General features: G+C 71.3%; 55 protein-coding genes, 2 tRNA genes, 1 pseudogene and 1 riboswitch (1 of these 59 cut by a window edge). Of the genes and pseudogenes, 33 read left to right on the top strand and 25 right to left on the bottom strand.

Annotated elements, in window-relative coordinates:
* Positions 1-367: 367 nt before the first annotated feature.
* From AB0K05_RS42180 to AB0K05_RS42205, 6 genes are all read right to left on the bottom strand, one after another.
* Positions 368-2,932 carry a valine--tRNA ligase gene (locus AB0K05_RS42180; protein WP_333485735.1) on the bottom strand — a complete coding sequence of 855 codons (2,565 nt, stop codon included), beginning with the start codon at positions 2,930-2,932 and terminating at the stop codon, positions 368-370.
* Positions 2,933-3,011: 79 nt separating this feature from the next.
* Positions 3,012-4,295, bottom strand: coding sequence for an ATP-dependent Clp protease ATP-binding subunit ClpX (clpX, locus tag AB0K05_RS42185; RefSeq protein ID WP_148029965.1), 1,284 nt, complete (start codon positions 4,293-4,295; stop codon positions 3,012-3,014).
* A 176-nt stretch (positions 4,296-4,471) separates the two neighbouring features.
* The gene (locus AB0K05_RS42190) at positions 4,472-5,095 is read right to left on the bottom strand and encodes an ATP-dependent Clp protease proteolytic subunit (RefSeq protein WP_148029964.1); all 624 of its coding nucleotides are present in this window, start codon (positions 5,093-5,095) and stop codon (positions 4,472-4,474) included.
* 9 nt (positions 5,096-5,104) lie between these two features.
* Positions 5,105-5,737 carry an ATP-dependent Clp protease proteolytic subunit gene (locus AB0K05_RS42195; protein ID WP_148029963.1) on the bottom strand — a complete coding sequence of 211 codons (633 nt, stop codon included), beginning with the start codon at positions 5,735-5,737 and terminating at the stop codon, positions 5,105-5,107.
* A 183-nt stretch (positions 5,738-5,920) separates the two neighbouring features.
* Entirely contained in the window at positions 5,921-7,303 is a 1,383-nt protein-coding gene (gene tig, locus AB0K05_RS42200; RefSeq protein WP_148029962.1) for a trigger factor, read from the bottom strand.
* Between the two features lie 149 nt (positions 7,304-7,452).
* Complete coding sequence (locus AB0K05_RS42205; protein WP_148029961.1) at positions 7,453-8,319, bottom strand: helix-turn-helix transcriptional regulator; 867 nt, start codon at positions 8,317-8,319, stop codon at positions 7,453-7,455.
* A gap of 233 nt (positions 8,320-8,552) precedes the next feature.
* On the opposite strand from AB0K05_RS42205, the gene AB0K05_RS42210 reads away from it, so the two are divergent.
* The gene (locus AB0K05_RS42210) at positions 8,553-9,029 is read left to right on the top strand and encodes an ATP-binding protein (protein ID WP_148029960.1); all 477 of its coding nucleotides are present in this window, start codon (positions 8,553-8,555) and stop codon (positions 9,027-9,029) included.
* Positions 9,030-9,039: 10 nt separating this feature from the next.
* On the opposite strand, the gene AB0K05_RS42215 is transcribed toward AB0K05_RS42210, so the two are convergent.
* Together AB0K05_RS42215 and AB0K05_RS42220 are read right to left on the bottom strand one after the other, a co-directional pair.
* On the bottom strand, positions 9,040-9,192 hold the full coding sequence (locus tag AB0K05_RS42215; RefSeq protein WP_187281012.1) for a hypothetical protein: 153 nt from the start codon (positions 9,190-9,192) through the stop codon (positions 9,040-9,042).
* Between the two features lie 182 nt (positions 9,193-9,374).
* Positions 9,375-9,451, bottom strand: a tRNA-Pro gene (locus tag AB0K05_RS42220).
* A gap of 90 nt (positions 9,452-9,541) precedes the next feature.
* Between AB0K05_RS42220 and AB0K05_RS42225 the strand changes: the two genes are divergently transcribed.
* The 8 genes from AB0K05_RS42225 (at position 9,542) to AB0K05_RS42260 (ending at position 16,131) form a co-directional block, all read left to right on the top strand.
* Positions 9,542-9,615, top strand: a tRNA-Gly gene (locus tag AB0K05_RS42225).
* A gap of 103 nt (positions 9,616-9,718) precedes the next feature.
* Entirely contained in the window at positions 9,719-9,874 is a 156-nt protein-coding gene (locus tag AB0K05_RS42230; RefSeq protein ID WP_219547087.1) for a hypothetical protein, read from the top strand.
* 76 nt (positions 9,875-9,950) lie between these two features.
* Positions 9,951-10,583, top strand: a complete 633-nt coding sequence (locus tag AB0K05_RS42235; protein ID WP_364237150.1) for a uridine kinase — start codon at positions 9,951-9,953, stop codon at positions 10,581-10,583.
* 9 nt (positions 10,584-10,592) lie between these two features.
* Complete coding sequence (locus tag AB0K05_RS42240; protein WP_271278629.1) at positions 10,593-11,483, top strand: LLM class flavin-dependent oxidoreductase; 891 nt, start codon at positions 10,593-10,595, stop codon at positions 11,481-11,483.
* Between the two features lie 41 nt (positions 11,484-11,524).
* Complete coding sequence (locus AB0K05_RS42245) at positions 11,525-12,835, top strand: TrpB-like pyridoxal phosphate-dependent enzyme (RefSeq protein WP_364237152.1); 1,311 nt, start codon at positions 11,525-11,527, stop codon at positions 12,833-12,835.
* A 259-nt stretch (positions 12,836-13,094) separates the two neighbouring features.
* On the top strand, positions 13,095-13,874 hold the full coding sequence (locus AB0K05_RS42250; RefSeq protein WP_148029954.1) for a DeoR/GlpR family DNA-binding transcription regulator: 780 nt from the start codon (positions 13,095-13,097) through the stop codon (positions 13,872-13,874).
* Positions 13,871-14,953 carry a galactose-1-phosphate uridylyltransferase gene (galT, locus tag AB0K05_RS42255; RefSeq protein ID WP_364237154.1) on the top strand — a complete coding sequence of 361 codons (1,083 nt, stop codon included), beginning with the start codon at positions 13,871-13,873 and terminating at the stop codon, positions 14,951-14,953. The genes AB0K05_RS42250 and galT overlap by 4 nt, the downstream gene beginning before the upstream one ends.
* A 70-nt stretch (positions 14,954-15,023) precedes the next feature.
* A riboswitch (cyclic di-AMP (ydaO/yuaA leader) is annotated at positions 15,024-15,163 on the top strand.
* Positions 15,164-15,168: 5 nt separating this feature from the next.
* Entirely contained in the window at positions 15,169-16,131 is a 963-nt protein-coding gene (locus tag AB0K05_RS42260; protein ID WP_364237156.1) for a hypothetical protein, read from the top strand.
* 17 nt (positions 16,132-16,148) lie between these two features.
* Here AB0K05_RS42260 and AB0K05_RS42265 read toward each other — a convergent pair whose 3' ends face one another.
* The 5 genes from AB0K05_RS42265 to AB0K05_RS42285 form a co-directional block, all read right to left on the bottom strand.
* The gene (locus AB0K05_RS42265; protein WP_148029951.1) at positions 16,149-16,793 is read right to left on the bottom strand and encodes a response regulator transcription factor; all 645 of its coding nucleotides are present in this window, start codon (positions 16,791-16,793) and stop codon (positions 16,149-16,151) included.
* On the bottom strand, positions 16,790-18,046 hold the full coding sequence (locus AB0K05_RS42270) for a sensor histidine kinase (protein ID WP_364237158.1): 1,257 nt from the start codon (positions 18,044-18,046) through the stop codon (positions 16,790-16,792). Before AB0K05_RS42270 ends, AB0K05_RS42265 begins: the two co-directional genes overlap by 4 nt.
* 36 nt (positions 18,047-18,082) lie before the next feature.
* On the bottom strand, positions 18,083-18,856 hold the full coding sequence (locus AB0K05_RS42275; protein WP_364237160.1) for an ABC transporter permease: 774 nt from the start codon (positions 18,854-18,856) through the stop codon (positions 18,083-18,085).
* Between the two features lie 20 nt (positions 18,857-18,876).
* Entirely contained in the window at positions 18,877-19,791 is a 915-nt protein-coding gene (locus tag AB0K05_RS42280) for an ABC transporter ATP-binding protein (RefSeq protein WP_364237163.1), read from the bottom strand.
* Between the two features lie 154 nt (positions 19,792-19,945).
* Entirely contained in the window at positions 19,946-20,269 is a 324-nt protein-coding gene (locus AB0K05_RS42285; RefSeq protein ID WP_364237165.1) for a hypothetical protein, read from the bottom strand.
* A gap of 115 nt (positions 20,270-20,384) precedes the next feature.
* Here AB0K05_RS42285 and AB0K05_RS42290 point away from each other — a divergent pair, with 115 nt between their 5' ends.
* Both AB0K05_RS42290 and AB0K05_RS42295 read left to right on the top strand, forming a co-directional pair.
* Positions 20,385-21,038, top strand: a complete 654-nt coding sequence (locus AB0K05_RS42290; protein WP_148029947.1) for a response regulator transcription factor — start codon at positions 20,385-20,387, stop codon at positions 21,036-21,038.
* The gene (locus AB0K05_RS42295) at positions 21,035-22,132 is read left to right on the top strand and encodes an ATP-binding protein (RefSeq protein WP_364237167.1); all 1,098 of its coding nucleotides are present in this window, start codon (positions 21,035-21,037) and stop codon (positions 22,130-22,132) included. The genes AB0K05_RS42290 and AB0K05_RS42295 overlap by 4 nt, the downstream gene beginning before the upstream one ends.
* A gap of 9 nt (positions 22,133-22,141) precedes the next feature.
* On the opposite strand, the gene AB0K05_RS42300 is transcribed toward AB0K05_RS42295, so the two are convergent.
* From AB0K05_RS42300 to AB0K05_RS42310, 3 genes are all read right to left on the bottom strand, one after another.
* Positions 22,142-22,495: an MmcQ/YjbR family DNA-binding protein gene (locus AB0K05_RS42300; RefSeq protein ID WP_364237170.1), complete on the bottom strand. Its 354-nt coding sequence runs from the start codon at positions 22,493-22,495 to the stop codon at positions 22,142-22,144.
* Between the two features lie 5 nt (positions 22,496-22,500).
* Positions 22,501-23,805 (bottom strand): site-2 protease family protein, encoded by a 1,305-nt coding sequence (locus AB0K05_RS42305; RefSeq protein WP_364237173.1) that lies wholly within the window; start codon positions 23,803-23,805, stop codon positions 22,501-22,503.
* A gap of 97 nt (positions 23,806-23,902) precedes the next feature.
* A complete protein-coding gene (locus AB0K05_RS42310; RefSeq protein ID WP_148029943.1) occupies positions 23,903-25,015 on the bottom strand; it encodes a PP2C family protein-serine/threonine phosphatase in 1,113 nt (370 codons plus the stop codon).
* Positions 25,016-25,132: 117 nt separating this feature from the next.
* Between AB0K05_RS42310 and AB0K05_RS42315 the strand changes: the two genes are divergently transcribed.
* Both AB0K05_RS42315 and AB0K05_RS42320 read left to right on the top strand, forming a co-directional pair.
* Positions 25,133-26,362 carry a GNAT family N-acetyltransferase gene (locus tag AB0K05_RS42315; RefSeq protein ID WP_364237176.1) on the top strand — a complete coding sequence of 410 codons (1,230 nt, stop codon included), beginning with the start codon at positions 25,133-25,135 and terminating at the stop codon, positions 26,360-26,362.
* 14 nt (positions 26,363-26,376) lie between these two features.
* Positions 26,377-26,523 carry a hypothetical protein gene (locus AB0K05_RS42320; RefSeq protein WP_187281010.1) on the top strand — a complete coding sequence of 49 codons (147 nt, stop codon included), beginning with the start codon at positions 26,377-26,379 and terminating at the stop codon, positions 26,521-26,523.
* Here the strand turns inward: AB0K05_RS42320 and AB0K05_RS42325 are convergent.
* A complete protein-coding gene (locus AB0K05_RS42325) occupies positions 26,520-26,990 on the bottom strand; it encodes a ribose-5-phosphate isomerase (RefSeq protein WP_148029941.1) in 471 nt (156 codons plus the stop codon). The two genes, AB0K05_RS42320 and AB0K05_RS42325, sit on opposite strands and share 4 nt — an antisense overlap.
* 105 nt (positions 26,991-27,095) lie before the next feature.
* Here AB0K05_RS42325 and def point away from each other — a divergent pair, with 105 nt between their 5' ends.
* Positions 27,096-27,581, top strand: a complete 486-nt coding sequence (def, locus tag AB0K05_RS42330) for a peptide deformylase (protein WP_364237180.1) — start codon at positions 27,096-27,098, stop codon at positions 27,579-27,581.
* A gap of 9 nt (positions 27,582-27,590) precedes the next feature.
* On the top strand, positions 27,591-28,319 hold the full coding sequence (locus AB0K05_RS42335) for an SDR family oxidoreductase (protein WP_364237182.1): 729 nt from the start codon (positions 27,591-27,593) through the stop codon (positions 28,317-28,319).
* Between the two features lie 3 nt (positions 28,320-28,322).
* On the opposite strand, the gene AB0K05_RS42340 is transcribed toward AB0K05_RS42335, so the two are convergent.
* Together AB0K05_RS42340 and AB0K05_RS42345 are read right to left on the bottom strand one after the other, a co-directional pair.
* Positions 28,323-29,726: an aldehyde dehydrogenase family protein gene (locus AB0K05_RS42340; protein WP_364237185.1), complete on the bottom strand. Its 1,404-nt coding sequence runs from the start codon at positions 29,724-29,726 to the stop codon at positions 28,323-28,325.
* Between the two features lie 106 nt (positions 29,727-29,832).
* Positions 29,833-30,453 (bottom strand): DsbA family protein, encoded by a 621-nt coding sequence (locus tag AB0K05_RS42345; protein ID WP_148029937.1) that lies wholly within the window; start codon positions 30,451-30,453, stop codon positions 29,833-29,835.
* A gap of 81 nt (positions 30,454-30,534) precedes the next feature.
* On the opposite strand from AB0K05_RS42345, the gene pepN reads away from it, so the two are divergent.
* The 9 genes from pepN (at position 30,535) to AB0K05_RS42390 (ending at position 43,309) form a co-directional block, all read left to right on the top strand.
* Entirely contained in the window at positions 30,535-33,063 is a 2,529-nt protein-coding gene (gene pepN, locus AB0K05_RS42350; protein WP_364237188.1) for an aminopeptidase N, read from the top strand.
* A gap of 340 nt (positions 33,064-33,403) precedes the next feature.
* A complete protein-coding gene (locus AB0K05_RS42355) occupies positions 33,404-34,627 on the top strand; it encodes an ROK family transcriptional regulator (protein WP_364237190.1) in 1,224 nt (407 codons plus the stop codon).
* On the top strand, positions 34,624-35,571 hold the full coding sequence (locus AB0K05_RS42360; RefSeq protein ID WP_364237193.1) for a sugar ABC transporter permease: 948 nt from the start codon (positions 34,624-34,626) through the stop codon (positions 35,569-35,571). Before AB0K05_RS42355 ends, AB0K05_RS42360 begins: the two co-directional genes overlap by 4 nt.
* On the top strand, positions 35,564-36,370 hold the full coding sequence (locus AB0K05_RS42365) for a carbohydrate ABC transporter permease (RefSeq protein WP_148029934.1): 807 nt from the start codon (positions 35,564-35,566) through the stop codon (positions 36,368-36,370). Before AB0K05_RS42360 ends, AB0K05_RS42365 begins: the two co-directional genes overlap by 8 nt.
* 12 nt (positions 36,371-36,382) lie before the next feature.
* A complete protein-coding gene (locus AB0K05_RS42370) occupies positions 36,383-37,642 on the top strand; it encodes a sugar ABC transporter substrate-binding protein (protein ID WP_364237196.1) in 1,260 nt (419 codons plus the stop codon).
* Positions 37,643-37,670: 28 nt separating this feature from the next.
* Complete coding sequence (locus AB0K05_RS42375; protein WP_364237198.1) at positions 37,671-38,768, top strand: glycoside hydrolase family 15 protein; 1,098 nt, start codon at positions 37,671-37,673, stop codon at positions 38,766-38,768.
* Positions 38,765-40,975, top strand: a complete 2,211-nt coding sequence (locus tag AB0K05_RS42380) for a TIM-barrel domain-containing protein (RefSeq protein ID WP_364237201.1) — start codon at positions 38,765-38,767, stop codon at positions 40,973-40,975. The genes AB0K05_RS42375 and AB0K05_RS42380 overlap by 4 nt, the downstream gene beginning before the upstream one ends.
* Before the next feature lie 104 nt (positions 40,976-41,079).
* The gene (locus tag AB0K05_RS42385) at positions 41,080-42,372 is read left to right on the top strand and encodes a protein kinase (RefSeq protein WP_364237203.1); all 1,293 of its coding nucleotides are present in this window, start codon (positions 41,080-41,082) and stop codon (positions 42,370-42,372) included.
* A gap of 73 nt (positions 42,373-42,445) precedes the next feature.
* Positions 42,446-43,309 carry a hypothetical protein gene (locus tag AB0K05_RS42390; RefSeq protein WP_364237206.1) on the top strand — a complete coding sequence of 288 codons (864 nt, stop codon included), beginning with the start codon at positions 42,446-42,448 and terminating at the stop codon, positions 43,307-43,309.
* On the opposite strand, the gene rarD is transcribed toward AB0K05_RS42390, so the two are convergent.
* Positions 43,203-44,165, bottom strand: a complete 963-nt coding sequence (gene rarD, locus AB0K05_RS42395; protein WP_148029928.1) for an EamA family transporter RarD — start codon at positions 44,163-44,165, stop codon at positions 43,203-43,205. The two genes, AB0K05_RS42390 and rarD, sit on opposite strands and share 107 nt — an antisense overlap.
* Positions 44,166-44,234: 69 nt before the next feature.
* Here rarD and AB0K05_RS42400 point away from each other — a divergent pair, with 69 nt between their 5' ends.
* Positions 44,235-45,182, top strand: a complete 948-nt coding sequence (locus AB0K05_RS42400; protein WP_148029927.1) for a hypothetical protein — start codon at positions 44,235-44,237, stop codon at positions 45,180-45,182.
* On the opposite strand, the gene AB0K05_RS42405 is transcribed toward AB0K05_RS42400, so the two are convergent.
* Positions 45,179-45,541, bottom strand: a complete 363-nt coding sequence (locus AB0K05_RS42405; RefSeq protein WP_187281009.1) for a DUF5130 family protein — start codon at positions 45,539-45,541, stop codon at positions 45,179-45,181. The genes AB0K05_RS42400 and AB0K05_RS42405 overlap by 4 nt on opposite strands.
* A gap of 5 nt (positions 45,542-45,546) precedes the next feature.
* Positions 45,547-45,837: a hypothetical protein gene (locus tag AB0K05_RS42410; RefSeq protein WP_219547040.1), complete on the bottom strand. Its 291-nt coding sequence runs from the start codon at positions 45,835-45,837 to the stop codon at positions 45,547-45,549.
* A gap of 257 nt (positions 45,838-46,094) precedes the next feature.
* On the opposite strand from AB0K05_RS42410, the gene AB0K05_RS42415 reads away from it, so the two are divergent.
* The 4 genes and pseudogenes from AB0K05_RS42415 (at position 46,095) to AB0K05_RS42430 (ending at position 49,511) form a co-directional block, all read left to right on the top strand.
* Complete coding sequence (locus AB0K05_RS42415) at positions 46,095-46,916, top strand: nuclease-related domain-containing protein (RefSeq protein ID WP_148029924.1); 822 nt, start codon at positions 46,095-46,097, stop codon at positions 46,914-46,916.
* A 187-nt stretch (positions 46,917-47,103) separates the two neighbouring features.
* Entirely contained in the window at positions 47,104-48,072 is a 969-nt protein-coding gene (locus AB0K05_RS42420; protein WP_364237210.1) for a TIGR03885 family FMN-dependent LLM class oxidoreductase, read from the top strand.
* A 120-nt stretch (positions 48,073-48,192) separates the two neighbouring features.
* Complete coding sequence (locus AB0K05_RS42425) at positions 48,193-48,540, top strand: trehalase-like domain-containing protein (protein ID WP_364237213.1); 348 nt, start codon at positions 48,193-48,195, stop codon at positions 48,538-48,540.
* 249 nt (positions 48,541-48,789) lie between these two features.
* Positions 48,790-49,511: pseudogene (locus tag AB0K05_RS42430) on the top strand (glycoside hydrolase family 15 protein).
* A gap of 14 nt (positions 49,512-49,525) precedes the next feature.
* On the opposite strand, the gene AB0K05_RS42435 reads toward AB0K05_RS42430, so the two are convergent.
* Positions 49,526-50,224 (bottom strand): TetR/AcrR family transcriptional regulator, encoded by a 699-nt coding sequence (locus AB0K05_RS42435; protein WP_364237216.1) that lies wholly within the window; start codon positions 50,222-50,224, stop codon positions 49,526-49,528.
* A gap of 61 nt (positions 50,225-50,285) precedes the next feature.
* Here AB0K05_RS42435 and AB0K05_RS42440 point away from each other — a divergent pair, with 61 nt between their 5' ends.
* The 3 genes from AB0K05_RS42440 (at position 50,286) to AB0K05_RS42450 (ending at position 53,593) form a co-directional block, all read left to right on the top strand.
* Positions 50,286-51,095 carry a thioesterase family protein gene (locus tag AB0K05_RS42440; RefSeq protein ID WP_364237218.1) on the top strand — a complete coding sequence of 270 codons (810 nt, stop codon included), beginning with the start codon at positions 50,286-50,288 and terminating at the stop codon, positions 51,093-51,095.
* Between the two features lie 85 nt (positions 51,096-51,180).
* A complete protein-coding gene (ilvD, locus tag AB0K05_RS42445) occupies positions 51,181-53,019 on the top strand; it encodes a dihydroxy-acid dehydratase (protein WP_364237221.1) in 1,839 nt (612 codons plus the stop codon).
* Positions 53,020-53,098: 79 nt separating this feature from the next.
* Positions 53,099-53,593, top strand: coding sequence for a WYL domain-containing protein (locus tag AB0K05_RS42450; protein ID WP_148029918.1), 495 nt, complete (start codon positions 53,099-53,101; stop codon positions 53,591-53,593).
* Positions 53,594-54,175: 582 nt separating this feature from the next.
* On the opposite strand, the gene AB0K05_RS42455 is transcribed toward AB0K05_RS42450, so the two are convergent.
* Together AB0K05_RS42455 and AB0K05_RS42460 are read right to left on the bottom strand one after the other, a co-directional pair.
* The gene (locus tag AB0K05_RS42455) at positions 54,176-54,382 is read right to left on the bottom strand and encodes a zinc ribbon domain-containing protein (RefSeq protein WP_148029916.1); all 207 of its coding nucleotides are present in this window, start codon (positions 54,380-54,382) and stop codon (positions 54,176-54,178) included.
* Positions 54,383-54,524: 142 nt separating this feature from the next.
* The gene (locus tag AB0K05_RS42460; protein ID WP_148034362.1) at positions 54,525-55,031 is read right to left on the bottom strand and encodes an HNH endonuclease; all 507 of its coding nucleotides are present in this window, start codon (positions 55,029-55,031) and stop codon (positions 54,525-54,527) included.
* A gap of 294 nt (positions 55,032-55,325) precedes the next feature.
* Here AB0K05_RS42460 and AB0K05_RS42465 point away from each other — a divergent pair, with 294 nt between their 5' ends.
* A protein-coding gene (locus AB0K05_RS42465; RefSeq protein ID WP_364237226.1) for a prolyl oligopeptidase family serine peptidase crosses the window boundary here: on the top strand, positions 55,326-56,443 show its 5' portion. 946 nt of this gene lie beyond the right edge of the window; the window shows 1,118 of its 2,064 coding nt (coding positions 1-1,118); its start codon is at positions 55,326-55,328; its stop codon lies off the right edge, out of view.

The following is a 56,443-nucleotide window of genomic DNA, read 5'->3' on the forward strand; positions in this document are numbered from 1 at the left end:
GCACTGGCTTTTAACACACTGTTGAGTTCTCAAGAAACGGACGCGTACACCCCGGCAAGACCCGACCAGCGGCCCCCGCCGAAGAGGCGTTCATTCGTTTCGTCTTCCGAAGTTTACCAGATCCGGACGATTTTCGCAAACCGCCTGATTCCGGGATCTTCCGGACGCCTCTTCCGAGGCAACCCTTCTAACTTACCTGAACTTTCAGCCTCTGTCCAATGACGCGCATCGAACCAGACCGGAAGCCCCGGGCCATCAGTTGGGTTGTCGGGGCGAGCTCCGCCCCACACAGAAAACTCTAGCAGCCCCTGCGGGGTCGGAAGACCTGTTCTCGGTAACGAATAGGCCTTCCCCTCGTCCGTATGGCTCAAACCCCCAGAGCGGCGAGCTGCCCTTCGAGGCGCGCGATGTCGGCCTCGGCCTGGTCGGCACGCGCCCGGACCTTTGCCACGACCTCGTCGGGCGCCTTGGCCATGAACTGCTCGTTGCCCAGCTTGGCGGCCGCCTGAGCAGCCTCCTTGCGCGCGACCGCGAGGTCCTTCTCCAGGCGCTTGCGCTCGGCGGCCACGTCGATGGCGCCGGCGGTGTCGATCTCCACGGTCACGCCGCCCACGGTCAGCCGGGCCGTCGCCGAGAACGTCTCAGCCGGCTCGGTGAGGCGGAGCAGCGAGCGGATCGCCGCCTCCTGCCGCTCCACGGCGCTGCCGGCCAGCCCCAACCTGGCGGCCACCTTCTGGCCGGGCTTGAGACCCTGATCGGAGCGGAACCTGCGGACCTCCGTGACGACCTCCTGGAGGGCGGCGACCTCCGCCTCCGCCCGCGGATCGGCGTAGCGGGGGTCGGCCTGGGGCCAGGGGGCGACGACGATGGACTCGGCGCCGGTCAAGGCCCGCCACAGCTCCTCGGAGACGAACGGCACCAGCGGATGGAGCAGCCGCAGCAGCGCGTCGAGCACCTGGCCGAGCACCAGCCGGGTGTGGTCGAGGCCCTCACCGAGCTGGATCTTGGCCAGCTCCAGGTACCAGTCGCAGACCTCGTCCCAGGCGAAGTGGTAGAGCAGCTCGGAGGCCTTGGCGAACTCGTAGTCCTCAAGGGCGGCGTCGGCCGCCGTGATGACGCTCTGCAGCCGGGAGAGGATCCACCGGTCCGCCGCGGTGAGCTGGGCGTCGTCGAGCGGGCCCACGGCGGCGCCGTTCATCAGCGCGAAGCGGGTCGCGTTCCAGATCTTGTTGCAGAAGTTGCGCGAGCCGGCCGCCCATTCCTCGCTGATCGCCACGTCGGCGCCGGGGTTGGCGCCGCGCAGGAGCGTGAAGCGGGTGGCGTCGGCGCCGAAGCGCTCGATCCAGTCGAGCGGGTCGACGACGTTGCCGAACGACTTCGACATCTTCTTGCCGTACTGGTCGCGAACCATGCCGTGCAGGGCGACGACGCGGAACGGCGGCTCGCCGTCCATCGCGTACAGGCCGAACATCATCATCCGGGCGACCCAGAAGAACAGGATGTCGTAGCCCGTCACCAGGACGGAGGTCGGGTAGAAGCGCTCCAGCTCGGGGGTGCGCTCGGGCCAGCCCAGGGTGGAGAACGGCCACAGCCCGGAGGAGAACCAGGTGTCGAGGACGTCAGGGTCCTGGATGTAGCCCTCGGGCGGGGTCTCGTCGGGACCGACGCAGACGACCTCGCCGTTGGGGCCGTACCAGACCGGGATGCGGTGGCCCCACCAGAGCTGGCGGGAGATGCACCAGTCGTGCATGTCGTCGACCCAGTCGAAGTAGCGCTTGGCCATCTCCGGCGGGTGGATGCTGGTGCGGCCGTCACGCACCGCGTCGCCGGCCTCCTTGGCCAGCGGGCCCACGTTGACGAACCACTGCAGCGACAGCCTCGGCTCGACCACGGTCTTGCAGCGCGAGCAGTGGCCGACCGAGTGGACGTACGGGCGCTTCTCCTCGACGATGCGGCCCTCGGCGCGCAGCGCGGCGACCACGGCCGGGCGCGCCTCGAACCGGTCGAGGCCCTGGAACGGGCCGTGGGCGGTGATGACGCCGCGCTCGTCCATGACGGTCATGGACGGCAGCGAGTGGCGGCGGCCGATCTCGAAGTCGTTGGGGTCGTGGGCGGGGGTGACCTTGACCGCGCCGGTGCCGAACTCGGGGTCGACGTGCTCGTCGGCCACGACGGGGATGCGGCGGCCGGTCAGCGGCAGCTCGACGGTCGTGCCGACGAGGTGCGCGTAGCGCTCGTCGGACGGGTGGACGGCCACGGCGGTGTCGCCGAGCATCGTCTCGGCCCGGGTGGTGGCCACCACGATCTCGTCGGAGTAGCGGATCGAGACCAGCTCGCCGTCGTCCTCGCTGTGCTCCACCTCGATGTCGGACAGCGCCGTCAGGCAGCGCGGGCACCAGTTGATGATGCGCTCGGCGCGGTAGACCAGCCCGTCGTCGTACAGCTTCTTGAACATGGTGAGGACGGCCCGCGAGAGGCCCTCGTCCATGGTGAAGCGCTCGCGCGACCAGTCGACGCCGTCGCCGAGCTTGCGCATCTGGCCGAGGATCTTGCCGCCGGACTCTTCCTTCCACTCCCAGACCCGCTCGACGAACGCCTCGCGGCCCAGGTCGTGGCGGGACATGCCCTGCTTGGCGAGCTCACGCTCGACGACGTTCTGGGTGGCGATGCCGGCGTGGTCCATGCCGGGCAGCCAGAGCGTCTCGTGGCCGCGCATCCGGGCGCGGCGGGTCAGCGCGTCCTGGACCGAGTGGTCGAGCGCGTGGCCGATGTGGAGCGAGCCGGTGACGTTGGGCGGCGGCAGGACGATGCTGTAAGGCGTGCGCGAGCTGCCCGGGTCGGCGTGGAAGTAGCCTTCGGTTACCCATCGCTCGTAGCTGCGGGTCTCGACGTCGGCCGGGGTGTACTGGGTGGGCAGCTCTGGCGTTGTCACGGTGACCAATTCTAGGGAGACGGGAAAGGGAAACGCCCCATGGAGGGTGTCCACGGGGCGCTGGCCTTGCCTGGGAGGCTCAGGCCGACTTCTCTCGTGGAGTGCGTTGCTGCTTGGCGGCGAGCTGGTCGCGGGGTACGAGGGTCGGGATCGCGTGTTCGAGCACGGACTCGCGGGTGATGACGACCCGGGCGACGTCCTGCCTGGAAGGCACCTCGTACATGACGGACTGGAGCACCTCCTCCAGGATCGCGCGCAACCCGCGGGCGCCGGTGCCGCGCAGGATGGCCTGGTCGGCGATGGCCTCCAGGGCGCCGTCGGTGAACTCCAGCTCCACCCCGTCGAGTTCGAGCAGCTTGCGGTACTGCTTGACCAGCGCGTTGCGCGGCTCGGTGAGGATCTGGATGAGGGCCTCGCGGTCGAGGTTGTGGACCGAGGTGATGACCGGCAGGCGCCCGACGAACTCGGGGATCATGCCGAACTTCAGCAGGTCCTCGGGCATCACGTCGGCGAAGATGTCGGCCGTGTCGGCCTCTTCCTTCGACCGGATGATGGCGTTGAAGCCGATGCCCTTCTGACCGACCCGCGACTCGATGATCTTTTCGAGGCCGGCGAACGCGCCACCGCAGATGAACAGCACGTTGGTGGTGTCGATCTGGATGAACTCCTGGTGCGGGTGCTTGCGGCCGCCCTGCGGCGGCACCGAGGCCGTCGTGCCTTCGAGGATCTTCAGCAGCGCCTGCTGCACGCCCTCGCCGGAGACGTCACGCGTTATCGACGGGTTTTCGCTCTTGCGGGCGATCTTGTCGACCTCGTCGATGTAGATGATGCCGGTCTCGGCCTTCTTGACGTCGTAGTCGGCGGCCTGGATGAGCTTCAGAAGGATGTTCTCGACATCCTCGCCGACGTAGCCGGCCTCGGTGAGGGCCGTCGCGTCGGCGATGGCGAAGGGCACGTTGAGCATCTTCGCCAGGGTCTGCGCGAGCAGCGTCTTGCCCGAGCCTGTCGGTCCGAGCAGCAAGATGTTGCTCTTGGCCAGCTCAAGGCCGTCGTCTCTGCCCCGGTCGCCGGACTGCACCCGCTTGTAGTGGTTGTAGACCGCCACCGAGAGCGCCTTCTTCGCCTTGTCCTGACCGATGACGTAGGCGTCGAGGAACTCGTAGATCTCCCTCGGCTTGGGCAGGTTGTCCCACTTGAGCTCGGAGGACTCGGAGAGCTCCTCCTCGATGATCTCGTTGCAGAGATCGATGCACTCATCGCAGATGTAGACGCCTGGACCGGCGATGAGCTTCTTGACTTGCTTCTGGCTCTTTCCACAGAACGAGCACTTCAGCAGGTCTCCCCCGTCGCCGATGCGTGCCACCCCAGATACTCCTTTGCGTGGGACCGCCCTGCTCTCCGCGATCCGTATCCTCCGGACCCGGTCCGAACCGCTCAGGTTTCGACGTTACCGTCTTCTGGGCCCTCAGTGAGCCCCCTAGCGGCGAGTCGCACCGGAACGTGCCCTCTTGGGCAGCGCTCCGGTGCCTCACGTCTCGTCTAGGAAGCTACGGGCTGAGCTCGCTTCTTCCTTGACGGGATTATGTCATCGATCAGACCATACGCCTTCGCCTCATCGGCGTTGAGAATTTTGTCGCGTTCGATGTCCTTTCGGACCTCGGCGGCGGACCGTCCGGCATGCCGCGCCACGATCTCCTCGAGGAGCGAGCGCATGCGGAGGATCTCCCTGGCCTGGATCTCGATGTCGCTGCCCTGGCCGCCGCCCTCGGTGGACGGCTGGTGGATCAGCATCCGGGCGTTGGGCAGCGCGAACCGCTTGCCCGGCGTGCCGCCGGCCAGCAGCACAGCCGCGGCGGAGGCGGCCTGGCCGAGGCAGACGGTCTGGATTTCCGGCCGGACGAACTGCATCGTGTCGTAGATCGCCGTCATGGCGGTGAAGGACCCGCCGGGCGAGTTGATGTAGATGCTGATGTCACGGTCGGGATCGAGCGACTCCAGCGTCAGCAGCTGGGCCATGACGTCGTTGGCCGACGCGTCGTCGATCTGCACTCCGAGGAAGATGATGCGGTCCTCGAAAAGCTTGTTGTACGGGTTCATCTCCTTCACGCCGTAGGACGTGCGTTCGACGAAGGAGGGGAGAACGTAACGGCTCTGGATGTTCACTTGCTCCCCCTAGGAGACGGGGCCCTGCGAGGGCACCTGCCGAGCGCTGCGCACGACGTGGTCGATGAAGCCGTAGTCCTTGGCCTCGTCGGCCGTGAACCAGCGGTCGCGATCGGAGTCGCGCTCGATGACCTCGAGCGGCTGCCCGGTGTGGGCGGCGATCCGCTCGGCCAGCATCTTCTTCACGTAGAGCATCTGCTCGGCCTGGATGGCGATGTCGGCAGCCGTGCCGCCGATGCCGCCGGACGGCTGGTGCATCATGACCCGCGCGTGCGGCAGCGAGTAGCGCTTGCCCCTGGCGCCCGCCGACAGCAGGAACTGCCCCATCGAGGCGGCCATGCCCATGACGACCGTGGAGACGTCGTTGGGCACGTATTCCATCATGTCGTAGATCGCCATGCCGGCGCTGACCGAGCCGCCCGGCGAGTTGATGTAGAGAGTGATGTCGCGCTCCGGATCGTCAGCGGCCAGGAGCAGCAGCTCGGCGCAGATCCGGTTGGCGATCTCGTCGTTGACCTCCTGACCGAGCACGATGATGCGCTCGCGCAGCAGGCGCTGGTAAAGCTGATCCTCAAGCCGGAAGGCCGAGCCGTTTTCACGGCCTCGCGACTCAGGCTGGAAGAAGGTCGGCGGGCTGCTCACAGCTTCACCTTCCGATGCGTCGTAATCGATGGGCTTTGCTTGTGACCCTAACGCGCGCTGCCCACAGGTCATGCCCGGTCCACGGGGTGTTCGCTGACGGCGCATGCCGCCGGGAACGCACGAAGCCTCCGGCCCGCCCGCGACATCGGGCCGGCCGGAGGCTCCGGACGGGCGTGTGCGTGGCTACGCCTCGGCCTTCTGCTCCTCGGACTCCTCAGCCGGCTCCTCGGAGGCCTCTTCGCCGTTGATCTCGGTGTAGATGGCCTTGAGGTCGACCTCGCCGCCCTCGCTGTCGACGACTTTGGCGGCATCGCCGAGCACGGCCTTGGCCTTGTCGCGGACGATCTCGACCATGGCCAGCGTCAGCTGGTCGTTGTCGGCGAGGTGCTGGGCCAGCTGGTTGGGCTGGACGCCCATCTCCATGGCGCGGCGGACCACGAAGTTGGTCAGCTCCTGCTCGGAGACGCCGAGCTCCTCAGCCTTGACGATCTTGTCGAGCACGAAGCCGACCTTGATGGCGCGGGCCGAGGCGGTCTCGAACTCGGCGAAGCGCTCCTCCTCGGTCGTCTGGTAGAGCCGGAAGTAGGCGTCGCGGCTCAGGCCGCTCTCGGCGATCTGGTGCTCGAGGTTGTGCTTGCGGGCGTCGATCTCGGCCTTGAGCGCGCTCTCGGGGATCGGGACGTCGATCTTCTCCAGGAGCGTGTCGAGCGCCTTGTCGCGGGCCTGCACCACCTGGTCGATGAGCTTGGTGCGGCGGACCTGCTCGCGGATGCTGCCCTTGAGCTCGTCGAGCGTGTCGAACTCGCTGGCGAGCTGCGCGAACTCGTCGTCGAGCTCCGGAAGCACCTTCTCCTTGACCGACTTGACGTTGATGATGACGTCGGCCTCCTGGCCGGCGTTCTCACCGCCGACGAGCTCGGTGCGGAAGCTCTTCTCCTCGTCGGCGGACATGCCCACGAGGGCGTCGTCGAGGCCCTGGAGCACGGAACCGGCGCCCACCTCGTAGGAGACCTCGCTGGCCTGCTGCTCCTCGATGTTCTCGCCGTCGATCTCGGCCCGCAGGTCCATGACGACGTAGTCGCCGACGGCGGCCGGGCGCTCGACGCCGGTCAGCGTGGCGAAACGCTGGCGGAGCGCGTCGAGCTGCTCGTCGACGTCGGAGTCGGCGACCTCGGCGGAGTCGACGGTGATCTCGACGCCCTGGTAGTCGGGGACGTCGAAGTTGGGACGGATGTCGACCTCGGCGGTGAACTCGATCTGCTCACCGTCCTCGATCTTCGTGACCTCGATGTCCGGCTGGCTGACCGGGAACACGTCGACCTCGTCGACGGCCTGGCCGTAGAGCTTGGGCACCGCTTCGTTGAGGGTCTCCTCCAGGACGACCGCCCGGCCGAAGCGCTGCTCGATGATGCGCGCCGGGACCTTGCCAGGGCGGAACCCGGGGACCCGCACCTGCTGCGCGACCTTCTTGTACGCCGCATCCATGCTCGGGCGCAGCTCGTCGAACGGCACCTCGACAGTGAGCTTCACCCGGGTCGGGCTGAGCTCCTCGACAGCGGTCTTCACGGGGTGGTCTCCTTGATCAAGCTTCGAGTGTTCGCAGGCGCGTCCATTCGGTACGGCTCGCGCGCCGCGCCCACGTAATCGGTGCTGGGCATGCTCCGCAACGGCGGCATCCAAGCGCCATGGTCAGTCTAGGGCAGACCCAGCAGCTCTCAGAACTCATCCGCGATGGCGCGCAGCAGCTCCACAGTCTCGTCAGGCGTGGTGCTGACGGCGCACAACCGTTCCATGACCTCGGTGTAACGATCGACGTCCTCACGCTTGTCCAGGTAGAGGGCGCCGGCGAGCTGCTCGACGTAGATGACGTCGGGCAGGTCGTTGTCCGGGAAGCGCAAGATGGCGAACGCGCCGCCCTCCGCGCTGTGACCGCCGAAGCTGAACGGCATGACCTGAATCGTGATGCTCGGCTGGCGCATCAGATCGATCAGATGCTCGATCTGGGCGCGCATGACCTCGGCGCCGCCGATGGGCCGGCGCAGCGCGGCCTCGTCGATGACCGCCCAGAACACCGGGCCGTCGGGCTTGTCGAACAGCCGCTGACGTTCCAATCGCAGGTCGACGCGCCGGGAGATCTCGTCGGGGCTGAGCCCGGCGGAACCGGCGGTGACGACCGCGCGCGCGTACTCCTTGGTCTGGAGCAGGCCGGGGACGAACTGGACCTCGTACGTCCTGATCCGGGCGGCCGCCTCTTCGAGGCCGACGTACGCCTGGAACCAGGTGGGGAGGATGTCGTTGAAGCGGTGCCACCAGCCCGGCTCGTTGGCCGTGGCCACCAGGTCGAGCACGGCGCCGCGCGCCTGGTCGTCGGTCACCCCGTACAGCGTCAGCAGGTCGGCGACGTCACGCTCCTTGAAGCCGACCCGGCCGAGCTCCATGCGGCTGATCTTGGATTCGGAGCCTCTGATGAGGTGCCCCGCCTCCTCGCGGGTGACGCCCTTGCTCTCCCTGAGCTTGCGGAGTTGGGAGCCCAGAAGGATGCGCAGCGCCGTAGGGCCGGAACCCGGCTGGTTCTGCGTCACTTTGCCTCCTATCAAGGTCCGCACCACACAGTGACACCACATCGCCGGGTATGACAAGGTCTCAGCTCGGTGTCCGATTCGGATATGTTCCGGTACATCGACCATGCTGCTGCACCTTGCGAATGCACGTGCATTCGGGTCTTGCAGCGACGCCCGGTCGTGACCCATGATGGCTTAGTGCATTTTGGGCCAAACATGCACTAAGCCGATGGCAACTGGGAGGTAACGGCGGGATGGTGGAGGATCCTCTGGCCACTGCCGACTGCCTCCAGATCACCCGTGAGGTGGGGTTCGACCAGTTGCTCACGTCGGCCAAGCCGTACACCACCGCGTGCCCCCTCCCGTTCCAGGCCGACTCGGTCAAGACGGCCAGAGACGTCACCCGCTCCACCCTCGCCCGCTGGGGCCTGTCCGAGCTGGGCGACGACGCCGCCCTCGTGGTCTCCGAGCTTGTCACGAACGCCGTCAGGTACGGCATGTACGCGCACGGCAGCAACGAGATCACCCTGCTGCTGATGAGGGTGGCGCCGCACGTGCTGCTGGCGGTCGCCGACCCCAGCGACGACGTGCCGCGGCGCAAGGAGCCCGACTTCATCTCGGAGAACGGCCGCGGGCTCTACATCGTGGAGACGTACAGCCAGTGCTGGGGCTGGGACCCGCTGAGGCGCGGCGGCAAGGCCGTCTGGGCGCTCTTCCACGCCGGCCCCTGACAGACCGGCCCTAGGAGCCGCGGCGGTCCAGGAAGAACCACGCGCCCAGGCAGAGCAGCGCCATCACGCAGAGGAACGCCACCAGCCCTCGCCCTTCCACGACGAAGGCGGTCACCACGAACACCGCGGCCGCGCCGGCGGCCAAGGAGGAAGTGCGTATCACAGGGGCATTGTGCCGCACCGGGCGAACCACGCGACTCCGGACCGGCCTCTCAGGCCGCGGCGGACGAGCACACCACCCGACCTCCTACGACCCGGGCCAGGCGTCCCGGCACAGGGTCGTCCGAGAACCTGTGACGGCCGGCTCCGCCGGTCGCCCCCGGTCTCAGGAAGCGGCTTTCAGGCTGGTCGGGGCGACAGGATTTGAACCTGCGACTTCTTGCTCCCAAAGCAAGCGCGCTGCCAAGCTGCGCCACGCCCCGTGGCGCCGGGGTACGCACGCGCTCCGGGACTCCGGTACGCTTACGCCCTGACGACCGGATGCAGTCTAGACCAGACTTCGACCGGTTCGCGCGGACGTAGCTCAATGGTAGAGCCCTAGTCTTCCAAACTAGCTACGCGGGTTCGATTCCCGTCGTCCGCTCCACATGCGAAGGCCCAGGCCAGGGAGACGATCCCACCGCCTGGGCCTTGCTGTTGTCTGATGGAACCCCGGGTCGCCTATGATCAGCACGACGGCAGGAGGCCCCGTGATCTTCCATCCGTACGCGCTCTGCGCCCTCGTCATCATGCTCGGCGGAGTCGCCCTGTTCGTCGTGATGAGCATCCATCTCTGGAAGCTGTTCTGCGGAAGCGCCCCCGGCGGGGACACTCGACTCTCGGACGATCGCGAAGACTCCAGGTAGTCAGTGGCCGGGGTGAAGCCAGTGCGATCTCGGTGAGGCCCGCCGTCCTGGAGCGGGCGGCTCGTAGGCTCGGGTGATGGGTGTACGACCGATCTCGGCCGGGGCGCTGGCCGAGGAGCTCGCCGACAGGGTCGCGGGGTGGCCGCGCGAGGCGTGGGTGCGGGTGGTGGTCGACGGGGCGCCGGCGGCCGGGCCGGGTGAGCTGGCCGATCGGCTCGCGGGGCCGTTGCGGGTGCGCGGGCGGGAGGTGCTGCGGGTGTCCGCGGACGACTTCCTGCGGCCCGCGTCGCTGCGGCTGGAGTTCGGGCGCACGGACCCGGACGTGTTCTACGACGAGTGGCTCGACACCGGGGCGCTGCTGCGCGAGGTGCTGGAGCCGCTGGGGCCGGGGCGGTCGGGGAGGGTGCTGCCCGCGCTGTGGGACAGCGGGGCCGACCGCGCCTACCGCGTGCCGTACCGGACGCTGCCGCCCGGCGGGGTGCTGCTGCTCGACGGCACGCTGCTGCTGGGCCGGGGGCTGCCGGTCGAGCTGGCCGTGCACGTGTGGCTGTCCCGGGGCGCGCTGGAGCGCCGCACGCCCGCGGAGGAGCGGTGGCGGTTGCCGGCGTACGAGCGGTACGAGCGCGAGGTGCGGCCGCAGGAGGTCGCGGATGTGGTGGTACGGGCGGACCATCCGGATCGGCTGGCGATCCGGGCCGTGAACGGGTAGGTGACGGTTATGGCTGATTATGGACGTCCGCTGGAGTTCGGCTACTTCCTGGTGCCCTATGCCGATGATCCGCTGGTCGAGTACGCGCGGCTGGCCGACGAACTGGGGCTGGACCTGATCGGTGTGCAGGATCACCCGTACCAGCGGCGCTACGTGGAGACCTGGACGCTGCTGAGCGTGATCGCCACGGCCACCGAGCGGGTGCGGGTGTTCCCTGACGTGGCCAGCCTGCCGATGCGGCAGCCGGCCGTGCTCGCCAAGGCGGCGGCCACCCTCGATTTGCTCAGCGGCGGCCGGGTGGAGCTGGGGCTGGGCGCCGGGGCGTTCTGGGACGCGATCGAGGCGTACGGAGGAGCGCGGCGCACGCCCGGGCAGGCGATCGGCGCGCTGGAGGAGGCCGTCGCGGTCGTCAGGGCGATCTGGAGCGGCGAGCGCAACCGGCGGTTCGACGGCGAGCACTACCGGCTCAGCGGCGCGCAGGCGGGGCCTGAGCCCGCGCACCCGATGGAGATCTGGCTCGGCGTCGGCGGGCCGCGGGCGCTCGCGCTCACCGGCAGGGCCGCCGACGGGTGGCTGCCGTCCTCGTCGTGGGCGCCGCCGGAGCGGCTGCCCGAGCTGCAGGCGCGCATCGACGAGGCCGCGGAGAAGGCGGATCGCCGGCCGCGGGACGTGCGCAGGCTCTACAACGTCAACGGCACCATCACCGGAGGCCCGAGCGAGGGCTTCCTCAAGGGCCCGGCCGGGCAGTGGGTGGACGAGCTGACCGACCTGGCGGTGGCCTACGGGATGGACACGTTCATCCTGTGGCCGGAGGGCGACCAGCGGGAGCAGCTGACCAGGTTCGCCGAGGAGGTCGTGCCGGAGGTGCGCCGCCAGGTCGACGCGGAGCGACGCGCCTGACGGGACTGGATCGTGACCGGCGGCGGGAGCAGACTGGGACGATGATCCCCAGCAACTGGTACAACATCGTTCCCGATCTGCCCGCCCCGCCTCCCCCGCCGCTGCACCCGGCGACCAGGCAGCCGATCGGTCCCGATGACCTGGCGCCGCTGTTCCCGATGGAGCTCATCCGTCAGGAGGTCGGCCAGGAGCGGTACGTGCCCATTCCCCAGGAAGTGCTCGACGTCTACCGGCTGTGGCGGCCGACCCCGCTTATGCGGGCCCGCAACCTGGAGAAGTCGCTGGGCACGCCGGCGCGCATCTACTACAAGTACGAGGGCGTCTCCCCGGCTGGCTCGCACAAGCCGAACACGGCCGTCCCGCAGGCGTACTACAACGCCCAGGAGGGCGTGCGCAGGCTCACCACCGAGACGGGCGCCGGGCAGTGGGGCAGCTCGCTGGCCTTCGCCTGCGCCCAGTTCGGCCTCGACTGCGAGATCTGGATGGTGCGGGCCTCCTACGACCAGAAGCCGTACCGTTCGGCGCTGATGCGCGTGTACGGGGCGAGCGTGCACGCCAGCCCGTCGCCCGTGACGCAGGCCGGCAGCAAGGTGCTGGCCGAGTACCCCGGCTCCCCCGGCAGCCTGGGCATCGCGATCAGCGAGGCGGTCGAGGTCGCCGCGTCGGCCGACGACACCCGGTACGCGCTCGGGTCGGTGCTCAACCACGTGCTCATGCACCAGACGGTGATCGGCGAGGAGGCGCTGGGGCAGCTGGAGGAGATGCCGGACGTCATCGTCGGCTGCACCGGCGGCGGGTCGAACTTCGGCGGCCTGGTCTTCCCGTTCCTGCGCGAGAAGCTGGCCGGGAAGATCGACCCGGTCATCCGGGCCGTCGAGCCGGAGGCGTGCCCGTCGTTCACGCGCGGCCGCTACGCTTACGACTTCGGCGACACGGCGGGCCTGACCCCGCTGATGAAGATGCACACGCTGGGCCACGACTTCGTGCCCGACCCCATCCACGCGGGCGGGCTGCGCTACCACGGCATGTCGCCGCTGCTGTCGCACATGTACGAGCTGGGGATGTTCGAGGCGGTCACCCGCTCGCAGAGGGAGTGTTTCGAGGCGGGGGTGCGCTTCGCCAGGACGGAGGGCATCCTGCCCGCACCAGAGCCGACGCACGCGCTGGCCGAGACCATCGCGGAGGCGCTGCGCTGCAAGGAGAGCGGGGAGGAGAAGGTGATCCTGACCGCGCTGTGCGGGCACGGCCACTTCGACCTGGCGGCGTACGAGCGCTACCTGTCGGGCGAGATGGAGGACTTCGCGCTGCCGCAGGAGCGCATCGACGAGGCGCTGAGCGGGCTGCCGGCGTGAACGAGGACCCGCCGCCCGCCGGGCGGGCGGCGGTGTCCGTCAGCGCGCGGTGGGGCGCTTGCCGTGGTTGGCCTTCTTCTTCTTGCGTGCCTTGCCTTTGCGTGCGCGCCTGGCCATACGGTCACCTCCCGGTGGTCGGGGTACGGGATCCAACCCAACGTCCCTCTTCACCGGCTTCCCGGCAAGGCCTGGGGTTACCTAACATTCCCCAACATATTCGTGTCATAATTTGGTGGAATCTGTTGGAAGGAGCGGGGGCGTGCTCGCACAGCAGCGCCAGCAGGCGATCCTCGAACGCGTGCGCAGCAAGGGCGGTGTCCGGGTGGCCGACCTCGTGCGCGAGCTCGGCGTCTCCGACATGACCATCCGCCGGGACCTGGAGGTGCTCGCCGACCGGGGGCTGCTGGAGAAGGTCCACGGCGGCGCCACCGCGGTCGGTCCCGGCTCCACCGAGGAGCCCGGCTTCACCGCCAAGTCGGCCAGGCAGCAGCAGGAGAAGGAGGCCATCGCGCGCCGCGCGGCCCAGCTCGTGCGCCCCGGCACCGCGGTCGCCCTGTCCGCCGGCACCACCACCTGGGCGCTGGCCCACCATCTGATCGGCGTGCCCGAGCTCACCGTGATCACCAACTCGATCCCGGTGGCCGACGTCTTCCACCGCAACGCCCGCGCCGACCGCACGGTCGTGCTCACCGGCGGCGTGCGCACCCCCTCCGACGCGCTTGTCGGCCCGGTCGCGGTGGCCGCGATCCGCCGCCTGCACGTCGACACGCTCTTCCTCGGGGTGCACGGGATGAGCCTGCGCGCCGGGTTCACCACTCCCAACCTGCTGGAGTCCGAGACCGACCGTGAGCTGGTCAGCGCCGCGCACCGGCTCGTGGTGCCGGCCGACCACACCAAGTGGAACACGGTCGGCATCAGCACCATCGCCGAGCTGACGGAGGCCGACGTGGTCATCAGCGACGCGGGGCTGCCCGAGGAGGCACGCAGGGAGCTGGCCGACAGGGCCGGAGAGTTGATCATCGCAGAGGGGGCGGCGTGAAGCGCACCATCACCGAGCTGGCCGACGGCCGGGAGCTCATCTACTTCGACCGGAGCGACGGCGCCGACCGCAGCGCGATCGACCGGCGGCCGCTGGACCCGCGGCCGGTGGCGTCGGAGCTGCGCTACGACCCGCTGACCGAGGAGTGGATCGCGATGGCGGGCCACCGGCAGACCCGGACGTTCCTGCCGCCGCCCGACGAGTGCCCGCTGTGCCCGTCGTCCGACACGCGGGCGTCGGAGATCCCGGCGTACGACTACGACGTGGTCGTGTTCGAGAACCGCTTCCCCTCCTTCTCCGGCAATCTCGGGACTTATCAGGATGTCGGGGGGCTGAGCGAGGTCCGGCCGGGCATGGGGCGGTGCGAGGTGGTGTGCTTCACCTCGACGCACGACTCGTCCTTCTCCCAGCTCTCCGACGACCGGGTGGAGCTGGTCATGGAGGCCTGGGCCGACCGTACGGCCGAGCTGTCCGCACTGGAGGGCGTCGAGCAGGTCTTCTGCTTCGAGAACCGGGGCGAGGAGATCGGCATCACGCTCTTCCACCCGCACGGGCAGATCTACGCGTACCCGTACGTGACGCCGCGCACCAAACTGCAGCTCGGGGCGGCCCGGCGGTACGCGGAGCGGCGACAGGGCCGCAACCTGTACGCGGACGTGCTGGCCGCCGAGCGGGAGGCCGGGGTCCGGGTGGTGGCGGCCAACGAGCTGTGGACGGCGTTCGTGCCGGCGGCCGCGCGCTGGCCGTTCGAGGTGCACCTCTACCCGCACCGGCAGGTGCCCGACCTGGCGGCGCTGTCGGAGGCCGAGCGGTCCGCGTTCGCCCCGCTCTACACCTCGGTGCTGCGCGCGCTGGACGGGCTGTTCGGGGTGCCGATGCCGTACATCTCGGCCTGGCACCAGGCGCCGGTCCGGCAGGACCGCGAGCTGGGCTACCTGCACCTGGAGCTGTTCTCCATCAGGCGGGCCCCGGGCAAGCTGAAGTATCTGGCAGGATCCGAGTCGGCCATGGGCGCGTTCGTCAACGACGTGCTCCCCGAAGAAGCCGCACGCATGCTTCGATCACAGGTAGATCACTAAGAGATTTCCGTTTGACTCGCATTACTTGTGATCTACCACTACTATCCCTTCCAGCACGACCGTAAAGCGCCGTGTGAACATGCCTAATCCTGGGCGAGTTGCCCAGGAGCCGGGGACCCAATCGCACTTGGGGTGAATCCACTTCGGTGGTAGGGAGCGCTCCCGTACCCGAACCCGTCAGCTAACCCGGCCGGCAGAGGGAGAGGACCCATCACGTGGCGGCAGCGTCCCCCGCGCATCTTGCCATCGGTTTCGTCACCGCCGCGGCGGTGCTTTTCACCCCGGCCCTTACCACGTCCGCGGCGGCGGACCCCAAGCCCGGCGAGCAGCAGCTCCGCAGGGAGCTGAAGCAGCTCAACGCCAAGGTCGACAAGCTGATCGAGCGCTACAACCTCAAGCGCGTCGAGCTGGCCGAGGCCCGCAAGGCGGCGGAGGAGGCCGACAAACGGCTGGCCACCGCCGAGCAGACCCTGAGCTCCGCCGAGGACCGGGTCGCCGAGCTGGCCCTGCTGCAGTACCAGAGCGGTGGCATGCAGCTGCCGAGCCTGATCCAGTTGCCCGACGGCCGCAACGCCGCCCTGCTGGCGCAGCTCACGGCCGAGCAGCAGGCGCTGGTCGACAAGGTGGCCGAGGCCCGCGACGAGACGAAGAAGGCGGCCGACGAGGCCACGGCGCTGACCAAGGAGATCGAGTCCGACGCCGCCGAGGTGGCCGGCCAGCGCGAAGAGGCCGAGGGCGTCATCAAGGACATCGAGAAGAAGCTGGAAGATCTGGTGCCGATCGCCACCGGCCGCCGTTCCGACGGCACCTGGGCGCCGCAGCTCCCGTCGGGCGCCGACAACATCACGCCCCGCACCCGGCTGATGAAGACCGAGATCGCGAAGAACTTCGCCCTGCCGTTCAGCGTGGGCTGCTTCCGCTCCGGGTCGAGCGGCGAGCATCCGCTGGGCCGGGCCTGCGACTTCATGATGAGCACCGGCGGCTCGATGCCGTCAGGGACCAACACGGCCCTCGGCGACCGCATCGCCGAATGGGCCGTGCAGAACCGCGGCAAGCTGGGCGTGAAGTACGTGATCTGGAAGCAGCGGATCAACCACGGCTCGGGCTGGAGCGGCATGTCCGACCGGGGCAGCATCACCGAGAACCACTTCGACCACGTGCACATCTCGATGCACTGAGAAGGGGATCTCCAGCGTCATCGCGGGACGAGCAGCCCTCGGTGGAACGCCTCGGTGACGGCGGCGGCGCGGTCCCCCACGCCCAGCTTGGCGTAGATGTTCAGAAGGTGACTCTTGACCGTGGCCTCGGTGATGAACAGCCGGGCGGCCGCCTCACGGTTGGTGTTCCCGGCCGCCACGAGTTCGAGGACCTCGAGCTCACGACGGCTGAGGAGTTGCGGCGCGGGGGTCCTGACCCGGTTCATCAGCCGTGCCGCCACCGAGGGGGACAGCACGCTCTCTCCCTTGGCGGCGGCCCGCGCGCCTCGCAGCAACTCCTCCCGGGGAGAGTCCTTGAGCAGGTAGCCGGTCGCCCCCGCCTCGATCGCCGGGAGGACATGGGTGTCGGTGTCGTAGGTCGTCAGGACCAGCACGCGCGCGGTGACGCCCAGCCTGGTCAGCTCGTTGATCGCGGTCAACCCGTCCATGCCCGGCATGCGCAGGTCCATCAGGATCACGTCGGGCCGGAGCTCCTGGGCGAGCCGTACGGCCGCGGCGCCGTCCGCCGCTTCGCCCAGCACCTCGAATCCCGGCGCGGAGGCGAACATGCTGCTCAGCCCGTCCCTGACGACGGGATGGTCGTCCGCGATCAACAACCGGACCGTGGCCGCGTGATCGGTCATGCGTGGCTCCCGGCCGGCAGGGTGGGGACGCAGGCCGAGATCCCGGTGCCGGCTCCGGGCTCGGACTCGATCCGCAGCGTGCCGGACAGTCCTTCGACGCGCTGACGCATGATGGTCAGGCCGAATCCGCCGCCGCGGGGCGGCGGTGACCCGCCGTCCGTGTCGAGACCCGCGGGGTCGAAGCCCCTGCCGTCGTCACGTACGTCCAGCGCGACCTCGTGGTCCAGGTAGGACAGGGTCACGCCGACCCTGGTGGCGTGCGCGTGCTTGGCCACGTTGGCCAGTGCCTCCTGGGCCGTGCGCAGCAGCGCGAACTCGGCCTCCGGTGTCATCGGCAGCGCCGTGCCGGTCGTCGTGACCTGAACGGCGAGCCCGTGCAGCCTCGACCACCGGCCGGCGACGTCGGCGAGGGCGTCGCTCAGGCGCGCGGTCCGCAGCGGCTCGGGCCGGAGCGCGTCGACCGAGCGCCGCGCCTCGGCCAGGCTCTCCCTCGCCAGGTTCTTGACGGCGTCGAAGGGCCGGCGCCACGGCGCCGGGACCTCGTGCATCTGCTCGGCCGCCTGGAGCTGCGCGATGATGCCGGTGAGCCCCTGCGCCAGGGTGTCATGGATCTCGCGGGCCATCCGCCGGCGCTCGTCGAGCACGCCCGCCTCCCTCGCCTGGGCGAGCAGCTGGGCGTGCAGGCCGGCGTTCTCGGCGAGCGACGCCTCCAGCAGCCGGTTCGTCCGGCTCAGCTCTCCGAGGGTCTGCTCGCGCCGCTCCTCCTCCTTCTCGGCGAGCCACAGGCCCCAGGCGCAGGCGCACATCATGGCGATGTTGAAGGCGATGACGATCACGGCCAGCGTCAGGCCGAGGACGTCGGTCCTGGGGATGTTGGACGCCTGCGCGGTACCGGCCAGGACCGCCGTGGCGGCCACCCCCAGCAGCCGCCACGGCCAGCGCAGGACCGTGAAGGAGTAGATGTAGGCGGCGGGGGTGAGGAGCCCGAAGAGGGGATGACGGATCACCAGGACCGCGGTGATCACGAGCAGCCCCGCGACGAACACCCCCATGGTCCGTAGCCGGCCCCACCAGCCGGGACGCAGGGTGAACATGCCGAGCATCCACGCGGCGGCCAGGGCGCACAGACCGAGGTCGACGAGCAAGGAGCCCGTCCAGTCCTCCACGACCAGCAGGATCGCGACGAGGAGCGCCAGCAGCGCGTAGGGCACCACGTTGACCAGAAGGAACGGCGGCTGTGGCGAAGTCTTCAAGGCTCCCTCTCCCTTGCCGGATTCTATTCCGGGCGGCTATTCCCAGCGGAACCAGCGGATCGCGACGGACGCGCACACCACCGCGTAGGCCGCCAGGGTCAGCAGCGGCACGGTGGACGGGAAGTGACCCTGGTACGCGTCCTGGAACGCCCCCATGCCCGCGCCGAGCGGGGTGTAGTGGGCGATGTCCCGCAGCAGCGGCGGCATCTGCGAGATCGGCACCCACAGTCCGGCGAAGAACATCATCGGGAAGAACAGCACCGTGCCGATCGCCGTGGCCGGGCCGCGCCCGGGCGCGAGCGCGGTGATCAGCAGGCCGATCGCGAGCAGCGCGGCCGCCGCGAGCAGCCAGGCGAGGGCGAAACCGGGAAGGTGCTCCGGCAGGCCGACGCCGAAGCCGAACCCGGCCACCGCGAGGAACAGGACCATCGCGACGACCGCGATGGCGAAGTTGGCCACGAGCTGGGCGGCGAGCACGCGGGCGGGGCCGACCGGGGTGGTCCGCATGCGCCGCAGCACGCCGTTCTCCCGGTATCCCGCGAGCGTGGTCGGCAGGGAGGCCGTGGCCAGGATGGCCAGGTTGAACAGAACCAGAACAGGGACGTAGAGGTCGAAGTACGTCAGGCCGCCGCCGCCCTCCACGGGCGTCCGCAGATCGGAGACGCTGCCGAGGATGACCAGCAGGATCAGCGGGAAGCCGATGCCCCACAGGGGGCCGACCTTGTCCCGGACGCACAACGTGCTCTCGGCCTTGATGAGCCGCCAGGTCGCGGAACCCCGCTCGGCGGTCTTCGATGCTGACATGGGCATGGGGGCCTCTCTCTGATGTGTCACCGGGGGCCGGGACGCTTGCCGGTCAGCCGGACGAACGCGTCCTCCAGGCTCGCCTGCTCGACGCGCAGTTGATGGGCCACGATCCGGTTGCGGGCCAGCACGGTGGTGACGGCGTTGAGCGCGTTGTCGTTGCCGTTGACGATGACCAGCTCTCCCCTGCGGGTGACGCCGGAGACGTCGGGCAGGCTCGTCAGCAGGCGGTCGTCCATCGGCCTGGACGGGCGGAACTGGATCCGCTGCCCGGCGCACGCCCGCTCGGTCAGACCGGCCGGGGTGTCCACCATGACGACGCGGCCGGCGTCGATCAGCGCGAGCCGGTCGCACAGCCGCTCGGCCTCCTCCATGAAGTGGGTGACCAGCACGATCGTCACCCCGCGAGAGCGCACGCCCTCGATCAGGTCCCAGGTGTCGCGCCGGGCCTGCGGGTCGAGGCCGGTGGTGAGCTCGTCGAGGATCGCCACCCTGGGGCTGCCGACGAGCGCCAGCGCGATCGAGAGCCGTTGTTTCTGGCCGCCGGACAGCTTGGCGTACCTGGTCCTCGCCTTGTCCGCCAGGCCGAGGCCGTCCAGCAGTCCGCGCCAGTCGGCGGGCTCGGGATAGAAGGAGCTGTAGAGCTCCAGGGCCTCGGCGACCTGGAGCCGCTCGGGGAGGTGGCCGGCCTGCAACTGGACGCCGAGCCGGCGGGTCAGCTCGGCGCGGTCACGGAGAGGGTCCAGCCCGAGCACCTTGATCTCACCGCGGTCCGGGGTGCGGAGGCCCTCGACGCACTCCACGGTCGTCGTCTTGCCGGCGCCGTTCGGGCCGAGGATCCCGAAGATCTCACCCTCCTGGACGGTGAGCGAGACGTCGTCGACCGCGATCTTGTCGTCATAGCGTTTGTGGAGGTCGCGTACCTCGATCACTGGTGGCATGCGCGCGTCCCTTCGGTGGTTGGCGCATTCAGCCTGCTACGACCGGCACTTCCGCCGACACCGACCAGGAGACGGGACCTGGCCGCCGGACGGCGGAGGCGGCGATCCACCGATCGGTGGATCGCCGCCCGGACGTAGCCCAGTGCCCTGCGGGTCAGGACGGGAACGGCGGCGCTGTCGGCGCTGTCGGCGCGCCCGGCAACCGGGAACCCGCGGGCAGCAGTGAATCGCACGCTTCGACCGCCGCCCCGTACTTCCCCGACAGGACGTCGACGCGCTCACCCTTGATGTCGAGGTTGACCAGCCCGTCCGAGGAGAGCACGACCTCGGGGAAGCCGGGCAGCCCGTGAGCGCGCATGCAGGCGGTGAACTGCTCGCCGTCCCTGACGGGCTCCTCTTCCGAGCCGGCCATCCAGCCCACGCCGGCGGCCAGGACGACGGCGGCCAGGACGAACCTGCGGATCTTCGAGCCGAACATGATGTCTCCGTTTCGGTCGGCCGTGTGTGCCTCCAGGAAAGCCGGGGGCCGGTTACAGGGTCGGAACGGTGACGGTTACCCCGCTGTAACCGGCGATGGGGGCATTCTGGGGATCATGAGGGTGTTGGTGGTCGAAGACCATGAGGAGCTGGCCCTGACGGTCGCGGCGGGGCTGCGCCGCGAGGGCATGGCCGTCGACGTGGTCCTGGACGGCCGGAGCGCGCTCGACCGCACCTCGGTGACCCGTTACGACGTGATCGTGCTCGACCGGGACCTGCCCGGCCTGCACGGTGACGAGGTGTGCGGGTCGCTGGCCGGCGCCGGCTATCCGGCGCGGGTGCTGATGCTCACCGCCGCCGGGACGATCGACGACAGGGTGACGGGGCTCGGCGCGGGCGCCGACGACTACCTGCCCAAGCCGTTCGCCTTCGCCGAGCTGGTCGCCCGGATCAGGGCGCTGGCCAGGCGGTCGCACCGCGCTCTCCCGCCGGTGCTCGTCCACGGCGACCTGCGGCTCGATCCGTCCACCCGGATCGCCGTCCGCGACGGGCGCCGGCTGCCGCTGAGTCCCAAGGAGTTCGCCGTCCTGGAACTGCTGCTGACCGCCGGAGGCGCGGTGGTCTCCGCCGAGGAGTTGCTGGAGCGCGGCTGGGACGAGTTCGCCGACCCGTTCACCCACACCGTGAAGGTCACGATCAGCCGGCTGCGCCGCAAGCTCGGCGATCCGCCGCTGATCGAGACCGTCCCGCAGGCGGGATACCGCATATGAGGCGGACCGTACGGCTTCGCCTGACCCTGCTCTACGGTGGCCTGTTCGCGCTGGCCGGGGTCGTGCTGGTCGCGCTCATCTACCTGCTGGTCCAGTACTCGCCCTTCCCTGCACCGCCCGCCGCGCCCGCGCCGCCCGGCGGGTTCGACGTGTCCGTCCGGACGCCCACGGTGGAGCGGGCGGCAGACCCGCTCCGGCTGCTGGTCAACTCCCTGATCGCGCTGGCCTTCATGACCTGCGCGGCGATGGTGCTCGGCTGGCTCATGGCCGGGCGGGTGCTGCGGCCGCTGGGCGAGATGACGGACACCGTCAGGCGCATCACGGCCGACCGGCTCGACCGGCGGCTGGCCGCCTCCGGGCCCGACGACGAGCTGAAAAGGCTGGCCGACACCTTCGACGCGCTGCTGGACCGGCTGGAGGCGGCCTTCACCGCGCAGCGGCGCTTCGTCGCCAACGCCTCCCACGAGCTGCGCACGCCGCTGACGCTGCAACGGGCCATGGCCGAGGTCGCGCTCGCCGACCCCGAGGCCGACGCCCGGGCTCTGCGGGCCGTGCTGGAACGCGTCGTCGCCGCGGGGAAGCATCAGGAACGGCTCATCGAGGCCCTGCTCGTGCTGGCCCGCAGCCAGCAAGGGCTGGACCACCGCCGCCCCCTCGACCTGGCCGCGATCACCGGACAGGCACTCGGGCGATACGAGGACGCGGAGATCCGCGTCGACTCCTCCCTCCGCCCGGCGCCCGCCTCCGGTGACCCCGCCCTGATCGAGCGGCTGGTCACGAATCTGCTGGACAACGCCGTACGCTACAACGTGCCCGATGGGTGGATCGCGGTGGAGACGGCGGGGCGTTCCGGCCGCTCCGTCCTCCGGATCTCCAACAGCGGCCCGCTGATCCCGCCCGAACGGGCGCACCTGCTCACGCGGCCCTTCCAGCGCCTGGAGACCGGCAGGAAGGCCGGCGGCGACGGGTCGGGGCTCGGGCTGTCGATCGTGGCCGCCGTCGTCGAGGCCCACCGCGGCACGCTGGAGGTCCGGCCGCTGCCGGACGGCGGGCTCGACGTGACCGTCACCTTGGTGCCACCCGGCCCAGCATGAGGGCCGCCGTCAGGGCAGGCGGGCGAGGAGCGACTTGGGCGCCGTCTGCCGGTAGGCGTCGGTGACGAGTTCGGCGATCTCGTCCCAGTCGACGCCCTCGACGTCCAGGTAGACGCCCAGCCAGCCGCGGTGTCCCACGTACGGCGGGCGGAAGAAGCGGGCCGGGTCGTGCGCCACCAGCTCCTCCTGGGCGCCGGGCGGGGCCGCGCACCAGAAGGCCAGCCGGTCGTCGTGGTGGTGGTCGGCGTACATGACGAACGTCTTCTTGCCGCGCACGAACCAGGTGGGCTCGCCGTGGCTGAGCCGCTCGGTGACCTCGGGCAGGGCCAGGCAGACCTCGCGCAGCCGCTCCAGGGGGTCCATGCGGGTCAGCCGGTGAGGCGCAGCGGGTTGATCAGGTCGGCGTAGACGAGCAGCCCGGCCATGACGATCATGACGATGGCCAGCGCGTACGTCAGCGGCAGCACCTTGGCGATGTCGACGTAGGACGGCTCGGGGCGGCGCAGGATGCGCGCCCAGGCGCGCTTGAGGCCCTCCCACAGCCCGCCGGCGATGTGGCCGCCGTCGAGCGGCAGCAGCGGGATCAGGTTGAACATGCCGATCGCCAGGTTGAAGCCGGCCAGCAGGTTGACGAAGACGAACAGCTTCTGCACGCCGGTCAGGTCGGAGGCGAGGATCTCGCCGCCCATGCGGCCCGCGCCGACGACGCCCACCGGGCCCTCGGGATCGCGTTCGGCCCCGGAGAACGCGGCGTCCCAGACGCCGACCATCTTCTCCGGCAGGTTGACCAGCGAGACCGCGACGCGGCCGGTCAGTTCGGCCATGTAGGGGAAGACCGCGCCGAAGCTCTGCTGCTGCATGACCTCGGTCGGCAGCACGCCGAGGAAGCCGACGTTCTTCTCGATCACGTCGGGCTCGCCGGGCTTGGGCCGGTCCTGGGCGATGAGCGTGGTCTGCAGCGTCATGGGACGGCCGTCGCGGATGATGGCCAGCTCGGCGGGGCCGGCGCCGTGGGAGCGGATGACCCGGGTGGCGTCCTCCCACGTCTCGATCTTGTGGCCGTCGAGGGCGACGAGCTTGTCACCGGCCTTGAGCCCGGCCTGCGAGGCGGGCGTCGGCTGGTCACCGGGGCGGCACTCGGTGCGGTGCTCGCTGATCGGGATGACGCAGGTGTTGGTTTCGGGCGAGACCACCGGCGCGTAGGTGGGCACGCCGATGCCGACCAGCAGGAGGGCGTAGAGGATGAAGGCCAGCACGAAGTTCATCGCGGGGCCGCCGGACATGACGATGACCTTCTGCCACCACTTCTTGCGGTAGAAGACGCGGTTCTCGTCGCCGGGCCTGACCTCCTCCAGGGCCACTTCCCTGGCCTGCTCGATCAGGGCCTGGAACGGCCCGGTGGAGCCGCCGCGCAGCTTGCCGGGATCCTCGCCCGGCTTGGGCGGCAGCATGCCGATCATCCGGATGTAGCCGCCGAGCGGGATCCACTTGACGCCGTACTCGGTCTCGCCCTTGCGGCGGGACCACATCGTGGGCCCGAAGCCGACCATGTACTGGGTCACCTTGATGCCGAAGAGCTTGGCGGGCACCAGGTGGCCGATCTCGTGCAACCCGATGGACGCCATCAGCCCGATGAAGAAGATGGCGATCCCCAGGAGGAAGAGCCAGTCCATATACGCGCGCTCCAGACCGGACGATTCGACGTCCCAAGCGTAGTCGAACTCGACGGGCCCGGACGCTTACGTGACATACGGGGTATGCGAAGGACGGCTACGGGCGCCAGATCAGCACCAGCGCGCAGTCGTCGCTGTGGCCCGAGGCCATGGCGTTGACCAGGGCGCGCGCCCCGTCGCGGAACCCGGAGGGCAGCAGCCGCTCGGCCTCGCCGAGCAGCCGGTCGAGCCCGGCGTCGATGTCGCGCCCCGGCTGCTCGATCAGGCCGTCGGTGTAGAGCAGCAGCGCGTCGCCCTTGTGGAGGGTGCCGGTCTCGGGCTCGCAGTGGAGGTCGGGCACCACGCCGAGGACCACGCCCTTGGCGGAGGCGACCTCCCAGTTGCCGGTGCCGGCGTCGAACTTCACGACCGGCGGGTGGCCGGCGGAGGTGATGGTGTAGTCGCCGGTGGCCAGGTCGAGCCGGACGTGCACGGCGGTGACGAACCCCTCGTCGCCGCGCTGGCGGTGGAGGTAGGCGTTGCAGGCGGGCAGGAAGTCGTCGACGGAGCCGAGCAGCCCGCCGAACGTGCCCGACAGCAGCAGGGCTCTGGTGCCGGCGTCGACGCCCTTGCCCGAGACGTCGACCAGCGCGATGTCGACCCGGTCGCCGTCGCGCATGGACACCAGGAAGTCGCCGCCGAAGGAGGAGCCGCCGGCCTGCTTGAGCACGACCTTGCCGCCCCAGTCCTTGGGCAGCGGGGGCAGCTCGCCCTGGCTCTTGAGCCGGTCGCGCAGCTCCAGCAGCATGGCGTCGCCGCGCAGCCCCTGGACGCCGAGCTTGCCGCGGGTGCGGGCCATGAGCAGCGCCAGCACGGCGGTGAACCCGATCGTCACGGCGAGGCCGACGCCGACCCGGCCCGCGCCGAGCGTGACGGCGATGTAGCCCAGCGAGACGGCCACCGCGACCAGCAGCGTGACCAGGCTGCGCACCCGCAGCTGCAGGCCGCCGACCAGGGTGACGAGGATGAGCAGCGAGGGCGAGAACCACTCGGTGGACACCTGGGCCGCGAGCAGCCCGACGACGAGCGTGACCACGGTCAGCGCGACCAGCAGGTTGCGGTCCCTGGCCGCCCCGCGCCTGAGGAACCGGACGAGCTGCACCAGGAACGGCACCCGCACCAGGATCGCGCGGAGCCGTGGCGGGATCAGCGGCGCCGGTCGGGTACTCATGATGCGCTCGACTGTATCGGTCCGGCTCGCGTTTGGGCAGCCGACTTGACCAGAGCCTTGATCGTTTACCAGGGATATTCGGTGGCCCCGGCGAGGGCTCGCTCGTACCGTGGACGGATGACGTATCCGATCCGTCCGATCGCCGAGAGCGAATGGCCGGCGTTCGCCGGCGTGCTCTCCGAGGGCTTCAACTGGACGCCGCATCCGCGGCAGACCGAGCGGTGGAAGGCGCAGACGGAGTTCGACCGCACGCTCGCCGTCTTCGACGGTGACACGATGGTGGCCTCCACGTCGGTGCACAGCTTCACCATGACGGTGCCGGGCGGGCGGCTTCCCGTCGCGGGCGTGACGGCCGTCGCCGTGCTCTCCTCGCATCGCCGCCGCGGCATCCTGTCGTCGCTGATGCGCAGGCAGCTCGCCGACGTGCGCGAGCGCGGGGAGCCTGTGGCGGCGCTGTACGCGTCCGAGGCGCCGATCTACGGGCGGTTCGGTTACGGGCGCGCGGCGGGGCAGATGTCGTTCACGATCGCCAGGCACGGCGCGGCGTTCGTCCCCGGCGCCCCGGTGGACCCGTCGCTGCGGCTGCGGGTGGTCAAGCCGGCCGAGGTCCGCGGCGAGTACGAGCGGCTGTTCGGCTCCGTCGCCGGCTCGCGGCCCGGCCTGTACGACCGGAACGCGGCGTTCTGGGACGCCATCCTGGCCGACGAGGAGTTCGACCAGAACGGCGCGGGCCCGCTGCGGTCGCTGCTGGCCGAGGACGACGACGGGGTGCGCGGTTACGCGCTGTTCCGGATCAAGAGCGGCTGGGACGGCGACGGCATGCCCGACGGCGAGGTGCGGCTGCAGGAGCTGTTCGCCGCCGATCCGGCCGCGTACGCGCTGCTGTGGCGCGGGGTGCTCGACCGTGACCTGGTGACGCGGATCGTGGCCCACGCCAGGCCGGTGGACGACCCGCTGTTCGCGCTGATGGCCAACCACCGCCAGCTCCGCCCCAGCTGGTCGGACGAGCTGTGGGTACGCCTCGTGGAGGTCGACAGGGCACTGGAGTCGCGCGCCTACGCGGCGCCGGTGGACCTGGTGCTGGAGGTCGCCGACGAGGTGTGCCCGTGGAACGCGGGCCGCCGGCGCCTGCGCGCCGACACCGCGGGGGCGGAGTGCAAGCGGGTGGACGAGGAGCCGGACGTCACGCTGGACGTGGCGGCGCTGGGCTCGGCCTACCTCGGCGACGGCGATCTGGGCGCGCTGCACGCGGCCGGGATGCTGGGCGAGCGGACGCCCGGCGCGGTGCGGGCGCTGGCCACGGCCATGGCCTGGCAGCCGAAGCCGTTCGCCGGTCTCGTCTTCTGACGTACAGTCGCCGTATGGCCCTGCAGAGCTTGCAGATCACCGCGATCACGGCGATGCGCGCGCGTGACGTGTCGCGCCCGTCGAAGGAACAGCAGGAGACCGCCGACCGGCGGCCCCTGCGTGACGAGACGCCCAGGCGCGAGGGCAAACGGCGGGGTTAGCCCGGGAGCGAGGGCAGCTGCCCTATGGTCTCGTAGGCCTCTACCTGGGCGATGCGGCGGCTGTGGCGCTCGCTGCCGGAGAACGCGGTGGTGAGGAAGACCTCGACGAACCTCGTCGCGTCCTCGGTGGAGTGCATGCGCGCGCCGATGGAGACGACGTTGGCGTTGTTGTGCTCGCGGGCCAGGGAGGCGGTCTCCTCGCTCCAGGCCAGCGCGGCCCGGATGCCGCGCACCTTGTTGGCGGCCATCTGCTCGCCGTTGCCGGAGCCGCCGATGACCACGCCGAGGCTGCCGGGGTCGCCCGCGACGCCCTCGGCGGCGCGCAGGCAGAAGACGGGATAGTCGTCCTCGGCGTCGTAGACGAAGGGACCGCAGTCGGTCACCTCGTGACCGTGGTCCTTCAGCCACGACGCCAGGTGGTTCTTCAGCTCATAGCCGGCATGGTCGGCACCGATGTAGACACGCACCTCACCAGTCTTCCACAGCGGGGCAGAGGCGGCTCCGACCGCGGCCCTGATCGCTAGAGTAAGGAACTCCTTTGGCCACTGGTCCTTACTGAGAGGGGAGCCCTCATGCGCGAGATCCGCGTGCTCGGCGATCCGGTCCTGCGCACGCCCGCCGAGCCCGTCGGGAGCTTCGACCGCGAGCTGCGCCGGCTGATCGACGAGATGTTCGAGGCGATGTACGCGGTCGGCGGGGTGGGCCTGGCGGGCCCGCAGATCGGGGTCGCGCGGCGGCTGTTCGTCTACGACATCAGCGGGCGCAAGGGCCACGTGGTCAACCCGGTGCTGACCGTCGACGACCCCGCGGAGGTCGTCGACGAGGAGGGCTGCCTGTCGGTGCCCGACCGGCGGACGAAGCTGCCGGCCTACGCGCCGGTGGCCCGCGCCGCGGGGGTGACGGTCACGGGCGTCGACCGGCTGGAGCGGCCCGTACGGATCAGCGCGCGCGGCTCGCTGGCCCGCTGCTTCCAGCACGAGACCGACCACCTCGACGGCCGGCTGTTCGTCGACCGGCTGCCGAAGAACGACGCGCGCGAGATCATGCTCCGAACCTAGGGTGGGCGCATGACTGTGCTTTCCGGAAAGGGCGCTCTGGTGACCGGGGGCTCGCGCGGCATCGGCAGAGCCGTGGTGGAGCGGCTGACGGCCGACGGGGCCGAGGTGGTCTTCAGCTACCGGCAGGACGCGGCGGCCGCCGAGCGGGTCGCCAAGGAGACAGGCGCCCTCGCCGTGCGCTGCGACCAGGGCAGCGAGGACGACCTCGCCCGGCTGCTCGCCACGGCCGAGGACCGGCTGCCGGGCGTCGACATCCTGGTCAACAACGCCGCCGAGACCGGGCCGGCGCTGATCGCCGACGTGACGCCGCAGCTGTACGAGCGGATGTTCGCGGTCAACACCCGGGCCGTCTTCCTGGCCGTCCAGTGGGCGGGCAGGGTGATGCGCGACGGCGGCCGGATCATCAACGTCTCGACGCTCAACACCGAGGTCCCCGCGCCCGCCATCGCGCTGTACGCCGCCACCAAGGCCGCCGTGGAGCAGTTCGCCAAGGTGGCGGCGCGGGAGCTGGGCGGGCGCGGCATCACGGCCAACAACGTGCTGCCGGGCGCGACCGACACCGACATGCTGCGCGCCGCCAACCCGCCGGAGGCCCTGGAGCAGGCACCGCGGTTCACCGCGCTGCGACGGCTGGGCACGCCCGGCGACGTGGCGGCCGTGGTGGCGTTCCTGGCCGGCCCCGACGGGCGATGGATCACCGGGCAGAGCATCCGGGCCACCGGCGGGATGGTGCTGTAGCGGCTAGAGCTGCAGCGCCTTGATCTCGAAGAACTCCTCCAGCCCGTACTCCCCCAGCTCGCGGCCGATGCCGGAGCGCTTGTAGCCGCCGAAGGGGGCCATCGGGTTGAAGTTGCCGCCGTTGACGGCGACCTGCCCGGTGCGCAGCCTGCGCGCCACCGCGACGGCGCGCTCCTCGGTGGCCGCCCACACCGCGCCCGCGAGCCCGTACGGGGTGCCGTTGGCGATCTCGACGGCCTGGTCCTCGGTGGTGTAGGGGATGATCGACAGCACCGGGCCGAAGATCTCCTCCTGCTCGATCACCATGCCGGGCTCGACCCCGGCGAAGACGGTCGGCTCGACGTAGTAGCCGCGCGGCAGCGGCCTGTCGGTGCCGCCGGCCACGAGCCTGGCGCCCTCCTCCTGGCCGCGGTTGATGTAGCGGACCACCCGGTCGCGCTGCGCCGCCGACACCAGCGGGCCGACCCTGGTCGTCTCGTCGAACGGGTCGCCGACGGTGTACTTGGCGGTCGCCTCGACGGCCAGGCGGACGGCCTCGTCGTAGCGGTCGCGGTGCACGATCATGCGGGTAAGCGCCGAGCAGGTCTGGCCGGCGTTGATGAAGCAGTTGGCGACGCCCACCTTGACGGCCGCGCCGAGGTCGGCGTCGGGCAGGATGACGTTCGCGGACTTGCCGCCGAGCTCCAGCGCGACCCGCTTGACGCCGTCGGAGGCCAGGGCGGCGACCCGCCGCCCTGCGACGGTGGAACCGGTGAAGGAGACCAGGTCGACGTCGGGGTGGCCGGCCATGGCCTCGCCGACGACCGGGCCGCGCCCGCTGACCAGGTTGAACACCCCGGCGGGCAGGCCCACCTCGTGGAAGATCTCGGCCAGCGCGTACGCGGCCAGCGGCGCCACCTCGCTGGGCTTGAGCACGACCGTGCAGCCGGCGGCCAGCGCGGGGGCCACCTTGGCGACGATCTGGTGCAGCGGGTAGTTCCACGGCGTGATCGCGGCCACCACGCCCACCGGCTCCTTGACCACCAGCGAGTTGCCCACGCGGGTCTCGAGCGGATGGCTGTCGGCAAGCTGGGCGTAGGAGGCCAGCACCCCGGCGGGCATGAGCGTCTGCACCTTCAGCGCGAACCCGAGCGGCGAGCCCATGTCGGTGGCGATCGTCCTGGCCACCTCGTCGGCCCGCTGCTTCAGCAGCTCGGCGGCGGCGGCCAGCAGCTTGCCCCGCTCGGCGGGCGGCATGGCCGACCAGCCGGGGAAGGCGCGCCGCGCGGCCGCCACCGCGGCCTGGACGTCGGCCGGCGCACCCGCCGGCACCCGGTCGATGATCTCCTCGGTGGCCGGATTGACGACATCGATGGCCTCTCCCGAGGCGGAGGCGGCCCACGAACCGCCGATGTATAGCTGACGCATAGCTTCATCCTGGCGTGCCGCGGGTCACATGGCGAGACCGCGGCTCACCACGGAGTGAGCTGTATCAACCGGCTTGTCACGTTCTCCTACCGAGTGGAGTCGAAAATCAGTCGAAGCGGGGCTCGCTCGTACGGGAGCGCTTGAGCTCGAAGAACTCGTCGAAGCCGGTGACGAGCAGGACGCCGTCCCACATGCGTCCGGCGTCCTCGCCGCGCGGGATGGAGGTGATGACGGGGCCGAAGAACGCGTTGTCGCCGACGCGGATGACGGGCGTGCCGACCTCCTGGCCGACGAGGCCGATGCCCTCGTCGTGGGAGCGGCGCACGGCCTCGTCGTGTTCGGTGGAGTCCATGGCGTCGGCGAGGGCGGTGTCGAGGCCGGCTGCGGCGAGAGCGTCCTGGACCGTGTCGCGCAGGTCGCCGAGGCGCCTGATCGCGCGCTGGTTGTGGAAGCGGGTGCCGAGCTCGGTGTAGAGGGGGCCGACGACGTGGTCGCCGTACTTGGCGGCGGCCGCGGCCACCACCCGGACCGGGCCGATGGCGCGGACGATCTGCTCGCGGTAGGCCTCGGGGACGTCCTTGCCCTCGTTGAGCACGTTGAGGCTCATGATGTGCCAGCGCGGCTCGATGGGGCGAACCTTCTCCACTTCGAGAAGCCATCGTGACGTCACCCAGGCGAACGGGCAGAAAGGATCGAACCACAAATCCACAGGAGTCTTCTCGCTCATGTGGGCCATAACCTGGGGAGGCTCGAATCCTATTCCAGGGATCCGGCTGACCCCGACGAAGTGGTTGAAAAGGAGCGCAACTTGGCAGGCAACCTGACCCGGGACGAGGCACGCGAGCGGGCCCGCCTGTTGAAGGTCGAATCTTACGCGGTGGCGCTCGACCTGACAGCGGGCGAGGAGCGCTTCGACAGCGTGACCACGGTGCGTTTCGCCTGTACCAGGCCGGGCGCCGACACGTTCATCGACCTGCACGGCGCGCGCGTGCGCAAGGTGACGCTCAACGGCGCGGACCTCGACGTGTCCGCCTACGACGCCGACCAGGGCCGCTTCCCGCTGCCCTCGCTGGCCGAGTCCAACGAGCTGGTCGTCGACGCCGACTGCGTCTACATGCGCACCGGCGAGGGCCTGCACCGTTTCGTCGACCCGGTCGACCAGAAGGTCTACCTGCACAGCCAGTTCGAGACGGCCGACGCCCACCGCATGTACGCCTGCTTCGACCAGCCGGACCTCAAGGCGTCGTTCCAGCTGACGGTGCTCGCGCCGGGCGACTGGGAGGTGGTCTCCAACGCGGCGGCCTCCGCCGTGGACGAGCAGGGCGCCACCAAGCGGTGGACGTTCCCGCCCACAGCGGTGATGTCCACCTACATCACCGCCCTGGTGGCCGGGCCGTACCACAAGGTGACGTCCGAGCACGACGGCATCCCGCTGGGCGTCTACTGCCGGGCCTCGCTGGCCGAGCACCTCGACGCGGACAACATCCTGGAGGTCACCCGCCAGGGGTTCGACTTCTTCCACAAGGTGTTCGGGGTCCGCTACCCGTTCGGCAAGTACGACCAGCTGTTCGTGCCGGAGTTCAACGCGGGCGCGATGGAGAACGCGGGCTGCGTGACGTTCCTGGAGGACTACGTCTTCCGCTCCCGGGTCACCGACGCGGTGGTGGAGCGGCGCGCCGAGACGATCCTGCACGAGATGGCCCACATGTGGTTCGGCGACCTGGTCACCATGCGCTGGTGGGACGACCTGTGGCTGAACGAGTCGTTCGCCACCTACATGTCCGTGCTCGCCCAGGCCGAGGCCACCCGGTGGGGCAAGGGCGCGTGGACCACGTTCGCGAACGTCGAGAAGGCCTGGGCCTACCGGCAGGACCAGCTCCCGTCCACCCACCCGATCGCCGCCGACATCCCCGACATGCAGGCGGTCGAGGTCAACTTCGACGGCATCACGTACGCCAAGGGCGCCTCGGTGCTCAAGCAGCTCGTCGCCTACGTCGGGCTGGACAACTTCCTGGCGGGCGTGCGCGACTACTTCAACGAGCACGCCTGGGGCAACACCGAGCTGAAGGACCTGCTCACCGCCCTGGAGCGGACCTCGGGGCGTGACCTGTCCGCGTGGTCGAAGGAGTGGCTGGAGACCGCCTGGGTCAACACGCTGCGGCCGTCGTTCGAGGTGGCCGACGGCAGGTTCACCCGGTTCGAGGTGCTCCAGGAGGCGCCGGCCGACTACCCGACGCTGCGCTCCCACCGGGTCGCGATCGGCCTCTACTCGCTGGCCGGCGGCGAGCTGACCCGGACCAAGCGGGTCGAGCTGGACGTGGTGGGCGCCCGCACCGTCGTGGCCGAGCTGGCCGGCAAGGAGCAGCCCGACCTCGTGCTGATCAACGACGACGATCTCACGTACGCGAAGATCCGGCTGGACGAGCGGTCGCTGCGCACGCTCGTCGACGGCGGCATCGCGAAATTCACCGAGTCGCTGCCGCGGGCGCTGTGCTGGTCGGCGGCGTGGGACATGACGCGCGACGGCGAGATGTCCACCCGCGACTACGTCAAGCTGGTGGCCTCCGGCGTGGGCACGGTCAAGGACCTGACCGTGCTCCAGACCGTGCTGCGGCAGGCGCGGCAGGCCGTCCAGCAGTACGCCGACCCGGCGTGGCGGCCCGAGGGGATGGCGCTGCTGGCCCGCGAGCTGCGCGCGCTGCTGGCGGCGGCCGAGCCCGGCTCCGACCACCAGCTCGCCTACCTGCAGGCGTTCGCGCCCGTCGCGACCTCGGCCGAGGACCTGGCCGTGCTGCGGGCCATCCTCGACGGCACCGACGTGCCCGACGGGCTGAGCGTCGACGCCGACCTGCGCTGGACCCTCACCTCCGCGCTGGTCAGCGGCGGCGAGCTGGGCCCGGACGACATCGAGGCCGAGCTGCGGCGCGACCCGACGGCCACCGGCGAGCGGTCGGCGGCGCTGTGCCGGGCCGTCGTCCCCACGGCCGAGGCCAAGGCCGCGGCGTGGGAGCGGATCATCGGCGGCGAACTGCCCAACCACATCGCCCGCACCACGATCACCGGGTTCCAGGACCCGCACCACCCCGAGCTCCTGGCGCCCTACCGGGAGAAGTACTTCGCCGAGGTGGGGCGGATCTACCGGGAGTGGACGTTCGACCAGGCCTCCACGTTCGCGGTCGGGTGCTTCCCGGCGCTGCTGATCGAGGAGGAGACGGTCCGGGCGGCGCAGGCGTACCTGGACGCGGAGCGGCCGCCGCAGGCGCTGCGCCGGCTCATCCTGGAGGGCGCCGACGGCGTGAGCCGCGCGCTGCGCAACCGCGCGCGCGACGCGGCCTAGCGACCCTCCGTAACGGCCCTCTCCCCCACCGGGAGGGGGCCGTTACACGTGCGCCCAGCCCCTCCCGGGGAGGGGCTGGGGCTCACATGCCCCGCCCCTTTCCTCCTGGAAGAAGGGCTGGGCGACCGCCCCTCACACATCCCGCCCCTTCCCCTGCCGGGAGAGGAGCTGGACGACCGCCCTCCCTTTCCCTGCCGGGAGAGGGCTGGGCGATCGCCACTCACATGTCCCGCCCCTCTCCCTGATGGGAGAGGGGCTTTCGTGTTTCCGGGGGTTGACAGGGGTGTTGCGCGGGGCTCATATTTTCAGCACTAACTTTATTGCTGAAGAAAGTGAGCTCATGGCCGGTAGCGACCGCGGAGATCTCACCCGTACGGCGATCCTCGCCCTGCTCGGCACGGTGGGGCCGCTCAGCCGCAGCGAGATCGCCCGCGAGCTGGACGTCAGCCCGGCGACCGTCACGCAGCTGACCCGCGAGCTGATGGGGCACGGCATGCTCGAGGAGCTCGACCTCAAGCCGTCGCGCGGCGGACGGCCCGCCCAGCGGCTGGGGCTCGTCGGCGGCGCCGGGCACGCGCTGGGCGTGAAGGTGACCGCCGACCACCTCGTGCTGGTGGACGTGCGGCTGGACGGCGAGGTGCTCGGGTCGTGGGTGCGGCCGTTCGACCCCGGCGCGGCCGACGCGCCCGGCGACCTGGCGGACGCCATCGAGTCGGTGCTGTCGGCGATCACCGACGGGCCGCCGCTGCTCGGAGTGGGCGTCGGGGTGCCCGGCGGGGTGGACGACCAGGGCGTGGGCACGGTCAACGCGCCCACGCTGGGATGGCAGGCCATGCCCGTCGGGGAGCGGCTGCGGCGGCGGCTCAACCTGCCGGTGCTGGTGGAGAACGACGTGAACGCGCTGGCGGCGGCCCAGCGGCTGTACGGCAGGGGGCGTACGCACCGGGACTTCCTCGTCCTGACCATCGGGCGCGGGGTCGGCGCGGCGATCGTGGCCGACGGCCGGGTGTACCGGGGGGCGCGCGGCGGCGCGGGCGAGTTCGGCCACCTGTGCGTGGACCCGCGGGGGCCGGCGTGCGGGTGCGGGGCCCGCGGGTGCCTGGAGGCGTTCGTGGGCTCCGCGGGGCTGCTGGCGGCGGCCCGCGCCCGGTCGGGCGACGCGCCGGCCCCGGACGGCGTGGCGGATCCGCTGGGGGCCGTGGCCGCGCTGGGCCGGGCGGCCGTGGGCGGTGACCCGGTGGCGTGCGAGGTGTTCGCCGAGGCCGGGGAGATCCTGGGACGGGCCACGGCCGGGCTGGTCAACGTGGTGGATCCGGAGGTCGTGGTGGTGCTCGGCGAGGGCACCGCCGACTGGCCGTTCTGGCAGGTGGGGTTCGACCGGGCGCTGCGGGCCCAGCTCTACCCGGGGCGGCGCGACATCTCGGTCGAGGTCGAGAGCTGGGACGAGACGAGCTGGGCGCAGGGGGCGGCGGCGCTGGTGCTGGCGACCCCGTTCGACGCGGCGGGGGCGGCCGGCGAGCAGGGCCGCCTGGTCCGCGCCCGCCTGATCGGGACGACACCGTGACCGCAAGGCCCCCCGCCACGGGCGTGACGCTGACGGCGAGCCCGCCGGAGGCGGGGACCCGGCGGGAGCCGCGGCGGCGGTGGCGGTACGCCGCGACCGTGGCCGTGTTCCTGCTGCCCAGCCTGGTCCCGCTGACCCTCTACACGCTGGTGCCGATGGTCGCGTCGCTGTGGACGAGCCTGCACGAGTGGGACCTGATCACCGAGATGCGCTGGGTCGGCCTGGACAACTACGCCGAGCTGCTGGGCGACCCGGGGACGAGGGCGGCGTTCGGCCACACGCTGTACTTCATCGCGGGCTACCTGCCGCTCGTCTACGCGGGCGGTCTCGGCCTGGCGCTGCTGCTCAACAGGGCCATGCCCGCCAGGAGCCTGCTGCGCGGCGTCTACTTCCTGCCGGTGATCACGAGCTGGGTCGTGGTCGCGCTGATGTGGAAGTGGCTGCTCAACCCGGCCTCCGGCATCGTCAACTGGGTGCTCGGGCTGATCGGGGTCAGCGGGCCCGGCTGGTGGACCGACCCGGACTGGGCGATGCCGTCGATCATCCTCGCCTCGGCCTGGAAGGACCTGGGCTTCGTGATGATCATCCTGCTGGAGGGCCTGCAGGCGATCCCCCGCGAGTACCAGGAGGCCGCCATGGTCGACGGGGCGGGGGCGGTGCGCCGGTTCCGGCACATCACGCTGCCGCTGCTGTCGCCCTCGACGTTCTTCGTCGTGGTGATCTCGCTGATCAACGGCTTCCAGGTGTTCGACCAGGTGCAGATCATGACCGGCGGCGGGCCCGGCGGGGCGACGCAGGTGGTGGTGTCGCAGATCTACGACCTGACGTTCCGGTACGGGCGCGCGGGGGCGGCCTCGGCGCTGTCGTGGCTGCTGTTCGCGCTCGTCCTGCTGGTGACGATCGTGCAGATCCGCGGCCAGAGGCGGTGGGTGACCTATGGGTAAGGCGCTGCGTCACCTGGTGGTCGGGCTGGGCGCGGTGGTGATGCTGTTCCCGTTCGCGTGGGCGGTGATCACCTCGCTCACGCCCGGCGACGCCGTGCTGGCCGTGCCGCCCGACCTCACCCCCGAAGGGGCGAGCCTGGACGCGTACGGGAAGCTGCTGGAGACGCTGCCGTTCTGGCGGATCGTGGCCAACAGCGCGTGGATCGGCGCCGCGTCCACGACGATGCAGCTGGTCACCAGCGCGATGGCCGCCTACGCGTTCGCGCGGCTGCCGTTCCCCGGCCGGGGCGCGCTGTTCGCCGTCTATCTCGCGACGCTGATGATGCCGCTGCCCGTGCTGGTGGTGCCGCTCTTCATCGAGATGCGGATGTTCAACCTGGTCGACACCTACTTCGCGCTGCTGGCGCCGACGATCGCCTCGGCTTTCGGAGTGTTCCTGCTGCGGCAGGCGATCAACCAGGTGCCGAAGGAGTTCGACGAGGCCGCCGTCCTCGACGGCGCCGGACATTTCCGGATTTTTCTGTACGTGGTGCTCCCGCTGATCAGGCCGGCCCTCGCGACCTTCGCCATCTTCGGCTTCATGGCCAGCTGGAACAGCTACCTGTGGCCGCTGATCATCATCCGCTCCCCCGAGTTCATGACGCTCCCGCTGGGCCTGGCCACGCTGCACGGCCAGTTCACCACCGAGTGGGACGTCGTCATGGCGGGCTCGGTGATCAGCGTCGTCCCGATCCTCATCCTCTACGTCTTCGCACAGAAACACGTGATCGCCAGCGTCGCGCAAAGCGGGCTCAAGTAAAGGAATCCCCCCATGCTCAGTAGAACCAAGGTCGCCGCCCTCCTCGCGACCGCGCTGCTCGCCTCCGCCTGCTCCCAGGGCTCGGCCACCCGCGCCCCCGCCGCCGGTGACGACAGGACGACGCTGCGGTACTTCACGTTCTCGGCGGCGCCGGACCACGTGGCGGACCTGGACGCCATCGTGGCCGCGTTCGAGAAGGAGAACCCGAAGATCGACGTGGTGGTGGAGACCGCGCCGTTCGACGAGTACTTCACCAAGCTGCAGACCAGCATCGCGGGCGGCACCGCGCCCGACACCTTCGAGCTGAACTACGAGAACTTCGTCACGTACGCGAGCGCCGGGTCGCTGCTCGATCTCGGCACGGTCGCGGGCGACGGCGACACCTCGGTGTACGCCGGGGAGTCGCTCGCCGCCTTCCAGCGCGACGGCAAGCAGTACGCGCTGCCGGCCTCGTTCTCGACCGTGGTGCTCTTCTACAACAAGGACCTGTTCGAGGCGGCCGGGGTCGAGCCGCCCACGAGCGACTGGACGTGGGCCGACGAGAAGGCCGCCGCGGCCAAGCTGACGGACCGGAAGAAGGGCGTGTTCGGCGACTTCCAGCCGGTGCAGTTCTTCGAGTTCTACAAGACGCTCAAGCAGGCGGGCGGCGAGTTCCTGTCGGCGGACGGCAAGAAGGCCGCGTTCGACAGCCCCGAGGGCGCACGGGCGGCCGAGTGGCTGGTGTCCAAGGTGGGCGAGGTCATGCCGACCGAGGCCGAGATCGGCGGCACCGCCGACTACGACACGAACCTGTTCAAGTCCGGCAAGCTCGCCATGTGGCACAACGGCATCTGGCAGTTCGCGGGCATGAAGGACGCGCCGTTCCAGTGGGACGTGGTCGTCGAACCCGGTGACAAGGCCAAGGCCAGCGCCGTCTTCCACAACGCGGTCGCGGTCTCGGCCGGCGCCAAGGCGGGCAAGGAGGCGTACGCCTGGGCAAGGTTCCTGTCGTCGTCCGACGTCGCGGCGCGGACACGTATCAAGAGCTCGTGGGAGCTCCCGCCGGTGTCCGACCAGCAGCTCCTGTCCGGCTACCTGCAGGACCCGGTGCCGGCCAACCGGCAGGCGGTGTTCGACTCGCTGGAGTCGATCGCGCTGCCGCCGGTCATCGAGCGCCAGCAGGAGATGCAGGACGCGGTGACCAAGGAGCTGACCGAGGCCTCGTCCGGCCGCAAGCCCGTGGCGGACGCGCTCAAGGCGGCCGCCGCCGAGGTCGACGCCCTGCTCGGCTGAACCACTCAACATCCAGGAGACAGATCCCGTGACGCTCGTGTCGCACAGCCTCGACCTCATCCGCCGGCTGCAGGCTCCCACCGGGGCCTACCCGGCCTCGCCCACCTTCTCCGCCTACCGGGGCTACTCCTGGCTGCGCGACGGCGCGTTCATCGCCGAAGGGGTGAGCAGGCACGGGGACGCGTCCGGCGCGGACGCCTTCCACGCGTGGTGCGCCCGCGTGGTGGGCGACCGGGCCGGGCAGGTGGACGCCCTGGTCTCCCGCGCCGCCCGGGGTGAGACCGTCTCGCCGGCGGAGATGCTGCCGACCCGGTTCACGCTGGAGGGGGCTGACGGGACCGAGGAGTGGTGGGACTTCCAGCTCGACGGGTACGGGACGTGGCTGTGGGCGCTGCTGGAGCACGCGCGCAGGCACGGGCGGACGGTGGCGGGGACCGACAAGGGGGTGCGGGCGGCGGCCCGCTACCTGACGGCGTTCTGGCACCTGCCCTGTTACGACTGGTGGGAGGAGCACCTCGACCGGCGGCATGTCGCCACCCTGGGCTCGGTGCACGCGGGCCTGCGCGCGGCGATCGGCCTGGGCGTGCTGAGCCGGCCGGAGACGGAGGCGGCCGAGGGCGCGGTGGCGGGCATCGCCGCCCTGGTCGCCGCCGAAGGCGTCACCCGGCCGGTGGAGGGTCGCCCGCATCTCACCAAGTGGCTCGGCACGGACGCCGTGGACGCCAGTCTGCTGGCGTGCGTGACGCCGTTCGGGCTGTACGGTGCCGACGACCCGGTGGGCGCGGGCACCGTGGCCGAGGTGGAGCGGCGGCTCGCCAGGGACGGCGGGGTGTACCGCTACCTGGACGACACCTTCTACGGCGGCGGCCGGTGGGTGCTGCTGGCCGGGTTCCTCGGCTGGAACCACGCGCGGGCCGGGCGGCCCGGGGAGGCGCGGCGGTACCTGCGGTGGATGGAGGCGCAGGCGACCCCCGCGGGTGACCTGCCGGAGCAGGTGTCCGACCTGCTGCTCGATCCCGGGCGGCGGCAGGAGTGGCTGGACCGGTGGGGGCCGGTGGCGACGCCGCTGCTCTGGTCGCACGGCATGTACCTGATCCTCGCGGACGAGCTGGAGGTGGGGGCATGATCCGGCACCGCCCCTTCGGGTCCGGGCACCCGTACGCGGAGACCGAGGACCAGCGCGTCCCGGCGCGGCCCCTGGACGGCGAGCAGGTGGAGCTGCGCGTCCGGGCGGCGCCCGGGGTGACGTCGGTGGTGTGCGAGTGGGTGACGGACGGCGGCCCGCCCGTGGAGCTCCCGCTCACCCGAGCCGGGTCCCCCGGGGCGGAGGCGTCCGGCGGGGACGGCGGGCATCTGGCGGCGGCGCAGGCGCGGGCGACGAGGGCCGCCGCCGGTGCGTGGGCCGTCAGGACTCCCGGGCTGGAAGCGGGCCGCCGGTACTCCTACCGGTTCCGGGCCGCCGACGGGCGGGGCGGGATCCGTACCGGCAGGTGGTTCCACGTGACGGCGGCGCGGTGGTCCGGCGGCGGCGGGAAGCTGGTCGTGCGCGGACGGGACCGGGTGGTGCCGGGGAGCGTGCGGTGGCTGGCCGATGGGGACGGCCCGCTGCGGGTCAGGTTCGCGCTGGAGCTCGGCCGGGAGGCGCACGTGGTCGGGTTCGGGGAGCGGTTCGACGCGGTGGACCAGCGCGGGCGCACGCTCGACGCGGTCGTGTTCGAGCAGTACAAGAGCCAGGGCGCGCACGGCAGGACGTATCTGCCGATGCCGTTCGCCCTGGTGGTGGACACCGGGGCCACCTGGGGGTTCCGGATCGACACCTCGCGCAGGACCTGGTACGACGTCGGCGCGTCCGAGAGCGACCGGATCGCGGTCGAGGCCGAGGTGGGGCCGGACGGCGAGGTGGCGGTCGACCTGTACGACGAGGGGACGCCGGCCGGCGTGCTGCGGCGGTTCCTGGACGACGTGGGGAGGGCTGAGGAGCTGCCCGCGTGGGTGTTCAGGCTGTGGGCCAGCGGCAACGAGTGGAACACCCAGGCCAGGGTGATGGCCGAGATGGACCGGCACCGCGAGCACGGCGTCCCGGTCGGCGCGGTGGTGATCGAGGCGTGGAGCGACGAGACCACGTTCACCGCCTTCCGAGGCGCGGAGTACGAACCGTCCGAGGAGCCGCACCGGCTGGCCGACTACACCTTCCCGGCGGACGGCCCGTGGCCGGACCCCAAGGGCATGGTGGACGAGCTGCACCAGCGCGGGATCAAGGTGCTGCTCTGGCAGATCCCGCTGCAGAAGACGCGCCCGCACCCGAGGCACCAGGCCGCCGTGGACGCCCGTCAACTCGTGGAGCGCGGCTACGGGGTCAAGGAGGCCGACGGCCGGCCGTACCGGAACCGGGGCTGGTGGTTCCCGCTGGCGCTGATGCCGGACCTGTCGTCGCGTGAGGTGCGCGACTGGTGGACGGCCAAGCGCGCCTACCTGGTGGCGGAGGTCGGCGTCGACGGGTTCAAGACCGACGGCGGCGAGCACGCGTGGGGCCACGACCTGCGCTACGCCGACGGCCGCCGGGGCGCGGACGGCAACAACCTGTTCCCCGTCCACTACGCGCGCGCGTTCGGTGACCTGCTGCGGCGGCACGGGAAGGCGCCGGTGACGTTCAGCCGGGCCGGGTTCGCGGGTTCGCAGCCGCACGGCGCCTACTGGGCGGGGGACGAGGACTCGACCTGGGAGGCGTTCCGGGCCTCGATCAGGGCCGGGATCACCGCCTCGGCCTGCGGGGTCGTGTACTGGGGCTGGGATCTGGCCGGGTTCTCCGGTGACGTGCCGGGCGCGGAGCTGTATCTGCGGGCGGCGGGCGCGGCCGCGTTCATGCCGATCATGCAGTACCACTCCGAGTTCAACCACCACCGCGAGCCGCTCCGGGACCGCACGCCGTGGAACGTCGCGGAGCGGACCGGCGACGAGCGGGTGGTCCCGGTCTTCAGGCGGCTCGCCGAGCTGCGCGAACGGCTGGTGCCCTACCTGGCCGAGCAGGCCGGGCGGGCGCTGGACGGGCCGCCGCTGATGCGCGGGCTGTTCTTCGACCACCCGGACGACCCGGCCGTCTGGCGGTATCCGCTGCAGTTCAAGCTGGGCGACGCGCTGCTGGTCGCCCCGGTGACCGATCCCGATGTCTCGGAGATGCCGGTCTACCTGCCCGGGGGCGACTGGGTGGACGTCTGGACCGGCCGCCCGCTGCGCGGCGGCCGCGAGGTCGTGCTGCCCGCCCCGCTCGACCGCCCCCCGGTGGTCTGCACGGCGGCGCACTGGCCCGGTCTGTCCCCCGTTTTCACGACCTGAGCCGACGACCCGTGGCAGGACCGCTCCTGCCTCGGGAAACGGTGGTGTGACGACCGGATCGTTCCGAGCGCGGGCACCTCCGAGCCGGTGTTAGCGTGGATGACGTGCTGGGTGCCGGAACCACGCTGAACGACCGCTACCTGCTGACCGAGCGGGTCGGCGGTGGCGGCATGGGCGAGGTGTGGCGTGCCACCGACACGGTGCTCGGCCGCACGGTCGCCGTCAAGGTGCTCATGCCCGCGCTGAGCGAGGACGCCGCCTTCCTCCAGCGGTTCCAGAACGAAGCCAGGGCCATGGCCACGCTGCGCCATCCGGGCGTGGTCGACGTCTACGACTACGGGAGCTGCGAGGTCGGCGGCCGCCAGGTGACGTTCCTGGTGATGGAGTTCGTCGAGGGCGAGTCGCTCGACAAGCACCTGCGCCGGGCCGCGCTCGACCCGGTGGCCACCATGCGGCTGGTCGCCGAGGTGGCCGACGCGCTGGCCGCGGCCCACGCGCAGGGCATCGTGCACCGCGACGTCAAGCCCGCCAACCTCGTCGTGCGGGCCGGCGGCTCGGTGGCGCTGACCGACTTCGGCATCGCCCACTCGGCGTCGGCCGCCCAGCTCACCGCCACCGGGTCGATGCTCTGCTCGGCCGGCTACTGCGCGCCCGAGATGGCGACCTCCAGCGAGATCACCCCGGCGGTCGACGTCTACGCGCTCGGCGTGGTGGCCTACGAGTGCCTGACCGGCCGCCTGCCCTACGAGGGCGACACCCCGGTCCAGATCATCTACAAGCACCTGCACGCGCCCGTCCCGCCGCTGCCGCCCGAGGTGCCGCGCGGGCCGCGCGAGGTGGTGGCCAGGGCGCTGGAGAAGGCGCCCGACCGGCGCTACGCCTCCGCCGAGGACATGGCGCGGGCCGCCCGCACGGCCATGACCTCGCCGGGCGCCGCCCCCGCGCCGCGGCGCAGGCGCGCGATGTCCGCCATGCTCGCGACGGTGCTCGCGATGCTGGTCACCGCGGGCGTCGCGGCCATGGTGTGGATGCGCCCGGCCGAGACCGCCCAGCAGAACCCCGTCCTCCCGCCCGCGAGCTCGTCCGAGCCGCACACCTCGGCGACGGCGACCGGGCGGCCGACCGAGGCGGGCAACCAGGCGTCCGACGGCAGGCCGACGCGGGTCCCGCCGCCGGCCGTCACCGGCAGGCCCAGCCCGACCGGCACCCCCACGGTGTCCCCCTCCCCGACGGACCCGCCGACGACCCCCTCCCCCGACCCGACCACCGAGCCGGAGCCCGACCCCACCGGCGAGCCGACCGACGAGCCGTCCGAGCCGGACCCGCACGAGCCGACCCAGGAGCCCACGGCCAAGCCGACCGGCGACATCCAGTGCATCACGACACCCTGTCCTTGACGGTCCGGGTGACAGCGGTCAAGATCGGCTATCGTCGCGTCTGACCACCGTCGCTCACCCCCTGGAGCCCTTGGTGAAGAGGCCCGCCAAGCAGAAGTCGGTCATCGTCGATCCGGTCCTGATCATCGGCACGGTCCTCTCGGTCCTGCTGGCCGTGATCTTCTACGTGCGTGAGGACACCGCGCAGGCCCTCGGCACCGTGGCCGGCCTCCTCGGCGGCGTCATCACCCTCCAGGTCCAGACGCTGCTGCGGGAGCGCCGCCGGGTCGACCACGAGACCCGGGTCGGCGCCATGGTGTCCACGATCGAGAAGATCCCCTGGCTGCCCGACCTCATGGAGCCGATGCTGCGCGCCGCCAAGCACGTCGAGCGCCAGTACAAGGGCACGCCCGCCGACGACGCCTGCCGCGACGCCTTCGAGGAGTGCCTGCGCACGCTCGCCGACCTGGAGCGCGGCCACTTCCGCGCCCCTTATGGCGACAACGGGGTGTTCCTGCGGCTCATCCGGCAGGCGAAGCGGCAGATCTGCGTCACCAGCGTGCCCTCCGTCGACCTGGAGTGGTGGCTGGAGCCGGTCGGCCGCGAATACTGGCGGGCGCAGGCCGACGCGCTGGCCAGGGGCGTGGTGATCAGGCGGGTGTTCATCTACCGCGAGTGGAGCGACGCCCTCGACGCGCTGGCCCGCGAGCAGGCCGAGGCGGGCGTGAAGGTGCGGCGCATCCACGCCGACCGGCTGTCGCCGGCGTTGCGGGTGATCAGCGGCCTGTGGGACGACGCCTGCGGCCACGAGCTGAGCTACACGGCCGGGGGCGAGGCGGTGTACGACACGTTCACCGTGTCTCCTCCTGATCTCGAACGGCTGATGCGGCAGTTCGAGATGATCGAGCGGATCGCGGTGGAGCTCGACGATCCGCGCTCTCCCGAGCCCGTCGCCTGAGGCCGTCGGCCGCCAGCAGCGCGAGCGCCGCCCACAGCACCGCGAACGCGAGCCACCGGGTCGCCGGCATCGGCTCACGGAAGACCAGCAGCCCGACGAGGAACTGCACGATCGGCTCGATGTACTGCAGCATGCCGGTCACGCTCAGCGGGATCTTGGTGGCCGCGGCGCTGAACAGCAGCATCGGCACGATCATCACGAACCCCGACCCGACGCCCAGCAGCGTGTTGGCGGCCGACACGTGCCCGAACGTCGCCTGCCCGCTCGCCTGCAGCACCACCGTGTACGCCAGCGCGAACGGGAACAGCACGGCGGTCTCCACCATCAGCCCCTCCACGGCGCCGACGGCCACCCTCTTCTTGATCAGCCCGTAGGTGCCGAACGTCACGGCCAGGCCCAGCGCGATCCACGGCGGCCCCCCGTACTCGATCGTGAGCACCACCACGGTGACGGCCGCGAGGCCGATCGCCGCCCACTGGGCGGGGCGCAGCCGCTCCCTGAACAGCACCACCCCGAAGGCGATGCTGACCAGAGGGGTGATGAAGTAGCCGAGCGAGGCGTCGACGACGTGGCCGTTCATGGTCGCCCAGATGAACAGCGCCCAGTTGACCGAGGTCAGCACGCTGGCGACGCTCAGCAGGGCCACGTCGCGGGGCCTGCGCAGGATCGCCGCCACCTTGCGGCGCCTGCCGAGGGCCAGCACCAGCAGGCCGATCGCGACCGGCGACCACAGCACCCGCAGCGCCAGGATCTCCACCGGCCCGGTGGGCTCCACCAGCGGCCAGTAGAGGGCGGACAGCCCCCACAGCACGTACGCCGCCGCGCCCAGCAGGACCCCGCGCCGCGCGACAGACATCGCCCCACCCTAACCCGGGGATTCCTCGCCGAGGGACCCGCCGGTGTCCGGTCTGAGTAGGGTGATCCGGTGGAGACGACTCGTGATCTTTTCGTGGCGCTGGCGCGCCGCTACGCGTTCGCCGACCTCGGGGCGCTGTCGCCCGACCCCCGGATCGCGGAGGCATGCGAGTTCGGGCAGCGGTTGCTGTCGCTCGACGCCGAGGACTTCGCCGTCGACACCAAGGCGGTGCCCTCGTCGCTCAGGCGGCAGGCCCGGGCGTGCCACATGCCGCAGACCCCGCGCGAGCAGCCGCGCGGCGCGCTGGAGTCGCTGCGCCCCGCCTACGGCCTGCTGCTGGAGGTCATCGCGATCCGCTGGCACCGCCGCGAGCTGAGCCCGATGATCGCCGCGGTGCACATCGCCGCCGAATACCTGCCGCTGCTGGCGTTCGAGCCGCACCTGGGCCACGCGGGCGACCCCGCCCGCTGGCCGGAGGGCCTGAGCGCGACCGGCAGCCGGTTCGGCGTGATCGGCGACCGCGACTGCGACCACACCAAGGCGGAGCAGTCGGCCACCAACCGGACGCTGCGGGTGGCGGGAGAGCCGTCCGAGGGCTGGCGCGCGTACTTCGACCGGCAGCACAGCCAGGTGGCGGGCGCGCTCGCGGTGTGCGTGGCCACCTGCCGCAACCCCTGCACGGCGATGGATTGGATCGCTCCCGAGCCGCGCGCCGGCCTTCAGGAGCGCGCCCGCGTCGCGCTCGCGTTCGCGGAGACCCCGCTGGTACGCCTGCGCCACGCGGCGCCGGTGGGCCACGGCTTCGGCGTGCCGTCGCCGGAGGAGGTGCTGGACGCGTGGGAGCGCAGCCGGAGCACGCTCGGCAAGAGCCCGGTGGGCGCGGCCGCGGCCCGCGACGACGGTTTCCCGCTGCCGGGCCTGCCGTCGTTCTTCGCCGCCGTCGCAGCGGCGCCGATCGAGCCGTCCACGCTGCTCAGGGGCGTGAGCGAGCACATCGCCGCGCTGATCGACGGCTAGCGGCGGGCGCCGGCCTGCTCGGCCAGGGCGCCGATCCCGTACAGCAGGCCGCCCACCAGGTCGCCCGCGCTGAACGCGGTGGCCATGGACATCGCCGTCAGCCGGCACGACGCGTCGGAGAGCCGGCGCCTGGCGTTCTCGCCGGTGACGATCTCCAGGGCGCGGCCCCGTACGTCGACCATGATCACGACGGCGTCGTCCGCCTCCTCGTCGAGCGCGGCGTGCAGCCGCTCGGCGAAGTGGCGCCGGCCGCCGACGGGCGAGCCGAGGAAGAGTGCGAAGCGCAGGGCGCAGCGCCGCTCCGCGGCCCGCAGGGCCTGCCGGACGTCGTCGGCCTGGGCCGCGGAGAGAGTTCGCATCCCGATCACCATCCCGCCGACGCGCCACCGACCCGCATGCCGGGCTCGGCGGTCTCCGCCGCCGCGACCCAGTCGGCCTCTCCCGGCGGCGCCCACTGCGGCGGCCGGTCGACCAGCACGAGCCCCGACGTGCTCACGCCGCGGTCGCCGCGGCCGGGTCCGCCGATCCACACCGGCCCGGCCTCCGCCTTGCGCGCGGCACCGCGCCCCGGTATCAGCACGAGCAGGCTGATCAGCACGAACAGTCCCAGCGACACCCCGATGAGGAAGAGCAGGATCTCCAGCGCGCTGTTCACATCACGAACGTAATCCCGGTCCGCCGGTCCGGCCAGACCCAGGCACGAGAGTCTCGACAGGAGATGGCCAAGACCCGGTCAACATGATCGCCACACCCTCCGGCAGGGCTAGGATCGCCTCGGGCTCTCCCTACCTCTCTAGAGAGGAACGTAATAAGTACCCGGAAACCGGGCGTAGGACACGGTGAGCCGGGCCATAAAACTATGGACAAGGCAGCACTAGGAATGCATCAGAACCCCGGGCTACGGTGAATCACGTGGACTCCGACCCTCAGCGTGAAGACGGTCACAACACGTCCCCGATCTGGGTGAGCGACAGACCGGAAAACGAGCAGACCGCCAAACCTGCGGCGCCCACCACCACCTATGCGCCGGTCGAGCGGGCCTCCATGCGCGAGCTGCTCCAGCAGCCGCGCTTCCGCCGCATGCGCAACCGCGCGCTGCTGGCCCTCGCCGTCGGCGTCGCCGTGGGTCTCCTGGTCATGGACTGGCGGGTGGGCGTGACCGCGGGCGTGCTCGCCGCCATCGGCGAGGCGATCTACCGCGCGCGTTCCAACTCGACGGTGCCGGCCTGGCGGCGCTCCTCGGTGGCCGAGCGGCGCACCGAGGCGCAGCTGCGCCAGCTTGAGCGCCGCGGCTACCGCACCCTCCACGCCCGCGCCATCCCCGGCACCGAGGCGCAGATCGACCACCTGGTCGTCGGGCCGACGGGCGTGTACGCGGTCGACTCGGAGAAGTGGGACAAGCGGCTCCCCGTACGGGTGCAGATGGGCAAGAAGCTCTTCCACGGCCCCTTCGACAAGAAGGACCGGCTCGTCGAGGCCAGGGGCGAGGCGACCCGGGCCGCCGAGCTGATCAGCAAGGCCTACGGCCACCAGGTGTCGGTGGTGCCGTCGCTGGCCATCTACGGCCCGCCGGTGCCCTGGAAGATCATGACGATCAAGGGCGTGGACGTCTACGAGGGCGTCCGGGCCCGCCGGTGGATCACCAAGCGGGAGCGCGCGCTCACCGACACGGAGATCGACAAGATCTACGAGATCGCGGCCCAGGTGCTGCCCCCGCGCTACGGCGAGGGCTGACAGGCAGGCGGAGAGGCCTCACGGGCACACCCGCGCCTCTCCGCGGCGACCTTCCTTCTCGCGGATACGTCCCCGTACGCGTCGCGCCCACATAAGCGGGCCCCGGCGGGGAAGCGGAAACCGGAACACCGGGGCGGCGCGTGCCGCCCCGGATGACCGTCCGGACCCGCAGAAGGAGTGTCTCCCCATGGCCAGACTCGGTTTCCACGCCTCGCACGAACAGCTCGCGCCGAGCGCCCTGCTGGAGGCAGTGCGCCGGGCCGAGGAGGCGGGTTTCACCACCGCGATGTGCTCCGACCACTTCGCGCCCTGGAGCCACGCCCAGGGCCACTCCGGCTACGCCTGGTCCTGGCTGGGAGCCGCGCTGGCCGGCACCGGCCTGCCGTTCGGCGTCGTCAGCGCGCCCGGTCAGCGCTACCACCCCGCGGTGGCCGCGCAGAAGGCCGCCACGCTCTGCGAGATGTTCCCCGGCCGGTTCTGGATGGCGCTGGGCAGCGGCCAGGCGCTCAACGAGCACATCACCGGCGACAGGTGGCCGGCCAAGCCTGAGCGCAAGGCACGGCTGCAGGAGTGCGTCGACGTCATGCGGGCGCTGTTCGCCGGGGAGTGCGTGTCGCACCGCGGGCTCGTCACGGTGGACCGCGCCCAGCTCTACACCCTGCCCGAGACCCCGCCCCCGCTGATCGGCGCCGCCGTCAGCGCCGAGACCGCCCGGTGGGCCGGCTCGTGGGCCGACGGGCTCATCACCGTCAACCAGGACGTGCCGCAGCTGCGCCGGGTCGTCGAGGCGTTCCGCGAGGGAGGCGGCGCGGGCAAGCCGGTCTACCTGCAGGTCCACCTGTCGTGGGCCGAGGACGAGCAGACCGCGCTGCGGATCGCGCACGAGCAGTGGCGCACGGGCGTGCTCGGCGGCGACGTGCCCTGGAACCTGCCGACGCCGGAGGAGTACGAGCAGGCCTCCGCCACCGTCAGGCCCGACGACGTGCGGCGGGCCGTGCTGGTCTCCGCCGACCTGGAACGCCATGCCGGCTGGCTCGCCGAGTACGCCGACCTCGGCTTCGACACGCTCTTCCTGCACCACGTGGGCCAGGAGCAGCGCGGTTTCATCGACGCCTTCGGCCAGAAGGTGCTGCCGCAGCTGCGGGAACCGGCTTGAGCGCACGCTTCCCTCCGATCGACGGATACGCGTTCCTGTCGGACACCCACACCGCCGCGCTGGTCGCCCCGGACGGGGCGGTCGAGTGGTTCTGCGTGCCGGCCTTCGACGGCCAGAGCTGTGTTCGCGCACCTGCTCGACCGCGACCGCGGCGGCGCCCTCGGCATCGAGGTGGCGGACGCGGGAGCGCCGGAGCGCCGCTATCTCGGCGACACCCTGGTGCTGGAGAGCGTCCACCGCACCGGTGACGCGGCCGTGACGGTGACGGACTTCCTGGCCGTCGCCGGCGACGGCGACCAGGCCGGCCCGCTCGCCCCCCGGCACCTGCTCGTCCGCGTGGTGCGGGCTACCGGCGGGACCGCCGACGTCCGGATCGGGATCGACGCCCGGCCCGGCTACGCGCGGGAGACGGCCCGGTGGCGGCCGGACGGCGACGGGACGTGGGTGCACGAGGAGCCCCGGCTGTGAGCCGCCGCCGACCGGCCGCTGCTCCGCTCCGGCTCCGTCCTCGGGATCGAGACGTCGCTGGGGCCCGGTGAGGGGTTCGCCGTCGTGCTCGGGTACGCAGACGCGCCACGGCGTGCCGTCGGCGTCCGCAGGGCCGACGCACTGCTGCGCGCGACCCGTACCGCGTGGGAGACGTGGTCGAGCCGGGGCGACGACATCGGGACCGGGCTGGCGCACGTCCGGCGCAGCGCGCTGGTGCTGCGCGGGCTGATGTACGACGAGTCGGGGGCGCTGGTGGCGGCGCCCACCACCTCGCTGCCGGAGACGATCGGCGGCGAGCGCAACTGGGACTACCGTTACACCTGGCACCGCGACGCGGCGCTGACGGTGCTCGCCCTGTTCCGGCTCGGCCACGCCGACGAGGGCGTGCGCTACATGCGCTTCCTGCTGCACGAGTGCGTGAGCGGCTCGGGCCGGCTGCGGCCCATGGCCGGCATCAGGGGCGAGCAGGAGGGGGCGGAGGTCGTCCTCGACCATCTGGAGGGGTACGCGGGCTCGCGGCCCTGCTGCGCCGGTACGTCGACACGGTGAGCACGCTCTGGCGGGAGCCGGATCACGGCGTCTGGGAGATCCGCGGCCCGCTCCGCCACTACGTCGGCTCCAAGGTGATGACGTGGATGTGCCTGGACCGGGGCGTGCGGCTGGCCGGGCTGCTCGGTGACGAGAGCGCGCCGGCGCACCGCTGGCGGCGGGCCGCTGCGCGTTCCTGCTCTGCTCCTTCGAGCTGGTCTCCGCGCTGGGGCCGGCGGGACGGGTCGAGCAGGCCGGCCCGGCTCTGCGCCGAAGCGGGGCCGCTCGGCCTGTTCTCGGAGGAGATGGCGCCCGACGGCACGGCGCTGGGCAACTACCCGCAGGCCTTCACCCATCTGGGGCTGATCGAGGTGGCGGCCAACCTGGACATGGCCGGCTCCAGGGAGGCCCTGCACCAGTGAGCGACCGGCAGGAGTCAGGGCCGCTCAGGGAGCTGATCACCGAGGCGGGCCTCGAAGGCGTCCAGCGCGGCGGCGAGCTCCCGGCTGGGCGGCAGGGCGCCCGCCATGCGCGGGCCGAGCGCGGCGCCGAACCCGCTGATCCGGACGATCAGGTCGATCATCGCGTCCCGGTCCGGCCAGGGGAACGACGGCTGCGCGATGAGCAGCGCGGCGCAGCCGTGCGCCGCCGACCACAGGGCCAGGGCGAGCCGCTCGGGCTCGCCGCGCATCACCCCCGCCTCGACGCACGCGCGCACGGCGTCCACCATGTAGCCGAAGCACGCCTGCGCGGCGGGCGGCACCCCCTCGCCCGCCTCCCCTGCAGAGGGGGTCATCATCAGCACCCGGTACTGCACCGGGTGGTCCAGCGCGAAACGGATGTAGGCCCGGCCGCACCGGCCCAGCCGCAGGAACGGGTCGGGGTCCCGGCACTCGGCCACGAGCCTGCCGAGCTCGTCCCACACCCGCAGGCACACCGCCTCCAGCAGCTCCTCCTTGTCGGCGAAGTGCAGGTAGACCGAGGGCGTGGAGACTCCCGCGCGGGCGGCGACCGCGCGGACGGTGAGCGCCTCCTCGGTGCCGGTCTCGTCCAGCAGCTCCTCGGCCGCGCGCAGGAGCTCCTCGCGCAGCAGCGCGCCGTCGCCGCGCCGGGCGCGGACCCGTTTCTCCGTCACCTCCCTAGGTTGACGTCGTTAGGTTAACGATGTCAATCTGATCCTCTGCGAAGGGGAGCACATGACGCGATTCGACGAGGCGACGGCGGTCAAGACCACCGGCCAGGGCACGTACGAGGCCAGGCTGGACGCGACGTGGAGCGTCGGCGACAAGCTGCACGGCGGCTACCTGATGGCGGTGCTGGCCAGGGCGGCGCTCGAAAGCGCGGCGGGCCCCGGGCACCCGCACGTGACCGCCGTGAGCGCGTCGTTCGCCGAGCCGCCGGAGCCGGGGCCGGCCGAGGTCCTGGTCGAGGTGCTGCGCGCCGGGAGGACCGTGACCCAGGTCAGGGCGGAGCTCGCGCAGCAGGGCAGGACGCGGGTGGCCGCGCTGGTGACGCTCGGCCTGCTGGACGACGCCGATCCGCGCTGGACGTCGGCGCCGGCGGTCGAGATGCCCCCGGAGGAGTCCTGCTTCCTGGCGCCGAGAGAGGTGCCGGGCAACGCCTTCCCGGTGCCGCTGATGGACGTGCTGGAGCTGCGGCTCCACCCCGAGCAGGTGGGTTTCGTGTTCGGCGAGCCGTCCCTGCGCGGGCGGCTCGACACCTGGCAGCGGCTCAAGGACGGCGCCGCGTGGGACCCGCTCAGCCTGCTGCTGGCCCTGGACCCGGTGCCCCCGGCCTCCTACGACCTGGGCCTGCCGGGCTGGGCGCCGACGATCCAGCTCACCGCGCACGTGCTGCGCCTGCCGGCCCCCGGCCCGGTCAAGGTGCGCCTGTCGGTCACCGAGGTGGGCGGCGGGAGGATGGACGAGACGGCCATGGTGTGGGACTCGCGGGACCGCCTGGTGGCGCAGGCGACCCAGCTCGCCGCGATCCGCGTCCCCGCCTGACGCCGTATCGGGTCGTGGACATCCGTCTCAGTTACCGGGCGGCTGGCCGTACCATGGATGGACGCTCGACGATGGGAGAAGCTCCATGCCCGCCCTCAGGTCTCGTACCGTCACCCACGGCAGGAACATGGTCGGTGCCCGGGCCCTGCTCCGGGCGACCGGCGTAGCCGGGAGCGACTTCGGCAAGCCGATCATCGCGGTGGCCAACAGCTTCACCCAGTTCGTGCCCGGCCACGTCCACCTGCGCGACGTCGGCGACGTGGTGTCCGGGGCGATCCGCGAGGCGGGTGCCATCCCCCGCGAGTTCAACACGATCGCGGTCGACGACGGCATCGCCATGGGCCACGGCGGCATGCTCTACTCGCTGCCCTCGCGCGAGCTCATCGCCGACGCCGTCGAGTACATGGTCAACGCCCACTGCGCCGACGCGATGATCTGCGTCTCCAACTGCGACAAGATCACCCCGGGCATGCTGCTGGCCGCGTTCCGGCTCAACATCCCGACGGTCTTCGTCTCCGGCGGGCCGATGGAGGCCGGCAAGACGCCCGGCCGCAAGCTCGACCTCATCGACCCGATGATCGCCTCCGCCGACGACTCCGTCACCGACGCCGAGCTGCTGGAGATGGAGGAGAGCGCCTGCCCGACCTGCGGCTCGTGCTCCGGCATGTTCACCGCCAACTCCATGAACTGCCTGGCCGAGGCCATCGGCCTGGCGCTGCCCGGCAACGGCACGATCCTGGCCACCCACAAGGCGCGCAAGGACCTCTTCGAGGAGGCCGGCCGCACGCTCGTCGAGATCACCCGGCGCTACTACGAGGAGGGCGACGAGTCGGTGCTGCCGCGCTCGATCGCCACCCGCGAGGCGTTCGAGAACGCGATGACGCTCGACGTCGCCATGGGCGGATCCACCAACACGATCCTCCACATCCTGGCCGCGGCCCGCGAGGCCGAGGTCGACTTCGGGCTCAAGGAGATCAACGAGATCTCCCTGCGGGTGCCGTGCCTGTGCAAGGTCGCCCCGGCGACCAGCAAGTACCACGTCGAGGACGTCCACCGGGCCGGCGGCATCCCCGCCATCCTGGGCGAGCTCGACCGGGCCGGGCTGCTCCACCGCGACGTCCCGACGGTCAACGGCGGCACGCTCGGCGACCTGCTCGCCGCCTGGGACCCGATGTCGCCCTCGGTCAGGCCCGAGGCGACGGAGCTGTGGCACGCCGCGCCCGGCAACGTCCGCACCGTCAAGCCCTACTCGCAGGACAACCGGTGGGACTCCCTCGACCTCGACCGCGCCGACGGGTGCGTGCGCGACCTCGAGCACGCCTACACCGCCGACGGCGGCCTCGCCGTGCTCTACGGCAACATCTCCCGCGACGGCGCCGTGGTGAAGACCGCCGGCGTCGACGAGTCGATCTGGAAGTTCACCGGGCCGGCCGTCGTGTTCGAGTCGCAGGAGCAGGCGGTCGAGGGCATCCTCAACGACCGGGTCAAGGAGGGCGACGTAGTGATCGTCCGCTACGAAGGCCCCAAGGGCGGCCCCGGCATGCAGGAGATGCTCTACCCGACCTCGTTCCTCAAGGGCAAGGGCCTGGGCAAGGCGTGCGCGCTGATCACCGACGGGCGCTTCTCCGGCGGCACGTCCGGGCTGTCGATCGGCCACGCCTCCCCCGAGGCGGCCGAGGGCGGCACGATCGCGCTCGTCGAGGACGGCGACATCGTCGAGATCGACATCCCCGCCCGCAAGCTGGAGCTGCACGTCCCCGAGGCCGAGCTGGCGGCCCGCCGCGAGCGGCTGCTGGCCGAGCTGGGCGGGTTCCGGCCGCGCGACCGCGACCGGCCGGTGAGCGCGGCGCTGCAGGCGTACGCAGCCATGACGACCTCGGCCTCCACCGGCGCCTCGCGCGACCTGTCGCAGCTGTCCAAGTGACCCTGTACGGCAGGCGACACTCCTGTCGCCTGCCGTACATACTTTCGAAAATGTCAGTGGCTTTACCTATGCTTGGGGTATGGCTGAAGTCGTGAAGCCCCAGACGCAACCGCTGACGACCGCCGAGATCGCCGCCCTCGCTCTGTCCCTGGCTCACCTGGGGTCGGGCCCGCAAGCCGTCACCGCCCGGCGCGGCCTGCAGCACGCCCTCGATCATCTCGACCTCGACGACGACGTCATCGCCGCCACCCTCGACACCCTCGTCGAGCCGCTGCCCGCCGAGGTGGCCGCGCGGGCCCGGCTCATCGCCGACGCCATCACCGGCCGCATGATGGTCCGCCTCCACTACCGCGACGCCGCGGGCACCGTCACCAGCCGCGAGGTCGAGCCGGTGACCTGCCTGGTCCACCGCGACTTCTGGTATCTCGTGGGAGTGTGCCGGATGCGCCGCGCGATCCGCGCCTTCCGCTTCGACCGCATCCTCGCCGTCGAGCCCACCCTCACCCCGTCCCGCCCCCACCTGGCCGACCGCTTCCTGCCGTTCCAGCGCCGCAAGCGCACCAGGGCCGCCTGACCTCCCCACGGGCGGCGTGCCCATCCCACCAGGCACGCCGCCCACCTTCTTCCCTGACGCCATGTCCCGGCGAGCGCGCTTTCACACCACGGGACCTGGTCGCTCTCACGTCGTCCCGCCTTCGCCACTCCGGCCACGCCGCATCCCCGCGCCGGTGAAGGCGGCCCGGCGTGCGTGTGTCACCCCCGTCGAGGAGCGGCGCCCAAGGGGAGACAGGACAGGGGGACGACTCGTCCCGGACGTCCCGCACCCTGAACGGCCGGAAGGCTCTGCTGACCAGCGCGGATCCGGCCGCGCGTTCGAGCGAGCGCGGGAGAGGTACCCGCGCACAAGACCCGGCCGGACGGCAGCGGCCGTCGACGATCGGACAGGAACGCGCACGTGAGCGTGATCGCGATCGGCGTGGCGGCAGAGAACGCATCACCCGCTCAGCCGTACGGATGCTCGCGCAGGACGATGGCGGCTGCCCGGCTTTACGGAACGCCAGCCGCGAAAAGCGCGTCGGCCATCGGCGCGAGGCCGCGCGAAGGACTCGGCGCGAGGCCGCGCGAAGGACTCGGCGCGAGGCCGCGCGAAGGGCTCCTAGCCGCAGCAACCGCCGCCGCAGCAACCCCCGCCTGAGGCAGGGGGTGGGGTGGCGGCGGAGCCGGTCATGGCGACGGTGGAGAGCAGTTTGACCGTGTCGTCGTGGCCCTCCGGGCAGGCGGCCGGGTCGCTGGACGCCGACATCGGCCGGGACACCTCGAACGTGGAGCCGCAGGCGCGGCAGCGGTAGTCGTAACGCGGCATGCCATCAGAGTAGCCCGGAACGCCGTCAGGGCTGGAAAGTCACCCGGGCGTAGCCTGCCGGTTCGGTGAAGAGCACGAGTCGGCCGACACCTGGGAGTAGCCCGAAGGGCACGCGGGCCCGGCACGAGGTGCCGGGCCCGGGTCAGGCAGCCGCTTCAAGGTAGGGCGCCCATTGGGGGTCGCCGACGAGCGAGGCGCCGATCAACCGCCAGTGAGCGCCCCGTGGCACGGACGGGGCGACACTCAGGGTCCACCCCAGCTCCTCCAGGTACTTGTCGGCCTTCCTGTGGTTGCACGGCGAGCACGAGGCGACGCAGTTCTCCCACGTGTGGGCGCCGCCCCTGGAGCGCGGGACGACGTGGTCGATGGTCTCGGCCCGCTGCCCGCAGTAGGCGCACCGGTAGTCGTCGCGCCGCATGAGGGCGGCTCTGGTCAGGGGGATACGGGATCGGTACGGGATGCGGACGTATCTCCTGAGCCGGATGACCGACGGCACGTCGAGCGTCCGGCTGGTGGAGCGCAGCACGGCTCCGCGGCCGTCACGGTGGATGATGTCGGCCTTCTCCCGCAGCACGAGCACGATGGCGCGGTGCAGGGAAAGCGTGGTCAGGGGCTCGTAGGTGGCGTTGAGCAGCAGGACTTGGCGCATCATCGGGCCTCTCCCCGCCGCACCCAATTCGAAGGAGACATGCCGTGGCATGTCCCGGCTATTCGCCCCTCCTGGGGCTTCGGCACAACCATCACGTGGACCTCCGCCGGACGGCCCAGCGGATGGACACCACGGCACCGTCCTGTCAGCAAGTCTGGCGTTCACCGCAGCGTCCCCGCCACCCCTTAACGTCCGGCCCGGAATGACCAGAGGGACGCACGTTACGGTTTATTCCCGTATCACCAGGCCTTTACGCCAACCTCCGGGCCTCGTGCTTTGCCGTAGGGTTCGAGCATGACGCGAGAGTCCTATCCGGCGGCGCCACGCGAGGAAACCGCCGACGTCCTGCACGGCATCACCGTTCCCGACCCGTACCGCTGGCTGGAGGATCCCGAGAGCCCGGAGACGGAGCGGTGGCTGGTCGCGCAGGCCGAGCTGTTCAAGCGGGAGAGCGAGCCGCAGCGGTTCAAGTCGCGGATCGCCGAGCTGCTGAAGTCGGGGTCGGTGGGCGCGCCCGCGTGGCGCGGCGACCGCTACTTCTTCAGCCGCCGCACGCCGGAGCAGGAGCACGCGGTCTACTACGTGGTGGAGCCCGACGGGGCCGGCGGCACCGAGCGGGCGCTGGTCGACCCGATGGCGCTCGACCCGTCGGGGCTGACGACGCTGGACGCGGTGCAGCCCGACAAGGAAGGGCGGCTGCTGGCCTACCAGATCTCGGTGGGCGGCGACGAGGAGTCGGTGCTCTACGTGGTCGACGTGGCGACGGGCACGCGGATCGAGGGGCCGATCGACCGCTGCCGCTACTCGCCGATCGCGTGGCTGCCGGGCGGCGAGGCTTTCTACTACGTACGCAGGCTGCCGAGCACCGAAGTGCCCGAGGACGAGCGTCAGTTCCACCGCCGCGTCTATCTGCACCGGGTCGGCACGTCCACCGAGGACGACGTGATGATCTTCGGTGACGGCATGAAGATGACCAACTACTACGGCGTGTCGGTGTCGCGCGACGGCCACTGGCTGCAGATCTCGGCCAGCGAGGGCACCGCCCCGCGCAACGACCTGTGGGTCGCCGACCTGACCGCCTCCCCCGCCGACCGGCCGGAGCTGCGGGTGGTGCAGGAGGGCGTCGACGCGCAGACCGGGCTGGTGTTCGGCCGCGACGGCAGGCTGTACGTCCACACCGACCGTGACGCGCCCCGGGCCCGGGTGTGCGTCACCGACCCGTCCCGGCCGGAGTTCGAGGCGTGGCGCGACCTGATCCCGCAGGACCCGGAGGCGGTGCTGTCCGACTTCGCGATCCTCGACGACCTCGACAGCCCGGTGATGCTGGTGGGCTGGACCCGCCACGCGATCAGCGAGATCACCGTGCACGACCTGGCGACGGGCGAGCGGATCGGCCACGTGCCGACGCCCGG

It is taken from the genome of Nonomuraea sp. NPDC049486 (assembly GCF_040676925.1).
Lineage (GTDB): Bacteria > Actinomycetota > Actinomycetes > Streptosporangiales > Streptosporangiaceae > Nonomuraea > Nonomuraea ferruginea.

Coding starts and splice junctions, on each gene's coding strand:
- AB0K05_RS42210 (WP_148029960.1), top strand. CDS start 8,553: ATGGTGGAGGATCCTCTGGCCACTGCCGACTGCCTCCAGATCACCCGT.
- AB0K05_RS42235 (WP_364237150.1), top strand. CDS start 9,951: ATGGGTGTACGACCGATCTCGGCCGGGGCGCTGGCCGAGGAGCTCGCC.
- AB0K05_RS42240 (WP_271278629.1), top strand. CDS start 10,593: ATGGCTGATTATGGACGTCCGCTGGAGTTCGGCTACTTCCTGGTGCCC.
- AB0K05_RS42245 (WP_364237152.1), top strand. CDS start 11,525: ATGATCCCCAGCAACTGGTACAACATCGTTCCCGATCTGCCCGCCCCG.
- AB0K05_RS42265 (WP_148029951.1), bottom strand. CDS start 16,793: ATGACCGATCACGCGGCCACGGTCCGGTTGTTGATCGCGGACGACCAT.
- AB0K05_RS42275 (WP_364237160.1), bottom strand. CDS start 18,856: ATGCCCATGTCAGCATCGAAGACCGCCGAGCGGGGTTCCGCGACCTGG.
- AB0K05_RS42280 (WP_364237163.1), bottom strand. CDS start 19,791: ATGCCACCAGTGATCGAGGTACGCGACCTCCACAAACGCTATGACGAC.
- AB0K05_RS42285 (WP_364237165.1), bottom strand. CDS start 20,269: ATGTTCGGCTCGAAGATCCGCAGGTTCGTCCTGGCCGCCGTCGTCCTG.
- AB0K05_RS42290 (WP_148029947.1), top strand. CDS start 20,385: ATGAGGGTGTTGGTGGTCGAAGACCATGAGGAGCTGGCCCTGACGGTC.
- AB0K05_RS42295 (WP_364237167.1), top strand. CDS start 21,035: ATGAGGCGGACCGTACGGCTTCGCCTGACCCTGCTCTACGGTGGCCTG.
- AB0K05_RS42300 (WP_364237170.1), bottom strand. CDS start 22,495: ATGGACCCCCTGGAGCGGCTGCGCGAGGTCTGCCTGGCCCTGCCCGAG.
- AB0K05_RS42305 (WP_364237173.1), bottom strand. CDS start 23,805: ATGGACTGGCTCTTCCTCCTGGGGATCGCCATCTTCTTCATCGGGCTG.
- AB0K05_RS42310 (WP_148029943.1), bottom strand. CDS start 25,015: ATGAGTACCCGACCGGCGCCGCTGATCCCGCCACGGCTCCGCGCGATC.
- AB0K05_RS42315 (WP_364237176.1), top strand. CDS start 25,133: ATGACGTATCCGATCCGTCCGATCGCCGAGAGCGAATGGCCGGCGTTC.
- AB0K05_RS42320 (WP_187281010.1), top strand. CDS start 26,377: ATGGCCCTGCAGAGCTTGCAGATCACCGCGATCACGGCGATGCGCGCG.
- def (WP_364237180.1), top strand. CDS start 27,096: ATGCGCGAGATCCGCGTGCTCGGCGATCCGGTCCTGCGCACGCCCGCC.
- AB0K05_RS42335 (WP_364237182.1), top strand. CDS start 27,591: ATGACTGTGCTTTCCGGAAAGGGCGCTCTGGTGACCGGGGGCTCGCGC.
- AB0K05_RS42340 (WP_364237185.1), bottom strand. CDS start 29,726: ATGCGTCAGCTATACATCGGCGGTTCGTGGGCCGCCTCCGCCTCGGGA.
- AB0K05_RS42345 (WP_148029937.1), bottom strand. CDS start 30,453: ATGAGCGAGAAGACTCCTGTGGATTTGTGGTTCGATCCTTTCTGCCCG.
- AB0K05_RS42355 (WP_364237190.1), top strand. CDS start 33,404: ATGGCCGGTAGCGACCGCGGAGATCTCACCCGTACGGCGATCCTCGCC.
- AB0K05_RS42365 (WP_148029934.1), top strand. CDS start 35,564: ATGGGTAAGGCGCTGCGTCACCTGGTGGTCGGGCTGGGCGCGGTGGTG.
- AB0K05_RS42370 (WP_364237196.1), top strand. CDS start 36,383: ATGCTCAGTAGAACCAAGGTCGCCGCCCTCCTCGCGACCGCGCTGCTC.
- AB0K05_RS42380 (WP_364237201.1), top strand. CDS start 38,765: ATGATCCGGCACCGCCCCTTCGGGTCCGGGCACCCGTACGCGGAGACC.
- rarD (WP_148029928.1), bottom strand. CDS start 44,165: ATGTCTGTCGCGCGGCGCGGGGTCCTGCTGGGCGCGGCGGCGTACGTG.
- AB0K05_RS42405 (WP_187281009.1), bottom strand. CDS start 45,541: ATGCGAACTCTCTCCGCGGCCCAGGCCGACGACGTCCGGCAGGCCCTG.
- AB0K05_RS42420 (WP_364237210.1), top strand. CDS start 47,104: ATGGCCAGACTCGGTTTCCACGCCTCGCACGAACAGCTCGCGCCGAGC.
- AB0K05_RS42440 (WP_364237218.1), top strand. CDS start 50,286: ATGACGCGATTCGACGAGGCGACGGCGGTCAAGACCACCGGCCAGGGC.
- ilvD (WP_364237221.1), top strand. CDS start 51,181: ATGCCCGCCCTCAGGTCTCGTACCGTCACCCACGGCAGGAACATGGTC.
- AB0K05_RS42450 (WP_148029918.1), top strand. CDS start 53,099: ATGGCTGAAGTCGTGAAGCCCCAGACGCAACCGCTGACGACCGCCGAG.
- AB0K05_RS42455 (WP_148029916.1), bottom strand. CDS start 54,382: ATGCCGCGTTACGACTACCGCTGCCGCGCCTGCGGCTCCACGTTCGAG.
- AB0K05_RS42460 (WP_148034362.1), bottom strand. CDS start 55,031: ATGCGCCAAGTCCTGCTGCTCAACGCCACCTACGAGCCCCTGACCACG.